General features: G+C 51.0%; 52 protein-coding genes, 2 tRNA genes and 2 pseudogenes. 12 read left to right on the top strand and 44 right to left on the bottom strand.

All coding sequences use genetic code 11. The annotated features are described in order from the left end of the window. A partial coding sequence (locus tag B5F29_RS15135; protein ID WP_242955694.1) for a M56 family metallopeptidase occupies positions 1-1,459 on the bottom strand: 1,459 nt, incomplete at its 3' end. 19 nt (positions 1,460-1,478) lie between these two features. Continuing rightward, positions 1,479-1,850: a BlaI/MecI/CopY family transcriptional regulator gene (locus B5F29_RS15130; protein ID WP_087155436.1), complete on the bottom strand. Its 372-nt coding sequence runs from the start codon at positions 1,848-1,850 to the stop codon at positions 1,479-1,481. Between the two features lie 214 nt (positions 1,851-2,064). Here B5F29_RS15130 and B5F29_RS15125 point away from each other — a divergent pair, with 214 nt between their 5' ends. The 3 genes from B5F29_RS15125 to B5F29_RS15115 all read left to right on the top strand — a co-directional run bounded on the left by B5F29_RS15125 (position 2,065) and on the right by B5F29_RS15115 (position 3,519). Further along, positions 2,065-2,343 carry a type II toxin-antitoxin system Phd/YefM family antitoxin gene (locus B5F29_RS15125; RefSeq protein WP_087155435.1) on the top strand — a complete coding sequence of 93 codons (279 nt, stop codon included), beginning with the start codon at positions 2,065-2,067 and terminating at the stop codon, positions 2,341-2,343. Beyond that, positions 2,340-2,651, top strand: coding sequence for a type II toxin-antitoxin system RelE/ParE family toxin (locus B5F29_RS15120; protein WP_087155434.1), 312 nt, complete (start codon positions 2,340-2,342; stop codon positions 2,649-2,651). Before B5F29_RS15125 ends, B5F29_RS15120 begins: the two co-directional genes overlap by 4 nt. Positions 2,652-2,856: 205 nt before the next feature. Next, entirely contained in the window at positions 2,857-3,519 is a 663-nt protein-coding gene (locus B5F29_RS15115; RefSeq protein ID WP_087155433.1) for a suppressor of fused domain protein, read from the top strand. Between the two features lie 108 nt (positions 3,520-3,627). On the opposite strand, the gene yajC is transcribed toward B5F29_RS15115, so the two are convergent. From yajC to B5F29_RS15040, 15 genes are all read right to left on the bottom strand, one after another. Then, positions 3,628-3,906 (bottom strand): preprotein translocase subunit YajC, encoded by a 279-nt coding sequence (gene yajC, locus B5F29_RS15110; RefSeq protein ID WP_087155432.1) that lies wholly within the window; start codon positions 3,904-3,906, stop codon positions 3,628-3,630. Positions 3,907-3,927: 21 nt separating this feature from the next. Next, positions 3,928-5,112, bottom strand: coding sequence for a M20 metallopeptidase family protein (locus B5F29_RS15105; protein ID WP_087155431.1), 1,185 nt, complete (start codon positions 5,110-5,112; stop codon positions 3,928-3,930). 38 nt (positions 5,113-5,150) lie between these two features. Further along, complete coding sequence (locus tag B5F29_RS15100; protein WP_087155430.1) at positions 5,151-5,816, bottom strand: hypothetical protein; 666 nt, start codon at positions 5,814-5,816, stop codon at positions 5,151-5,153. 15 nt (positions 5,817-5,831) lie between these two features. Further along, on the bottom strand, positions 5,832-6,551 hold the full coding sequence (locus tag B5F29_RS15095; RefSeq protein ID WP_087155429.1) for a DUF5058 family protein: 720 nt from the start codon (positions 6,549-6,551) through the stop codon (positions 5,832-5,834). A gap of 43 nt (positions 6,552-6,594) precedes the next feature. Then, positions 6,595-7,230: a YesL family protein gene (locus B5F29_RS15090; protein ID WP_087155428.1), complete on the bottom strand. Its 636-nt coding sequence runs from the start codon at positions 7,228-7,230 to the stop codon at positions 6,595-6,597. Positions 7,231-7,241: 11 nt separating this feature from the next. After that, a complete protein-coding gene (locus B5F29_RS15085) occupies positions 7,242-8,606 on the bottom strand; it encodes a PFL family protein (protein ID WP_087155427.1) in 1,365 nt (454 codons plus the stop codon). Positions 8,607-8,665: 59 nt separating this feature from the next. Further along, positions 8,666-8,935 (bottom strand): ACT domain-containing protein, encoded by a 270-nt coding sequence (locus B5F29_RS15080; protein ID WP_087155426.1) that lies wholly within the window; start codon positions 8,933-8,935, stop codon positions 8,666-8,668. A 27-nt stretch (positions 8,936-8,962) separates the two neighbouring features. Then, complete coding sequence (locus tag B5F29_RS15075) at positions 8,963-9,760, bottom strand: MBL fold metallo-hydrolase (protein ID WP_087155425.1); 798 nt, start codon at positions 9,758-9,760, stop codon at positions 8,963-8,965. Next, positions 9,761-10,348: a dephospho-CoA kinase gene (gene coaE / locus B5F29_RS15070; protein WP_087155424.1), complete on the bottom strand. Its 588-nt coding sequence runs from the start codon at positions 10,346-10,348 to the stop codon at positions 9,761-9,763. It abuts the gene before it with no gap. Then, a complete protein-coding gene (polA, locus tag B5F29_RS15065; RefSeq protein WP_087155423.1) occupies positions 10,349-12,871 on the bottom strand; it encodes a DNA polymerase I in 2,523 nt (840 codons plus the stop codon). It abuts the gene before it with no gap. After that, the gene (locus tag B5F29_RS15060) at positions 12,871-13,194 is read right to left on the bottom strand and encodes an anti-sigma factor family protein (RefSeq protein ID WP_162608452.1); all 324 of its coding nucleotides are present in this window, start codon (positions 13,192-13,194) and stop codon (positions 12,871-12,873) included. The genes polA and B5F29_RS15060 overlap by 1 nt, the downstream gene beginning before the upstream one ends. A gap of 4 nt (positions 13,195-13,198) precedes the next feature. Next, on the bottom strand, positions 13,199-14,053 hold the full coding sequence (locus tag B5F29_RS15055; RefSeq protein ID WP_087155421.1) for a CPBP family intramembrane glutamic endopeptidase: 855 nt from the start codon (positions 14,051-14,053) through the stop codon (positions 13,199-13,201). Between the two features lie 68 nt (positions 14,054-14,121). Then, positions 14,122-14,204 (bottom strand) — tRNA-Leu (locus tag B5F29_RS15050). 98 nt (positions 14,205-14,302) lie between these two features. Next, complete coding sequence (locus B5F29_RS15045) at positions 14,303-15,574, bottom strand: diaminopimelate decarboxylase (RefSeq protein WP_087155420.1); 1,272 nt, start codon at positions 15,572-15,574, stop codon at positions 14,303-14,305. Between the two features lie 210 nt (positions 15,575-15,784). Continuing rightward, positions 15,785-15,859, bottom strand: a tRNA-Pro gene (locus B5F29_RS15040). A gap of 135 nt (positions 15,860-15,994) precedes the next feature. Between B5F29_RS15040 and B5F29_RS15035 the strand changes: the two genes are divergently transcribed. Both B5F29_RS15035 and B5F29_RS15030 read left to right on the top strand, forming a co-directional pair. Continuing rightward, positions 15,995-16,792 carry a YdcF family protein gene (locus B5F29_RS15035; protein ID WP_162608451.1) on the top strand — a complete coding sequence of 266 codons (798 nt, stop codon included), beginning with the start codon at positions 15,995-15,997 and terminating at the stop codon, positions 16,790-16,792. A gap of 53 nt (positions 16,793-16,845) precedes the next feature. Next, positions 16,846-18,171 (top strand): M18 family aminopeptidase, encoded by a 1,326-nt coding sequence (locus B5F29_RS15030; RefSeq protein WP_087155418.1) that lies wholly within the window; start codon positions 16,846-16,848, stop codon positions 18,169-18,171. Positions 18,172-18,197: 26 nt separating this feature from the next. Here B5F29_RS15030 and B5F29_RS15025 read toward each other — a convergent pair whose 3' ends face one another. Beyond that, positions 18,198-19,076 carry an MBL fold metallo-hydrolase gene (locus tag B5F29_RS15025; protein WP_087155417.1) on the bottom strand — a complete coding sequence of 293 codons (879 nt, stop codon included), beginning with the start codon at positions 19,074-19,076 and terminating at the stop codon, positions 18,198-18,200. Beyond that, positions 19,064-20,224, bottom strand: a complete 1,161-nt coding sequence (locus B5F29_RS15020; protein WP_087155416.1) for an RDD family protein — start codon at positions 20,222-20,224, stop codon at positions 19,064-19,066. The genes B5F29_RS15025 and B5F29_RS15020 overlap by 13 nt, the downstream gene beginning before the upstream one ends. Before the next feature lie 131 nt (positions 20,225-20,355). On the opposite strand from B5F29_RS15020, the gene bcp reads away from it, so the two are divergent. The 3 genes from bcp to B5F29_RS15005 are packed head-to-tail and all read left to right on the top strand — an operon-like array spanning position 20,356 to position 22,281. After that, positions 20,356-20,826, top strand: coding sequence for a thioredoxin-dependent thiol peroxidase (bcp, locus tag B5F29_RS15015; RefSeq protein ID WP_087155415.1), 471 nt, complete (start codon positions 20,356-20,358; stop codon positions 20,824-20,826). Then, complete coding sequence (yaaA, locus tag B5F29_RS15010; protein WP_087155414.1) at positions 20,823-21,578, top strand: peroxide stress protein YaaA; 756 nt, start codon at positions 20,823-20,825, stop codon at positions 21,576-21,578. The genes bcp and yaaA overlap by 4 nt, the downstream gene beginning before the upstream one ends. Before the next feature lies 1 nt (position 21,579). Further along, the gene (locus B5F29_RS15005; protein WP_162608450.1) at positions 21,580-22,281 is read left to right on the top strand and encodes an NAD(P)H-hydrate epimerase; all 702 of its coding nucleotides are present in this window, start codon (positions 21,580-21,582) and stop codon (positions 22,279-22,281) included. Between the two features lie 115 nt (positions 22,282-22,396). On the opposite strand, the gene B5F29_RS15000 is transcribed toward B5F29_RS15005, so the two are convergent. The 9 genes and pseudogenes from B5F29_RS15000 to trkA all read right to left on the bottom strand — a co-directional run bounded on the left by B5F29_RS15000 (position 22,397) and on the right by trkA (position 33,207). Next, positions 22,397-22,666, bottom strand: a complete 270-nt coding sequence (locus tag B5F29_RS15000) for a winged helix-turn-helix domain-containing protein (RefSeq protein ID WP_087155412.1) — start codon at positions 22,664-22,666, stop codon at positions 22,397-22,399. Further along, positions 22,663-23,271 carry a protein adenylyltransferase Fic gene (gene fic, locus B5F29_RS14995; protein WP_087155411.1) on the bottom strand — a complete coding sequence of 203 codons (609 nt, stop codon included), beginning with the start codon at positions 23,269-23,271 and terminating at the stop codon, positions 22,663-22,665. The genes B5F29_RS15000 and fic overlap by 4 nt, the downstream gene beginning before the upstream one ends. Positions 23,272-23,484: 213 nt before the next feature. Next, a pseudogene (locus B5F29_RS14990) lies at positions 23,485-24,024 on the bottom strand (manganese catalase family protein); the annotation flags it as partial. 5 nt (positions 24,025-24,029) lie between these two features. Continuing rightward, positions 24,030-26,096 carry a DUF6449 domain-containing protein gene (locus B5F29_RS14985; RefSeq protein ID WP_162608449.1) on the bottom strand — a complete coding sequence of 689 codons (2,067 nt, stop codon included), beginning with the start codon at positions 26,094-26,096 and terminating at the stop codon, positions 24,030-24,032. Then, on the bottom strand, positions 26,050-26,952 hold the full coding sequence (locus B5F29_RS14980; RefSeq protein ID WP_087155408.1) for an ABC transporter ATP-binding protein: 903 nt from the start codon (positions 26,950-26,952) through the stop codon (positions 26,050-26,052). The genes B5F29_RS14985 and B5F29_RS14980 overlap by 47 nt, the downstream gene beginning before the upstream one ends. After that, on the bottom strand, positions 26,949-27,320 hold the full coding sequence (locus B5F29_RS14975; RefSeq protein WP_087155407.1) for a GntR family transcriptional regulator: 372 nt from the start codon (positions 27,318-27,320) through the stop codon (positions 26,949-26,951). Before B5F29_RS14975 ends, B5F29_RS14980 begins: the two co-directional genes overlap by 4 nt. A gap of 202 nt (positions 27,321-27,522) precedes the next feature. Next, a complete protein-coding gene (gene adhE, locus B5F29_RS14970) occupies positions 27,523-30,141 on the bottom strand; it encodes a bifunctional acetaldehyde-CoA/alcohol dehydrogenase (protein ID WP_087155406.1) in 2,619 nt (872 codons plus the stop codon). A gap of 215 nt (positions 30,142-30,356) precedes the next feature. Beyond that, positions 30,357-31,802 carry a TrkH family potassium uptake protein gene (locus tag B5F29_RS14965; protein WP_087155405.1) on the bottom strand — a complete coding sequence of 482 codons (1,446 nt, stop codon included), beginning with the start codon at positions 31,800-31,802 and terminating at the stop codon, positions 30,357-30,359. Between the two features lie 16 nt (positions 31,803-31,818). After that, positions 31,819-33,207 (bottom strand): Trk system potassium transporter TrkA, encoded by a 1,389-nt coding sequence (trkA, locus tag B5F29_RS14960; protein ID WP_087155404.1) that lies wholly within the window; start codon positions 33,205-33,207, stop codon positions 31,819-31,821. Positions 33,208-33,411: 204 nt separating this feature from the next. Between trkA and B5F29_RS14955 the strand changes: the two genes are divergently transcribed. Then, positions 33,412-34,602 (top strand): recombinase family protein, encoded by a 1,191-nt coding sequence (locus B5F29_RS14955; protein ID WP_087155403.1) that lies wholly within the window; start codon positions 33,412-33,414, stop codon positions 34,600-34,602. On the opposite strand, the pseudogene B5F29_RS14950 reads toward B5F29_RS14955, so the two are convergent. The 4 genes and pseudogenes from B5F29_RS14950 to B5F29_RS14935 form a co-directional block, all read right to left on the bottom strand. Beyond that, positions 34,577-34,675, bottom strand: a pseudogene (locus tag B5F29_RS14950) (manganese catalase family protein); the annotation flags it as partial. The gene B5F29_RS14955 and the pseudogene B5F29_RS14950 overlap by 26 nt on opposite strands. Next, positions 34,676-34,945: a spore coat protein CotJB gene (locus B5F29_RS14945; RefSeq protein ID WP_087155401.1), complete on the bottom strand. Its 270-nt coding sequence runs from the start codon at positions 34,943-34,945 to the stop codon at positions 34,676-34,678. Then, on the bottom strand, positions 34,945-35,133 hold the full coding sequence (locus B5F29_RS14940) for a spore coat associated protein CotJA (RefSeq protein ID WP_330397633.1): 189 nt from the start codon (positions 35,131-35,133) through the stop codon (positions 34,945-34,947). The genes B5F29_RS14945 and B5F29_RS14940 overlap by 1 nt, the downstream gene beginning before the upstream one ends. 112 nt (positions 35,134-35,245) lie before the next feature. Next, entirely contained in the window at positions 35,246-36,115 is an 870-nt protein-coding gene (locus B5F29_RS14935) for a rhomboid family intramembrane serine protease (protein ID WP_087155438.1), read from the bottom strand. A 270-nt stretch (positions 36,116-36,385) separates the two neighbouring features. On the opposite strand from B5F29_RS14935, the gene B5F29_RS14930 reads away from it, so the two are divergent. Then, positions 36,386-40,648, top strand: a complete 4,263-nt coding sequence (locus tag B5F29_RS14930; protein ID WP_087155437.1) for a 2-hydroxyacyl-CoA dehydratase — start codon at positions 36,386-36,388, stop codon at positions 40,646-40,648. An 82-nt stretch (positions 40,649-40,730) separates the two neighbouring features. On the opposite strand, the gene B5F29_RS14925 is transcribed toward B5F29_RS14930, so the two are convergent. The 7 genes from B5F29_RS14925 to B5F29_RS14895 all read right to left on the bottom strand — a co-directional run bounded on the left by B5F29_RS14925 (position 40,731) and on the right by B5F29_RS14895 (position 47,540). Further along, a complete protein-coding gene (locus tag B5F29_RS14925; protein ID WP_087155400.1) occupies positions 40,731-43,301 on the bottom strand; it encodes a hybrid sensor histidine kinase/response regulator in 2,571 nt (856 codons plus the stop codon). A 24-nt stretch (positions 43,302-43,325) separates the two neighbouring features. Further along, positions 43,326-44,000, bottom strand: coding sequence for a uracil-DNA glycosylase (gene ung, locus B5F29_RS14920; protein WP_087155399.1), 675 nt, complete (start codon positions 43,998-44,000; stop codon positions 43,326-43,328). Positions 44,001-44,011: 11 nt separating this feature from the next. Further along, entirely contained in the window at positions 44,012-44,773 is a 762-nt protein-coding gene (gene hisF / locus B5F29_RS14915; protein ID WP_087155398.1) for an imidazole glycerol phosphate synthase subunit HisF, read from the bottom strand. A gap of 17 nt (positions 44,774-44,790) precedes the next feature. Next, positions 44,791-45,396: an imidazole glycerol phosphate synthase subunit HisH gene (gene hisH, locus B5F29_RS14910; RefSeq protein WP_087155397.1), complete on the bottom strand. Its 606-nt coding sequence runs from the start codon at positions 45,394-45,396 to the stop codon at positions 44,791-44,793. After that, entirely contained in the window at positions 45,393-45,881 is a 489-nt protein-coding gene (locus B5F29_RS14905; protein ID WP_143449174.1) for a hypothetical protein, read from the bottom strand. The genes hisH and B5F29_RS14905 overlap by 4 nt, the downstream gene beginning before the upstream one ends. A 156-nt stretch (positions 45,882-46,037) precedes the next feature. After that, positions 46,038-46,673, bottom strand: coding sequence for a corrinoid protein (locus B5F29_RS14900; protein ID WP_087155395.1), 636 nt, complete (start codon positions 46,671-46,673; stop codon positions 46,038-46,040). A 63-nt stretch (positions 46,674-46,736) separates the two neighbouring features. Next, positions 46,737-47,540 (bottom strand): methyltetrahydrofolate cobalamin methyltransferase, encoded by an 804-nt coding sequence (locus B5F29_RS14895; protein WP_087155394.1) that lies wholly within the window; start codon positions 47,538-47,540, stop codon positions 46,737-46,739. Between the two features lie 232 nt (positions 47,541-47,772). On the opposite strand from B5F29_RS14895, the gene B5F29_RS14890 reads away from it, so the two are divergent. Then, positions 47,773-49,314, top strand: a complete 1,542-nt coding sequence (locus B5F29_RS14890) for a PucR family transcriptional regulator (protein WP_087155393.1) — start codon at positions 47,773-47,775, stop codon at positions 49,312-49,314. On the opposite strand, the gene B5F29_RS14885 is transcribed toward B5F29_RS14890, so the two are convergent. From B5F29_RS14885 to B5F29_RS14870, 5 genes are read right to left on the bottom strand one after another with little or no spacing between them, the layout of a single operon-like run. Next, entirely contained in the window at positions 49,311-49,850 is a 540-nt protein-coding gene (locus B5F29_RS14885; protein ID WP_087155392.1) for a DUF2284 domain-containing protein, read from the bottom strand. The two genes, B5F29_RS14890 and B5F29_RS14885, sit on opposite strands and share 4 nt — an antisense overlap. Before the next feature lie 17 nt (positions 49,851-49,867). Then, a complete protein-coding gene (locus B5F29_RS14880; protein ID WP_087155391.1) occupies positions 49,868-51,346 on the bottom strand; it encodes an ASKHA domain-containing protein in 1,479 nt (492 codons plus the stop codon). 36 nt (positions 51,347-51,382) lie between these two features. Beyond that, positions 51,383-52,351 (bottom strand): FAD-dependent oxidoreductase, encoded by a 969-nt coding sequence (locus B5F29_RS16925; protein WP_242955693.1) that lies wholly within the window; start codon positions 52,349-52,351, stop codon positions 51,383-51,385. Next, on the bottom strand, positions 52,323-53,054 hold the full coding sequence (locus tag B5F29_RS16920) for an oxidoreductase (protein WP_242955692.1): 732 nt from the start codon (positions 53,052-53,054) through the stop codon (positions 52,323-52,325). The genes B5F29_RS16925 and B5F29_RS16920 overlap by 29 nt, the downstream gene beginning before the upstream one ends. 2 nt (positions 53,055-53,056) lie before the next feature. Further along, complete coding sequence (locus tag B5F29_RS14870) at positions 53,057-53,848, bottom strand: arylamine N-acetyltransferase family protein (RefSeq protein WP_162608448.1); 792 nt, start codon at positions 53,846-53,848, stop codon at positions 53,057-53,059. A 213-nt stretch (positions 53,849-54,061) separates the two neighbouring features. On the opposite strand from B5F29_RS14870, the gene B5F29_RS14865 reads away from it, so the two are divergent. Beyond that, a complete protein-coding gene (locus B5F29_RS14865; protein ID WP_087155389.1) occupies positions 54,062-55,612 on the top strand; it encodes a PucR family transcriptional regulator in 1,551 nt (516 codons plus the stop codon). Positions 55,613-55,865 lie beyond the last annotated feature (253 nt).

The raw sequence follows: 55,865 nt of genomic DNA, 5'->3' as shown, positions 1-55,865 counted from the left end.
CCGGTTTCTCAGCCTCCAGGATCAGCACAGAATCCGAACCGCAGAAAGCAAATACCTCTGCCTTCACAGCCCCGTCTCCCCCGCTGTAAAAATAAGCTCTCCATACGGTGTCTTCCACGTCTTTTCCTGCCATCAGCGTGTCGTCATTGTAGACTTTATACGCATCATCCGAGGCATCCACCCCAAACGATTCATTCATCACGCTATCTCTCCAGCTGTTCCGGGAAACAGTCCCGAACAGACGCGACCAGAAGCCTCCTGTCTCTCCCTCTTCCTGCGCGGCCGCGTCGTGCGTTTCCACAGCCGACACATTCAGAGAATCGTCTCCTGTCCGCCCTGCCGTATCCGTACAGGCAGCCAGCGCAGTCACGCACCCGAACACCAGAGCCGACAGACACACCGCCGCGAAACCGCGCTTCCGGTATCCGGCGATCCCCGAGAGCCTCCGTTTTAAATCCTTTTTGCCTTCCAGAAGCGTCGTGGAAAGCACGCTTCCGCGGAATCTCATATGCCGCTCCGCCGTATCCAGAAGAATATTTCCATAACTGCGCCGCTCCTCTTCTGTCAAGGTTCTCACTACGCTCTCATCGCAGGAAAGCTCACAGTCTTTGTCGAATGTTTTCCCAAACCAGTATACAAACGGGTTATACCAGTGAATACAGAGCACGATCTGGAACAGCCATTTATACCAGATATCCTTCCTTTTCAGATGCGTCAGCTCATGCCGCAGAATCAGCGCCGATTCTTCCGGAGTCATTTTCTCTTTCGGCAGTACAACAAACGGCCGGAAGACCCCGATCAGTACCGGGCTGGCTACCAGCGGGCTCCCACAGATCCAGGCCCATTTCCGGATGTGCATTTCCCGGCGGATCTCTTCTGCCTGCCGCAGGATTCCTTCATCCTCCACACAGGTACAGTCAGCCTTCACATAGCGGACAAAATTCCGATAATCGTTGATTTTCAGAAGCAGCATCAGCAGCGCGCCAAATCCCCAGATCAGAAACATCCAGTGGAACAGGGGGAAGCCTGCCGCCCCTGCGGAAGCGCCCGCAGCAGATGTCTGTGCGGAAGTTCCGGCAGATGTTCCTGCGGAAATACTGTCCGGAGATCCTGAACCGTTCAGATCCGTACTTCCGTCCGGCACCCCGGACGCCATATTGACTGTATCCTCAGTATCTGCCGCCTTTTCCACCGCCGTATCCGCAGCAGCTTTCTCCTGTCCGGTCTGTACGCTCTCTTCCAGAAACTGTACCGGATTCCAGATCACAGGAGCAGGAACTGCACCCGGATCCGGATGTACCGGAAGCAGCAGCCGCAGAAAGACCACCGCCCAGATATAATAGTGCCATTTCCAGGAAAACAGTCTTCTGGTCAGAGGCCGCAGAGCCAACAGCACAAGCCCCAGAAGCGTCCCCATCCAGGACAGCTTAAGTATTTCCAAAACGATCTCTCTTCCCATACCATCACCTCCCTCCTTGTCAGAACCGGCTGTTGAAGAAGTCTCTGAGTTCTTTGATGTCCTCTTTCGTCAGGTCATCATCCGCCATCAGCGCCGCCGCCATGTTTCCGCTTCTGCCATGAAAGAACTTGTTGACAAAATTTTTCGTCTCTTCTTTCACATACGCTTCACGGCTGACTGCCGGACTGTAATAATAGACTTCTCTCTTCTCCTGATGCAGCATCCCCTTTTTCACCAGTCTCTGGATCAACGTCAGCACGGTCGTGCGCTCCCAGCTCTTGTTTTCTTCCAGCATACTCCGTATCTGAGCCGTATTCAAAGGCTCTCCGGCCGTCCACAGCACTTCCAGAATCTCCAGTTCCGCGTCGGAGACATTCTTCTTTTTCTCCATATCGATACCTCCATGTTGTGTCTACTTCTGTAGTCAATTATAGTCTACAATAGTAGTCACTATATGTCAAGTATAATTTCAGTTTATATATGAATTCGTATGAAAGACTGACTGTCACTTGTGCAAAATTAAATTCCACTTAAAACCACGTGGCACATTGTTAAAATACGAAAATAATGATATAATATGACTATCTTGAAACAGGAGGAATATCATGAAAACAACCATCAGACCATCAGCGGATTTAAGAAACCACTACAATGAGATAGCTAAAGAATGCCGGGAAAACCGAACCCATTGTATCCTTACAAAAAACGGGAGAGGGGACACAGTTATCATGGGAATTCAGGATTATAATCAAATGACTGCTGAGCTAGAGCTTTTACGAAATCTCGCAGACGCTGAAGAAGATGTAATGTCTGGAAGAGTGTCTCCAATAAAAGAAACCTTTGATTCTATTCGGGAAAATTTAATATCGCGGAGCGGGAAATGAGTTACAAAGTTTTACGAACTGATAAAGCAGATGAACAATTACATGATATTATTTTTTATATAGCTGAAGATTCCGGCAGCGTTGATATAGCGCTTAATTATCTTGAAAAGATAGAAAATTCAATTAATAATTTGGAAAACTTCCCATATATGGGTGCTAAACCGCGCTATGCGACGTTACGTCGTCAAGGTTACAGAGTATTGGTTGTTGAGCGTCATCTGGCATTCTATAAAATAGATGAAGAAGCAAAAACCGCAATAATCTATGCAGTGATGGATGGACGACGTGAATATAAGGATTTAATATAATTTTGAGGGAAGCAATTTATCCTCCGATGCAGGTTCCATTAAGACGATGAAGTACTTTCGTACATCATAAATGGGAACTATAAGGGGATCGGCTTCGATGTAATCGGTCTTGACCCGATCGCGGACAGCAATTGTGACGGATCTCCGATTCGCGTGGTTGCGTAGTTCGAATAAACGAAGAATTTTTACATATGGAGGACCTGACATGACAAAGGAAGAATTTTTAATCCGTCTCAACGAAGATGAGGAGTATTCCCCCGGCTGGCAGGCTATCGACGACGCTTTTGAAAAGCTTTATCCCGGACAGAATCCCGATCATTTCGGCACCATCATGACGTCAAGGGCCATATTCGGCGGCGATGAATATTTAGACGGTTTTTCGGTGTACAGTTCACCGAAAGGGTATAAGCATCTGGTCAGCTACGGGATGACGGTGCTTTACGGAGACGAGGAGGCTTTCGGCGGCGAATGGAACGGCTGGGGTTATGAAATGACCATGAAGCTGAAGGAAAAAGACACAGAAAGCTGCATGTGGGCGATAGATATGATGTCAAATCTCGCAAGATACACCTACAAGACCGGACGTTTCTTTGAGCCGAATCAGTATGTGAAAGGCAGCGGTACCTCCCTTCATATCGGTACGGATTCCCTTATCACGGCGCTTTTGCTGGTAAACGATACTGAAGCAGAACCGCAGACCTCTGTGTACGGAAAAACAGAATTTATCCAGCTTGTCGGCATCACCGAATCAGAAATCCAGGCAATTATCGACGACCGGAACAATATTCCCAGATTGATCGAACTTATGAAAGCAGACGGAAATGAGGATCTGGTTACGGACATGAGCAGGAACAAGTCTTATCTGTAATTTACCGCGGCAGTCCAGGGCGGCAAAGAAGCGGGGATAAAACCAGACGTCATGCTTGCTTATAAGCCTGAGCCTGTTTCTATCCCCGTTTTCACACCTTATCCCGTCTTATGCAGATGCTTTTTCCCTGATCTGGCTGATCGCATACAGCACCACTTCCATGGTAGTTCCTGTATTCTTGTCCAAAAGAAGGGTAACGTAATCTCCGTTCACTTCCGTGACTGTTCCGACGATTCCTCCCATAGTAATCACCACGTCGCCCGGCGTCAGAGAACCGTGCAGTTCTTTCATCTGCCTCTGTTTCTTCTTGTTCGGGATGTACACAAAGATATACAGCGCCACCACCAGAACCACCGCATAAGCGGCAAACAGCATAATCGGAGTCATGATCCGTTCTTCCTTTCCCTGTTACTCGGCCATTCCCAGATATTTTTCCACGATTCTGACAAACAGAGCGGATCCGATCCAGAATACGTCTTCATCCACATTGAATCTGGGATTGTGATGAGGAATATCCGTGTGTTTTTCGGGATTCGCGGAACTCAGGAACATAAATGCCCCGGGTACGCGGTTCAGGTAATAAGCGAAGTCCTCGCCTCCCATATTCGGAGCGTCCACATGATCGATAACCATGCTGTCTCCGACGATCTCTCTCGCAGCGTCCGCCGCCAGCCTCGCCATCTCAGGATCATTGATCACAGGCGGCGCGCCCCAGTCCATCTCCACTTCCGCTTCTCCGCGGAAAGTAGCCGCCGTACCTTTTGCGATCTCTTCAATCCTTTTTGCCAGATGTTCACGCACGTCTTCTTCCAGTGCGCGGATCGTACCTTCGATCAGAACCTCGGAAGGAATCACATTGTAGGTGAATCCCCCTTCGATATGGCCGATAGTCAGAACTGCCGGTTTCACCGCGGCGATCTCCCTTGCCAGGACCTCCTGAAGGCTGATTACAATATGTGCCGCGATATTGACCGGATCCACTCCTTTTTCCGGTGTGGAGCCGTGGCAGCCAAAACCTTTTACTTTGATTACAAACCGGTCGAAGGAAGCCATGCAGCATCCCGGAGTACAGATCACCGTGCCGGCCGGAATATCTTTGGAGATAATGGTACCTATATGTGTTCCAAATATGGCGTCCACGCTATCCAGATGCCCTTCCTCACAGATCCTCTGCGCTCCCTTGGATCCTTCTTCGTCTGTCTGGAACAATAGCTTCACAGTCCCCGGAATCTGGTCTTTGTGAGCGTTCAGTACCTTCGCCGCGCCAAGAAGCATGGTCATATGGGTGTCATGCCCGCAGGCGTGCATGCATCCTTCATGAGTGGATTTATAAGGCACTTCATTCTCCTCCGTAATCGGAAGCGCGTCCATATCCGCGCGCAGAGCGATGGTTCTGCCGGGCTTTCCACCCTGGATCAGGGCTACCAGACCGCTGTCCGTTTTATTCTCCACAAAGGGGATTCCCATCTCCGTTAATTTTCCTGCCACATATGCCTTTGTCTGCGGCAGATCGCCGCCGAGCTCCGGTATCCGATGAAGCTCCCGGCGCATGGCCACCAGTTCATCCTGCAGGTCTCTGCACTGTTCCCACATTTTCTTATCCTCCACATTTTAATAATAGTTTTTATATATTACGCGAGCATCCCTTTTTTATAAAAAATCCTCGCGATAAAGAGCGTTCCGAATACGGTGATCACGATCACCCATGCGGCAGCCAGCGGAGTAAACAGCTTTAACGCCACAGGGATCGCCAGAGCAAATACGGCCACCTTTGGGTATTTAATGGCAAAATTGCCGAAGGTCGCTCCGAATATGGCCGAACTTGCATACTGCGTAAGTCCGGTCACGATGAAGTCCGGCAGGACTGACAAAACCGCGCTTCCGACAATCACCGCGGAAGTGGTACCGATCAGATTCGTGATAATCGATCCGCAGATCGCCATAGTGGAGACCACTTCTGCCTGAATGGTGCCCGGCGTGGAATCCGTTACATCCAGAGCGAGCGCCGCGCAGGGTACGCGCATGTTTCCGATATTTCCGGAGAGAAAACTCAGATAAGTTCCAGAAAGACCCAGCGCCGCGTAATAGGATATAGGCTCCACAAAATAAAACGCCCCGAAAGAAGCCGCCACCATTCCCCATGCTGTCAGAACAGTACCAAGGGGCGGCCAGCAGTCATAAGTCGTACACAGCCAGATTACAGGAATAAATGCGGTCAGCGCGGCCAGAATATTGGTCGGGGTTCCGATAATGATGCTGTCCCGCTTCCACTGTTTTAAAATATCTTTTTCATTCATGGTTCTCTTCCTCCCTTAATGGAACAGCTGGTCGTAGCCCAGTGAACATATCATGCCGATGATCATGGCAATACCCAGTGAGTATTCCATCAGCCGGGGAATTTTTCTGCATACTGTCTTTACGAGAATCACCATGGAAACAGCTCCCGCGAGAACTGCTATGGTATTTCCCATTCCTTTCAGAATCTCTCCAGAATTCAGGTATCCGAATATTCCAAGAGAGCAGGCGCCGCTCAGCACTACAAGCCATTTCATGTCTCCGCCGGAAACCTTGTTGCGCAAAGTCTCCAGAGACGGAGTCGCGACACCGGTAAACAGAAGCCATCCGGCTCCGTTCAATGCCATGGCAAACCAGGACACTGCCAGACAGACCAGCGTATACTGCTCTGACCCGAGAGCCACGCCGCACGCCTCCGCGCCTATATTCGCGGCAGAAAGCTCTGTCGCAGCCGCGCCGATGATAGACAGACGCAGCCATGCCATAGGTCCTCCAATAGAAGCCATCAGCCCCACCATGACAATGAATACGCCCAGGGCCGGCCCTATAGCGGAGATGAATCCCACCCGGAATGCCTCTTTGGGAATATGGGGATCAATCCCTGCCTCTTTCGTGATTTTGCCGCACTGGCGCATGTACAGTACCGCCTGTACCGCGGAAAGGACCACCGTAATTCCGCAAAGGAGCCACAGGATCGGTGAATTCGATACCTGTTGAACCTGTTCAACAACACTCATTCTACATTCCTCCTTCGTATCTGACTGTTTTCAGTCACTTATATCAAACGCCTTCTTCCGGCGTATATTTTTGGAAACATCTTTGAAACAGCCGGCTGTTCACCCATGCCAAAAGCCCCGGGCCCAGAAGAATCCAGAGAATCAGGATGCGCAGAAATACAGCCGGAAGCAGCAGCAGGTTCCATATGGGCAGCCCGCTGATCAGAACAATCAAAAGAAAATACGGGAAATTTGCCGCCGCCATCAGCCAGGCGTTCTTCATCGTCCGGCAGATCCCTCCGCAGAAACGCGCCTGTACAGGAAACACAAATACTGCTTCCATCAGCCAGACGATCAGAAAAATCCCCGTCAGCACGCCGAATACGATCTGAAGGTTTCCCGGAAGGATACTTACCGCCAGCGCATAGAATACCAGCAGCAAGAGAACCGCCGTCAGAATCAGATGGATCAGTGTAGCCTGACGGAAGTTCTCACGGAATGCATTCCAGAAACCTCTCGCTGTTTTCTTCTCTTCATGCCTCGCCATGCGCAGCGTTACTGTATATAATGCCGTCGCGGAAGCTCCGGCTGTCACTATCGGAATTGAAAACAAAAGGTAGAGCACGCTCAATATCAGGAAATCGGCAATTTTCTCCATAATGATTCCCAGGGCGCCATCCGCCGCAAAATACTTGCTCATGCACGTTCCCCTTAATTCTTAAAGCTGTGGATCGGTGCGGGAATCCTTCCTCCCCGGTTGACAAACGCTTCACAGGAGTACTGGTTTACCGGCATAATGGGAGCATATCCCAAAAGGCCGCCAAACTCCACGATTTCGCCTACGCCTTTTCCTACCACCGGGATCAGACGCACGGCAGTCGTCTTCTGATTCACCATGCCGATAGCCATCTCATCCGCAATGATACCGGAGATCGTCGACGCGGGAGTATTTCCGGGAATCGCGATCATATCCAGGCCCACAGAGCAGACACAAGTCATGGCTTCCAGCTTCTCCAGTGTCAGCGCGCCGGCTTTCACCGCGTCGATCATTCCCTGATCTTCGCTGACCGGGATGAACGCTCCGCTTAAACCGCCCACATAGGAGGACGCCATAACACCGCCCTTCTTCACCTGATCATTCAGCAGAGCCAGCGCAGCCGTCGTGCCGGGCGCACCGGCGTACTCCACGCCGATTTCCTGCAGAATATCCGCCACGCTGTCCCCGATGGCCGGCGTAGGCGCCAGGGAAAGATCCACGATACCAAACGGAATCCCCATCCTTCTGGATGCCTCTTTCGCCACCAGCTGTCCCACTCTGGTCACTTTGAAGGCAGTCTTTTTGATCGTCTCGCACAACACTTCAAAACTCTCTCCGCGCACTTTGGAAAGCGCCGTCTTCACCACTCCGGGACCGCTGACGCCCACATTGATCACCGCGTCCGCCTCCGTCACTCCGTGAAAAGCGCCCGCCATAAAAGGATTGTCATCCGGCGCGTTGCAGAAGATTACCAGTTTCGCACATCCCAGAGAATCTTTTTCTTTCGTCAGTTCCGCAGTTTTTTTGATGACTTCTCCCATCATCTTCACCGCGTCCATGTCGATCCCCGTCTTCGTGGAACCCACATTGACCGAACTGCATACTCTCTCCGTCCGGGCCAGCGCCTGAGGGATCGCCTGCATCAGCAGCCGGTCGCTGGCTGTCATTCCCTTGGAAACCAGCGCGGAAAAACCGCCCAGAAAATTTACTCCTACAGTCTCGGCAGCCTGGTCCAGCACCCTGGCAATCTCCACATAATCTTCCGGCGTACGGCATGCCGCGCTGCCCACAAGCGAGACGGGCGTCACCGAGATTCTTTTATTCACGATGGGAATTCCATACTGTTCTTCAATAGCTTTCCCCACCGCCACCAGATCCTTTGCTGTTCCGGTGATCTTGTCATAAATGTTGACTTTCAGTTTTTCCAGGTCCGAATCAATGCAATCCAGCAGACTGATTCCCAGCGTGATCGTACGCACGTCCAGGTTTTCCTGCTCGATCATTTTATTTGTCTCCAGCACCTCGTTAATATTGATCATGAATATACGCTCCTGTCCTGTATTTTTCCAGACTGCTGCCATACGCGAAAACGCGGCGCTCAGATTCTGTGCATCATATTGAAAATATCCTCATGCTGGCAGTGGATTACCACTCCGATCTCTTCTCCCAGTTTTGCCAGTTCACCGGACATCTGCGTCACGTCCGTCACCTTGACCGCGTCCACGATCATCATCATGTTGAAGTACCCGTTTACAATTGTCTGCGAAATGTCCAGGATGTTCACCTGATGTTCCGCCAGGTAGGTGCAGACTTTGGCAATAATCCCCACCGCGTCATGTCCGACTACTGTAATAATAAATCTTTTCACTCTCTTGTCCTCCTCGACTTCTTTACATTAAAATTCACATACGCCGGAGACACAGTCTCTCTTCGCCACCTGAATGTCAAAATCCCCCGGCATATACTTCACCGGATCCAGCTGGATCTCCAGCTTTACCGTCTCATATGCCAGTTCGGCATAATTGTTCTCCTTGCTCAAATGTCCCAGATATATTTTTTTCATGTTGTCATGAAGCACCCGGCACAGAAGCTGCCCCGCGCTCTCATTGGACAGATGCCCCCGTTCTCCCAGAATCCTGCGTTTCAGCGGATAAGGATACGGCCCTACCTGAAGCATCTGGATATCGTGATTGGCTTCCACCAACAGTACATCCAGATTCTGGAGATGTTCTACTATGTAATCATTATAAATTCCCATATCCGTGGCAACCGCCGCACTCTTCTCCCCGCAGCGGAAACGATAGGCCACCGGCTCCGCCGCGTCATGAGAAATAGCAAAAGGTTCGATTTCCACATCCCCGATAGTAAAAGGCTCGTCCGCACGAACCACATGATACAGACTTTCATCGATAGATCCCAGTCCCGACATGGCCTTCATCTGACCGATGGTACCCGCTGTCCCGTAGATCGGCATCCCGTACCTTCTTGCAAGAATCCCGACTCCTTTCACATGATCCGAATGCTCGTGCGTGATCAGAAGTCCCTGAATATCTTTTCCTTCCAGTTCGATCTCCCTAAGACCCGCCTCGATCTTTTTGGCGCTGATCCCGGCGTCTACCAGAAGATGGGTGCTGTCACTTCCTGTGTAAATACAATTTCCGCTGCTCCCGCTGGCAATACTGCACAATCTCATCTACTGTCTCATCCTTTTGTCGATCCGGTCCTTAAGCTCCCGGGCCGTACCGTTATTCTCTATAACCACCTGGCATCTGGCCAGGTATTCTTCCCTGCCAAGCTGGGCCCGCAGGATCTGATCGATCCGCCCGTCCGTATAGCCCCGGCTTTCCTTCAGCCGCTTCCGGCGGATCTCCTCACTGGTATCAATATACCATGTTTCGTCACAAAACGCACCATAATTTTCTTCCAGAAAAAGGGCGGCCTCCACAGCCGCATAAACGTATCCTTCTTCTTCATACGTCCGGAGTCTTCTTAAAATCTCCGTTTTCACTTCCGGATGTATGATACTGTTGAGAATCTGAAGCCGAGCCTGATCAGCAAATACGATCCCTCCCAACTTCTTCCGGTCAATCCTGCCGTCCGCATCCAGAATGCCGTCTCCAAACTCGCTGCAAATCCGGTCATACGCCGGAAATCCCGGCTCCATGACCTCATGTCCCACCAGATCAGCCTGGATCACCGGCACCCCGTACCGCTCATGGAGATACTCCAGTACCATACTTTTTCCGGATCCTACGCCTCCGGTTATTCCGATTATTTTCATTTATTTCGCCTCATACCAGTTATTGCCCCGATGAAGATCGATCTCCAGAGGCACCTTTAATTCTGCCGCCTGCTGCATTTCCCTGCGCAGAAGCTCTTCCACCCGGTCCGCTTCATCCTCTCGCGCTTCGATCAGAAGCTCGTCGTGTACCTGCAGGATCAGCCGGGAATGGAAGCCCTCTCTTTGCAGCCGGTCATGCACACGCACCATGGCGATTTTGATAATATCCGCAGCCGTACCCTGAATCGGCGAATTCATCGCCACACGTTCCCCAAAGGAGCGCTGCATAAAATTGGACGATTTCAGCTCCGGTACCGGACGGCGTCTGCCGAACATGGTCGTGGCATAGCCTTTCTCTTTTGCTTCCGCCACCAGTCCGTCCAGAAATCCTTTAATACCCGGATAGGTTTCAAAGTAACGGTCAATATACTCCCTGGCCTCTTTGGGCGATATATCCAGATCCTGGCTCAGTCCGAAAGAACTGATCCCGTATACGATCCCAAAGTTCACCGCCTTTGCATTCCGTCTCTGCTGCGGGGTTACCTCCTCCAGCGGCACATGAAACACCTGGGAAGCAGTAATCCGATGGATATCCTCCGCCTGCCGGTATGCCTCGATCAGCTTCTCGTCTCCGGACATATGCGCCAGCACCCTCAGCTCGATCTGGGAGTAATCCGCGTCCACGAATATATATCCGTCTTCAGGAATAAACACCTTGCGGATCAGGCGCCCCAGCTCCATCCGAACCGGGATATTCTGAAGGTTAGGCTCCGTGCTGCTGATCCGTCCCGTAGCGGTGATGGTCTGATTAAAACTGCTGTGAATCCTCCCGTCCTCCGCGATACAGGAAGCAAGACCATCCGCATAGGTAGATTTGAGCTTTGTAAGCTGCCGGTATTCCAGGATATCTTTCACGATAGGATAATCCGGAGCCAGCTTCTCCAACACCTCTGCCGAAGTAGAATAACCGGTCTTGGTCTTCTTCCCTCCGGGCAGCCCCAGCTTTTCAAAAAGGATCACTCCCATCTGCTTGGGAGAATGAATATTAAACGCTTCCCCCGCGGCCTGATGGATCTGGCTTTCCAGTTCCCCGATCCGCCCTGTCAGAGCCTCCCCGTAGGCATGAAGTTCTTCTGCGTTGACACGCATACCCGCTTTCTCCATATCATGCAGAGTAAACACCAGCGGCATCTCTATCTCGTCGAACAGTTTTTTCATGTCTGCCTCCGAAAGCTTTTCCATCAGAGAAAGCATCTTCCGGAAAGTCGTTCCGGCCGCATGGGGTTTCCCCAGATCCTCGTGAGCATAGTTTCCAATCAGAGGATTGACCAGATATGCCGCGATCTCCACATCGAACAGATGCTCTCTTTTTTCCACATGGATATCGTTCATGAGCTTTTTCACATCGGAAGTCCCGCAAAGAGGCACTTTATCGATCATCTCCGAAAGCTTGTCCAACAGATATTCTTCTGTCATAAAACCTTCCGCGGACAGGTAACAGGCTTCTTTTTCCGAGAATGCCAGCGATACGCCCATACCGTTTTCATTCCGGCAGATCTCGAACGCAAGTCTGTCTTTTTCTGAAGCCATCCGGAAGATCTCTTCCGCTCTGCCAAGATCCGATACCTTTTCCGTTTCCGGAATATCCAGGTCTGTCGTTTCAAAACGCTGCAGCAATTTTTTGAAGTTAAGTTTTTTGCACCACTCGTATGCTTCCGGCGTATACAGATCTCCAAGCCGCGCCTGCTCCCAGTCCATCTCCACCGGGGCATCCACACAGATCGTGGCGAGTTTTCTGCTCATTACCGCCATATCATAATGCGTCTTCAGCGCTTCCTTCGCGCGGTTCGGTCTGACTTCCTCCACATGGGCATACGCATTCTCCACACTGCCGTAGGTCACGATCAGATTCGTGGCCGTCTTCTCTCCGATGCCCGGCACTCCGGGAATATTATCCGATGAATCTCCCATCAGAGCCTTCAGTTCTATGATCTGCAAAGGAGACACTTTGTAGGCATCAAGTACATCCTGTGTATGATAATTCTCAATCTCCGTGGTTCCCCGCTTCGTCTTCGGGATACGGATCAGTATCCGGTCTGTGGCGATCTGAAGCAAATCCCGGTCTCCCGAAACAATGACCGCGTCCATGCCTTTGGCCTCGCTCTTTCTGGCTACCGTCCCCAGAAGATCGTCCGCCTCATATCCTTCCTGCATCAGCAGAGGGATCCCCATGGCCCGCAACAGCTCCTTCAGCACCGGAACCTGCTCCCGCAGCTCTTCCGGCATAGGCTTTCTGGTTCCCTTGTACGCTTCATACATCTGGTGACGGAACGTGGGCGCTTTCAAGTCGAACGCCACCGCCAGATAATCCGGATGCTCCTCGTCCAGAATCCGGAACATAATATTCAGGAACCCATAAATTCCGTTGGTATGCAGTCCCTCCTCATTCGTAAGATCCGGGATCCCGTAAAACGCCCGGTTGATAATACTGTGTCCATCTATCAGCACAATCTTTTCGCTCATCAGAAAAACAACCTCACAATCATATAGAAAAGGCTCGCCGTAGCCGCCGTCTTCAAAAGGAAGGAATACAGAGCAAAAAACCGCTCGTCCTTCGCATCTTCCTCGGAATTCTCCAGCGTATCCTCCACCAGCGTCCTGTAATCGATCTTTTCCTCCGCTCCGTCCAGCTGACGGATGCCGGCGAAGACAGTGGCATATACCTCCAGTTCTTCATAACAGTCCGGGCAGTGACGGACATGCCGGACGAATTCTTCTTCTGCCTTTTCCTGCAGTTCTCCGTTAATATACGGCACAAGCTGCCGCTGCACCTCTTTGCAGTTCATATCGTCACTCCTGTCCATTTCCCCATTCCGGGCCCCGGAAAGTCAGCCAGAGTCCTGCCGCCGTGCACAAAATCATGACAATCAAAAGTATGCCGGTCCACCACACGCCGCCCGGCAAAGCATCCAGCGCCCCCGCCAGATAGGTTCCGCAGAAATTAAAAAGCATATGCAGGATAATCGGGGCCGCCAGAGTACCGGACTTCCGATATGCATATCCCAGCAGGATTCCCAGAAGGAATGCGTATCCGCCCTGCACCCAGTTCATATGCACCAAACCGAAAGCCGCCGCCTGCAGGATATTTGCCGCCCAGAAAGGCATGCCGGTCTGCCCCAGATATCCCAGCGTAAGCCCCCGATAGACGATCTCCTCTCCTAACGGCGCCAGTACCAGCGTGGCAATGGTGGACATCAGCGTCAGCCCGGCTATCCCGCTTTCTTCCACCAGTTCCAGATAATCCGCCATCACTCCGGGCAGCGCCCACTCAAATACCGCCATATAACAGTTGATTACCAGGTAAAATCCAACGCTCAGAATCACCATGCCTGCCAGTCTGTCCGGACGAAATACCCGGAGTATCCTGATCTTCCTTTTTTTATAGACAAACGCGAAAAAGAACCACGGAGCCGTGACAAGCAGAGTCAAAAACTGCGCGATGACCTGAATATCCATCACGGAGCCGAGCAGAAGCTCTGAAGCGCTCTGTCCCAGCGCGCCTGCGTCCATACCCGGGCTGCCAATGGCGATGAAAGCCGTCACCAGAACCATCACAAAGATAATAAATGCATACTGTACAGTCAGAAACACTCCCGTCGGAAGCAGCGCCATGACGCCCTTTGCAATTCTCTTTCGTATACTCATCTTTTCACCCCTTTTCTTTTTTGGTGCAAAAAAGCCTTCCTGCTATCCAGGAAGGCTTTTTGCACAAGTGCAGGAGATGGGACTTGAACCCACACATAGTCACCTACGTCAGATTTTGAGTCTGATGCGTCTGCCATTCCGCCACTCCTGCGTATCAACTATGATAGTGTATCATAGGTTTTCTTAAAATGCAAGAAAATTTTAACTGCCGGACAGGATGCGATGTCCGGCAGTATTCCCCTGTCATTTTCATCGATGAATCAGCTTTTTCCCGATCTCAAAACAATCCAGCGTGGCAAAATAATCGTTCATTGTCTCCGCTCTGCGGATCATCTGCACAGATCCGTCTTCTTTCAGCAGCAGTTCCGCCGACCGAAGTTTTCCGTTGTAGTTATACCCCATAGAATGTCCGTGCGCTCCCGCGTCATGGATGAAAAGATAATCTCCCATATCGATCTTCGGAAGTTTCCGGTCCACGGCAAACTTATCACAGTTCTCGCAGAGAGAACCGGTCACATCGTATACATGGTCGCAGAGAGCATCTTCTTTACCCAGAACTGTAATATGATGATAAGCGCCATAGATGGCGGGACGCATCAGATTCGCCGCACAGGCGTCCACACCAATGTATTCTTTATAGGTGTGCTTCTCATTGATCGCCCGGGTCACCAGCCCGCCGTAAGGTCCGAGCATGAACCGGCCCAGCTCTGTATAGAGCGCCACATCCCCCATGCCTGCCGGAACCAGCACTTCTTCATATACTTTGCGGACTCCCTCTCCGATCACCCGGATATCATTGGCTTCCTGATCCGGTCTGTAAGGAATCCCGATTCCTCCGGACAGATTGATGAAGGCCACGTGTACGCCGGTCTCTTTTGCCAACCGCACTGCCAGTTCAAACAGCACTTTCGCCAGCATGGGATAATATTCGTTGGTCACAGTGTTGCTTGCCAGAAATGCATGGATGCCGAAATGCTCCACACCCTTTTCTTTCATAATACGGAATGCTTCGAAGATCTGCGCCTCGGTCATCCCGTATTTGGAATCTCCGGGGTTGTCCATGATTCCGTTGCTCAGGACGAAGACCCCTCCCGGATTATAACGGCAGCTCATGGTCTTCGGCAGATAACCCACCGCCCTTTCCACTGCTTCAATATGCGTGATATCATCCAGGTTGATGATTCCTCCCAGCTTTTCACAGCAGGCAAACTCCTCCGGCGGAGTATCATTGGAAGAGAACATAATATCCCGGCCCGTGATGCCTGCCGCCTCCGACAGCACCAGTTCCGCCATGGAAGAACAGTCACTGCCGCAGCCGTACTCATGCAGGATCTGCATCAGAAACGGATTCGGAGTGGCCTTCACTGCAAAATATTCCTTAAATCCCGGATTCCATGAAAACGCCTCATACAGGGCCCTGGCATTCTCCCGGATCCCTTTTTCATCATAGATATGGAACGGCGTCGGATAAGTCTTTGCGATCTCTTCAATCTGTTCTTTGGTTACAAAAGGTCTCTTCATCGTACGTCTACAGCTCCTTACCTTGTATTTCTTATATCGCTTTTCTCTGCAATTCCCTTATAGTACGTTTATTTATAATATCATGTTCAAAATCAGATTTCAACCAAACAATTCCGTTAATAAAATGTGGTAAAAACAAAAAAACTAGAGCGGTAACTCTAGTTAATGCCAGATATGCTGTTTGCAAAAACTTGATTTTCAAAGAAAGAATCGGGGTAACAGGATTCGAACCTGCGACCTCACGGCCCCCAGCCGTGCGCTCTAGCCAAACTGAGCCATACCCCGATAACGTGCATTATTATACCTGATATTTTCCGAAAATGCAACACATTTTTTCAGAATTTTCCTTCCCCCGTTGTCCCGCGGCCGTCCATATGTTATAGTCAGGGCATATCTAAACTTTTGATGAGGGAATCCCATATGAAAAAAAGGATTTGTATCCCGCTGTCTCTCCTCAGCCTGGGATATTATCTGTGGCTGGGCGTCCATAATCATTTCCGCCTGTCGGTGCTCCCCTTCTGGCTGCTCCTGTCCCTTTTGCTGCTCTTCATAGCCTTCTGGGACAGGCTGCCGCTGATCAGGAACACGCCCCGCATACTGGTTGCCGCCGTAAAAGGCTGTCTGGCCGCCGGCCTGGCTTTCTTCCTCGTGGTAGAGGGAATGGTGCTGTGGGGTATGGCGCAGACTGCCCCGGAGAATCTGGACTATATAGTCGTGCTCGGCGCCGGCCTGAACGGCAGACGCCCCTCCCATACTCTGGAGCTGCGCCTGGAACGCGCTCTGGTCTGTCTGGAAGACAATCCGGACGCCAAAGTGCTGGTCACAGGCGGGCTGAATGCTTCCGCATCCGTCACCGAGGCCTTCGCCATGGAAAACTGGCTGCTGGAAAAAGGAGTAACCTCCGACCGCATCCTCACCGAAGACGCTTCTACGACTACCGCGGAGAATATGCAGTTCAGTCTGCCTATTCTCCTGAAAGACACAGACGCCGGGGAATTGTCCGTGGGCATCGTCACCAGCGATTTTCATGTATTCCGTTCTCTCTGTCTGGCCTCCCGGGCCGCCAAAGAAGACGCCGGTCCGGACACGGAGATCCATTTATATGGAATTGCCGCTGATTTTCCCGCGGCATCCCTGCCCCATTATATGGTGAGGGAATTTTTCACCATCTGCGTGGATACCCTGAGGGGAAATATGGCGCTGTATACGGGGCCATAAATGTGATACAATGGACAGCAAACAATATTTTAACAGAAAAGAGGTACTTCATTATGAATAAATCTGCCTGTGAGCTTCTCTCTTTCATCCGTCAGAGCCCCAGCCCTTTCCATGCCGTCTGCCGCATGGAGCAGGAACTGGCTGCCGGCGGATATGAAAAACTTTATGAAGAAGACAAATGGGAATTAAGAGAAGGCGGAAAATACATGATCTCCCGGAACGGATCCGCTCTGATCGCATTTGCACTCCCTGAGCATTTTCCGTCCCACGGCGAGAGGGGATTCCTGGTCACGGCGAGCCACAGCGACTCTCCCACTTTCAAGATCAAAGAACATCCGGAGATAGACGCGGAGAAAAAATACATAAAACTGAATGTAGAAAAATACGGAGGCATGCTTATATCTCCGTGGTTTGACCGCCCCCTGTCCGCGGCGGGACGTCTGCTGGTGAAAAACGGTTCCAGGATTGAGACACGCCTGGTGGATATTGACCGTGATCTCCTGATGATCCCCAGCCTGGCGATCCATATGGACCGCAGCGCCAATGAGGGGCACAAATACAATCCCCAGGAAGAGCTGCTGCCCTTGTTCGGCGGACCGGATTCCGCCGGAAAATTTGAAAAACTGGCAGCCGACGCCGCAGGCGTCAGGGAAGAGGATATCTGCGGCATGGATCTCTTCCTCTACAACCGGATGGAAGGCACGGTCTGGGGCGCTTCCGAAGAATTTCTGTCCGCTCCCAGACTGGACGACCTGCAGTGCGCTTTCGCATCCATGAAAGGGCTGCTTCTGAGTGAAAATACCAGACAGATCCGCATCCACTGCGTCTTTGACAACGAAGAAGTAGGAAGCCTCACCCGTCAGGGAGCCTCTTCCACCTTCTTAAAAGATACCCTTACGCGCATTTTCGACAGCATGGGCGCTGACCGGGAAGCGCTGCCGCGCGCCCTTGCCTCCAGCTTCATGATCTCCGCCGATAATGCCCACGCGGTTCATCCCAACTATCCCGGCAAAGCCGATCCGGTGAACCGCCCCTGCATCAACGGAGGTATCGTGCTCAAGCACAGCGCCAACCAGAAATATACCACCGACGGCGTCACCGCCGCTGTCTTCCGGAGCATATGCCGGAAGGCCGGCGTTCCCTGCCAGGATTTCGTGAACCGCTCCGACATCCCCGGAGGTTCCACGCTGGGCAATCTGTCCATCGCGCAGGCAGCCATGCGGACTGTGGATATCGGCCTTCCCCAGCTGGCCATGCATTCTTCCTACGAGACGGCCGGCGTCAAAGATACCGAATATCTCATCCAGGCGCTCCGGACCTTTTACTCCAGCGATATCCGGGTGGACAAAGACCAGATCATTTTAAACGGGGAAGACTGATTTTCAGCCTCCCCCCCGCACAGGTCTCACGCCTGCTGCCAGAGCAGCAGATTGCCGTCGAATCCGGCATTCAGCTTTCCCGTATCCTTCAGCCACGACAGATATGACCGGACCGTACTGCCCACCAGCACATACTGTTCAAAGTTCATGGTCAGGCCATACTCTGTAAATAATTTCTGCAGGATCGTCTCAAAGCACAGCGGTTCCGCACAGATCTCCAGGATGCGTCCGGCGATCTCCCGGACCTTGTCTATATTGTACTGAGCCAGATCTGAAATATCCTCTTCCGGAGCAGCATGAGAAGGGATAAAAAGCTTCGCTTTCATCGTCTTCACTTTTTCCAGTGTCTCCAGGTAAGAGGCCACATCATAGATAAATCCGATCTGATATTTATCCAGCGTCTCCCTGGCGGACAGACAGTCCGCCAGATAGACCACATCGTCGGGCGTCCGGAATCCCGCCATATCGAAGAAATGTCCCGGCAGCGGAATCAGCTCGAATCCTTCCGGCAGTACTTCCCCGGTCAGAGGCTCTGCCTTACTTTCCTGAGCCAGCAGAAACTTATGCCGGAGATCTTTGCACGGATATCCGCCATACAGAAAAGCCGGCTCCAGGATCGGATGACTGGTAAAATCACATTCGATCCCGGGCGCATAGATCCTGCATCCCGTCTGTCCCTGCAGATACTTGTTGCCGCCGATATGGTCCGCATTGGAATGCGTATTGTAGATCGCACGCAGCTTCCATCCGTTCGCGTCCAGGATCTGGCGCACCTTTCTTCCCGCATCCTTGTCGCTTCCGCTGTCAATGAGGCATACCTCAGTATCATTCAATTTTATCAGTCCGATCTTCGCCGGACACTGAATATAATAATTGTGTTCTGAAACCTGTATCAGTTCGTACATGATTCTTTCTCCTTTTCCAATGAAAATTTCAGCGTAAACCCGGCGTCCGTCCCATGATCCGGAACGAGGAAATTGGTCCCGGACCAGTCCGACAGATATTCGTAGGCATAAGAATACCCTTCATAATCCATCTCGCAGTCCACTTCGGCGCCCGATGAAGCGATAGAAAAATTTTCAAAGAATTTCGCGCTGTCCATGACCTTTTCCCTGATTTTATACGGCGGCATGGAGAATACAGAGTAATCTTCCTGCGCGCAGATCCAGGAAAGAGAGCACAGAGACAGCAGATCTCCATAAGAAGGAATCCACTGACTTCCATCCGGACAGGAAATGGTAAAATGAAGCCCCGTCATCACGCCCCCTTCTTCTGTAAACCGGATAAGCGGAAGCTCCGGATATTCTTCTCCGGACGGCAGAATAATCGTACTCTCGCCCTTTTCCCAGGTTCCATCCTCTTTCAGCCGCATGGCAGCGGAATGTCCGCCTGCCTCCACGATTACCAGCAGAACGCCTTCCTGCGGATAATTCAGCGGAGCCTTAATACCATAATAATCCTGAAGCCGGTTAAAGTTCTCACAATATTCCGCCACTGTGATGTCTCCTCGATGAACCGGAACCGCACCGAACTGGTTGATCCAGAAATTCACTCCTGCAAAGACGGCAAAAGACGCCAGATAAACCGCGGCCCGCGCCGGCAGGAACCTCCTGTCCAGGCAAAGAACAGAATCCATTTCCCAGTAAAGCATCTCTCCATTCTTGCATTCTTTATATGATCTGTACTGCCGGAACAACTGATAACCGGGGATAAAATATCCCATCCCTTTTCCGAAAACACCCCACGTCCGCGCAAGAGCCATCCCGTAGGGAAGCCGGTCGCCGTCCGTCCCGCTGACATGTATTCCAAACAGGAATTTCCCCGGAGTCGTTCCGGTCAGAGTAAGAAGGGCAGGTTCCATGAGAAACATCAGACACGCAGATGCGATCAGTTCCGCCAGAGTCCATGAAAGACCGGTCCTGCTCTCTAAATGAAGGTTGACAGCAAGTGTGAGAAATGTATTCCAGATCACACTGTAGACGGAAAGATCAAAAGAACGGGCAAAAAAACGTCTCCAGGGAGCGGTCACTTTCTCTGTTTCTTTTATCTGCATAATCCGGCCTCCTCCTGCCTTATTCTGTTTATATTATAAAGGGTATTCCCGGTCGAGTCCAGAGAGATATCATTGCGAAAACAGTTCTTCTATGTTAGATTATTTCTAAGATACTGTAAGGAGATGAAGACATGTTGGAAACAAACACAAAAGCACCTGATTTTACCCTTCCCGATAAAGACGGCAATCCCGTCAGCCTGTCGGATTTTCGCGGCAGGAAAGTCGTTCTCTATTTTTATCCCAGGGACAACACTCCGGGCTGTACCAGACAGGCATGCGCCTTTGCGGCGGCTTATGACCGGTTCCGCTCCATGGACGTGACCGTCATCGGCGTCAGCAAGGACAGTGTGTCCTCCCATCTGAAATTCGCCCAGAAATATGACCTGCCGTTCATCCTGCTGTCCGACCCTGAGCTTCAGGCCATCCAGGCGTATGACGTATGGAAGGAGAAAAAACTGTACGGCAAGGTAAGTATGGGCGTCGTCCGGACTACCTATATCATCGATGAACAGGGAAACATTGAGAAAGTCATGCCCAAAGTCAAGCCGGATACGAATGCCGCCGAGATTCTGGAATACCTGACCGGAGAAGAGAAAGCATGATCGTCATTATTTCTCCCGCCAAGAAAATGAATGTGGACACGGACAATCTGGCCTGGAAAGATCTGCCCATGTTTCTGGAAAGTACGGAAGAACTCTGCAGCAGAATGCAGAACATGTCCTATGACAAATTAAAGAAGCTCTGGAAATGCAATGATCAGATCGCGTCGCTGAATATGGACCGGCTGCAGCACATGGATCTGCGTAACCGCCTGACTCCTGCGATCCTGTCCTATGAAGGGATCCAGTATCAGTATATGGCTCCCCGTGTCTTCACCGACCGGGAGTTTGCTTACGTGCAGGAGCATCTGCGTATCCTGTCCGGATTCTACGGCGTCCTGAAGCCTTTCGACGGCGTGACCCCGTACCGGCTGGAGATGCAGGCAAAGCTCAAAACAGATCACTGCAAAGACCTTTACGCCTACTGGAACAGCCGGCTTGCCGAAGCGCTCTTTGCGGAAACGGACTGCATCGTCAATCTGGCTTCCAAAGAATACAGCATCTGCGTGTCCAGATATCTGCCGGACTCTGTCCGTTTCATCACCTGCATATTTGGAGAAGAAAAGGACGGCAAGGTGGTGGAAAAAGGGACTATATGCAAGATGGCCCGCGGAGAGATGGTACGCTATATGGCAGAAAACCAGATCACAGATCCGGAAGCCATCAAATCTTTTGACCGGCTGAACTATCATTTTGACGCGGACCGGTCTGATGACCGCACCTTTACCTTTCTTCTGAATACTAATGGAGGATGATATGATCGATTGTATATCTGTTGAAAATATGCGCCAAAGCGATGCTTACACCATCGCTCACCTGGTTCCGGGCCTGGAACTGATGCGCCGGGCTGCCCTGGGCGTCTTTCAGGCCGCAAGATGGCAGAATCACACGGCCATCCTGGCCGGTTCCGGCAATAACGGAGGCGACGGTTTCGCGCTGGCATGTATTCTCAAAGAACATGGGTATGACTGTACTGTATTTACCGTCGGCTCCCATCTCTCAGAGGACAGCTCCTACTATGCCGGCAAATGCAAAGAAGCGGAAATTCCGATCTGCCCCTTTGTCCCCGGCTGCCTGAAAGGCTATGACAGGGTAGTGGACTGTCTGCTCGGTACCGGTTTTCACGGCGCTCTCCGTGAACATTACCGCAGCGCCATCGAAGAGATCAATGCTTCCGGTTCTTATATCATCAGCGTGGACATCAACAGCGGCATGAACGGCGACACCGGTGAAGCAGAACTGGCAGTCCGCTCCGATCTCACGGTAACCATCGGCTTCGTCAAAACCGGCCTGGTATCGGAAAATGCAGGAAAATACATGAAACACCTGATCTGCGCGGACATCGGAATCATCCTTGTCAAAGAAGAAAAAAAGATCTGCGGCAGCGGCGAACCCCTGGCTCCCGGCTGCCTTCCCTGTCCTGCATGGCTGGATATGAATATTCTGAAGGTTTACTAAAAACGCTGCTCCTCTCCCGTACCCGGCAGATGGAGCAGCGTTTTGTCTTTTATGATTTTGTGGTGCCCGTATCGAACACCGGGGTCTTTCAGTTCTTCCATACTCGTCCCCCGTGTCAGCTGATGGACAATGGTACAGACCATTTATTAAAGAGCAAATCTTTAATAGCAAAATTAAACTTAAAATTGAACTCTTTATATGTCTTGCCTGTTTTCTTTGAGATTTTAACTATTTCAGAAAATTCCGCTATTTGATCATCCAAATCGGCAATTCGCTCTTTGATTTCCGAACGTTCCAGCTGGCCACCTGCTTCCTGCAGCACTTTTAGTATCGGCTTTATCAAATATGCCACTTTTCCGTCAGAAGACATTTCTGTTAAATTCACAACAATTCCTCCGTCTTAAACGTCGTATAACCTTCGTAATAATAGCTGTGGTCGATGCCTTTCATATAAACCTCGCGGCTGTTAATATCATCCGTCAGGGCATTCTTTAACAGATATTTTATTTCGATGTCCTTAATCGGGCTGCGTTCCATGGCGAGCAGGTAATCTTCTTTATCAACCTTGCTCCAGTCAACGACCTTATAAAGCTCAGCTTTAAACATCAGATCCAGCCAGATACGCATGCTTCGCCCGTTTCCCTCCCGAAATGGATGGGCAATATTCATTTCTACATATTTCTCAACAATTTCATCAAATGTGGACTGCGGCATCTTATCAATATTTCCAAGTGCTGTTTCAAGATACATTAAAGGCGCAAAACGGAAATTACCCTTCGCGAGATTTACCGTTCTGATTTTTCCGGCAAAGTCGTAAATCTCCTCAAAAAGGTATTTGTGTATGGCCTGGAGCGAGGAAAATTTCCCGGGTTCCAGCTTATCAAGCACACCGTCTCCAAAGAGTTCCGCAGCCTTTTTCTTGCTGATACGCTCTTCCTCACGGGCAAGATCCGCTGAACTTGTGAGTCCTAATTTATTCTCAAGCGCCATACCACACCTCCGAAATCATTTTATTCCCGCAGGCAGCGAGCCTGGAAGACACGCCTGCACGTTTATATGGCGGCTTCCTCCCAACATCTAAAGATTATCATATCATCCGCAGGAATTCAATGTTTCACAGGGATTTGTATGGACTCCATTTTCCAGTAAAGATAAAAACGCTGCTCCTCTCCCGTACCCGGCAGATGGAGCAGCGTTTTTCTTTTATGATTTTGTGGTACCCGTATCGAACGCCGGGTTCATGATATAGAAATTTCTGGAATCCAGTTTATCCTGCACCAGTCTCAGGGCTTCACCGAATCTCTGGAAATGCACGATCTCCCGCGCCCGCAGGAACCGCAGCGGATCCAGGACCTCCGGATCTTTCACCAGACGGATCAGGTTGTCGTATGTCGTCCGAGCTTTCTGTTCCGCAGCGAGGTCTTCCGTGAGGTCGGTGATCGGATCTCCCGTAGACTGGAACGTAGACGAGGAGAACGGCTCCCCCGACGCAGCCTGGGGCCAGATACCGGCGGTATGATCCACATAGTAGGCGTCAATACCGGATTCTTTCAGTTCTTCCATGCTCATCCCCCGTGTCAGCTGATGGACGATGGTACAGACCATTTCCAGGTGCGCCAGTTCTTCAGTACCTATGTCGGTCAGCACCGCCATGCACTCCTTATACGGCATGGCGAACCGCTGGGACAAATAACGCATGCTGGCGCCCAGCTCCCCATCGGGACCTCCCGACTGCGAAAAGATAGGATTTACGGCGCCTGATCCAGCCCCAGATCCTCCCGGAGAAAATCCGGGAGTTCCGAAAGGGCAAGATCATAGTTTTGATAATCGTACTCATTCTGCGCCCCCGCAAGTGTCACCCTTGCCCTGACCCCGTAGACATAGAGCGAGTCCGTATCATAATACCAGTCTGCCCGCCTGCTTCTCAGGCAGGGAAAGATCTGGCGGATCTCTTCCGGATCTGTATAGGTGTATGTCGTTACCTGTCCGCTGTACTCGTCGTCATAATCGTCCACGTCCACTGTTATCACTGTCGACGGATCACACACCGTCTGTATTCCCAAGTCATCGAGAGCTGCCAGCGTACGTTCATAGTCCGCATACACAGGATAAGACCCCAGCGTGCTGTCATAGTCGCCATACCAGGAATCTCTCTCGATCCGGAAACTTAAGGTCCCGATCTCCTGCGTAAAACTGTCGGCCAGAGACGCGTCCCTGAGGTCTGCGGTGAACGCTTCATAGACTCTTTCCATATCCTGGGCGGACAGTGTCTGTTCGTATTCCTGCCCCAGGAAATCCCGGTAATGGATTCCTTTGTAGTATTCCAGATGTTCTTCGTCCGTCAATATGGAGAAACTGCCCTCCTTGTATTCTTCCGAATCATACACCTGGGCCAAAAGGCGTACCTGTTCTTCATTGCATTGCGGATACTGCCGATAGATTTTTCGCCCGCTTTTAGTGGAAAAACAAACCGTTATCCAACTCCCATCCATCTGCTGCTCATTGTCGTCCGCCTCCAGAGTCTGAATGCTCTCTGCCGCCAGATCATATGCCGCGTCCAGATCCGTCAGACGCATATGGTTCATCCGGTAAGAGTTTATGGATTCATAATACGGAAGCCCGTCCTCTCCCCAGCTGTAGGCGTCCTGCTCTGTGTCCAGCATGCTTACGTTTACCGCCATATGTGCCAGAGAATCTTTCCGGGGCAGATAAGCATCATATCCCGTCAGGTCCTGCACGAATACCAGCAGTACAAATCCGGAAACTGCCAGACACAGGGCAGAACTCTTCCAGTGGGCAAACCCCTGCCGAAAGGAAAGCGCCGTCACCATCTCCATAAAGACACTGGAGATCAGCCAGAGCACCACGGTTCCAAAGAGGTACCATCCCATGCTCATCCTCATGGAATAGAAGAACCAGCCTCCCATCAGGCCCGCCGGGACGCACACCAGAAACTTGAACGGCAGCCGCATCCAGGGAAACGCCAGCGCCCGGTCCGAAGCCTCCGACGGACGTACCCGGTACAAAAGCAGCGCGAGCGCGCTGAACCCGGCGGCGACCAGAAGACCGGTCAGTACATGCACAGGCCATCCTTCTCCATATACAGTCAGACCGGTATAAAAGCACAGCGGCGACAGAATCGTTCCCGTATCTTCCAGCCATGAACTATGCACGTAGGTGCGCAGGAAGGAGTCCATCAGGCATACCCTCAGAAACCGTACAAAAATACCATATAAGTAGAAGAAACCGATCATCAGGATATTGACCGGCAGATTCCCCGTCAGGAACGTGGCCGCAAGCGCGATGGAATACAGCATCAGATATGCCGTCATATGACCGGCAAACATGCACGCGGCGCCCCGCAGCACCTCTCCGGTCACGCCGCCACCGGCAGCGGCCAGCAGAAGCGTAAGCAGCAGATTGATCCCGAAAGAAAGCAGATAGATCAGGATACCGTTCACATATTTGGCGGCGAACAGGGTTTCTCTCCGAACCGGCAGACTGTGATAATAGTCCGTACCTGATCTTTTATGCAGATAGGCAAATCCTCCCGGCGCGCAGATACATGCCGCCGCCACCGTAACAAAAGGCAGCATCAGCGATCCACTCGAGCGTAACAACTCCTCCGCCGTTCTCATGGCGCGGATCGGGTCTGTTCCTATCTGGCTTCCCAGCATCAGCAGGTATGCGGCAGGCAGGCACAGAAAAAATACGATAAGTCCCAGCAGAAGACTCCACGCCCGCTGCTTAAAGTCTGTCTTCAGAATCCTAACAAATAATTTTCCGGACGTCATATCCCGCCACCTCCGTTTCACTGATAAAGATCTCCTCCAAAGACAGGGGCAGGAGTTCATAAAACACCGGCTCCGCGGCGCGGATCTTCGCCTCCGCCGTCTCACGGTCTCCCCTCAGCGTCACCGTGTGAAGCATCCCTCTGCGGTCATCGGCAAGGATTTCCAGCGGCGCAAAAAGTTCCTGTGTCGGGACCTCTTCTTTCAGCACAAACTGCACTTTGTGTATATTCAGTTTCATGTTTTCCAGTTCGCCGGACAGCAGAATGCCGCCCGCATGGAGAAGTCCCACATCCTCACAGATATCTTCCAGTTCCCGAAGATTATGGGAAGCGATGACCGGGGTAAAATTCCGCTCTTCCATCTCGCCCGCGAAAAGGCTTTTTGTCGCCTGGCGCATGACCGGATCCAGACCGTCGAACGCCTCGTCGCACAGAAGGTAGGAAGCCCCGGAGCAGATCCCGCAGATGATGGACACCTGTTTCTTCATCCCTTTGGAAAAGGTGCCGGTCTTTCTCTTTTCATCCAGCCCGAAGCTCTCAAACAGCTTCCGGCAGCGTTCCATCTGAAAATCCGGATAGAACAGCTGGTAGTGGGACGCCGTCTCCAGCGGCGTGGCACCCGGGAGAAAATACTGTTCATCCGATATATAGAACATGCGGCTCTTCGTCCGCGGCCTCTCGTACACCGGCTCCCCGTCCACAAGGACCGTCCCTTCATCCGGGCGCAGCACCCCCGACAAAAGCCGAAGAAACGTGCTCTTTCCGGCTCCATTCGTCCCCACCAGGCCGAAGACTGCCCCGTCCCGGATCTTTGTGGTGATGTGGTTGACTGCCAGAATCTCTCCGAAAGATTTGGCCAGCCCGGTCGTCTCAATCATGCCTTCTCCCCTCCTTCACACTGATCGATCACTTCTTTCAGAAGCCGCGGATCCATCCCCAGACACATGGCCTTTTCTGCAAGCCTCCGCTGTTCTTCCAGGATATTCTCCCTCTGCTCTTCCAGATATTCTGTCTTCTGCGAGACAAAGCTCCCCTTTCCCGGGACCGAATAGGTGTAACCCTTCCGTTCCAGTTCCTGATACGCTCTCTGGATCGTGTTGGGATTGATAGACAGATCCATGGCCAGACTGCGCACGGAAGGCAGCTGGCTCTCCGGCGGCAGTACGCCCCGGATGATCAGCTCCGCGATCTTTTCCGTCACCTGCTCATAGATCGGCCTCCGGTCCGAATAATCTATGAGGATCATATCTATTCCTCCGTTCTACTGTATTAATCGTCCTAGTACAGTTAGTATACTATACGCGGCAGCTTCTGTCAATTTAAGAATCCCCGGCATCTGACACCAGTTTCCGGACAGACTCCTGCCTCCATGATCCCGCCGGGCACACAAAAATGCGGCGCCGCAGACGGTACCCGCCTGCGCGCCGCAGTCTTTTACAGAAAGGACGTTATCCCTCGTAATATGCTTTCAGATAGATCTCTTTGATCTCGGACATCAGCGGATATCTTGGGTTGGCGCCGGTACACTGGTCATTGAAAGCGTTCTCCACCATCTCATCCAGCGTTGCCAGGAAATCTTCTTCCTTGACGCCGTAATCTTTGATCGTTCTCTTGATGCCGACCTTCTCTTTCAGTTCCGCTATCGCCTTGATAAAGTTTTCAAATACTTCATCATCGTCTTTGCCCGGAATACCGACGAATCTCGCCACTTCGCAGTATCTCTCCTTCGCGTGCGGATACGGATACTGGGAGAACGTACCCATCTTTACCGGAGCCGGACCCGCGTTGTAGCGCATCACCAGTTCGATCAGCAGCGCGTTTGCCACTCCGTGGGGCAGATGATGGTAAGCGCCCAGTTTGTGCGCCATGGAATGGCAGACGCCCAGGAACGCGTTGGCAAACGCCATACCTGCCATCGTGGACGCATTGGCCATCTTCTCTCTGGCGATCGGATCGCCCGCGCCCTTCTCGTATGCGCGCGGCAGATAGGTAAAGATATTTTTCGTCGCCATCAGTGCCAGTCCGTCGGTGAAGTCCGTCGCCATGATCGACACATACGCCTCCAGCGCATGGGTCAGCGCGTCGATACCGGAGGCGCTGGTCAGGCCCTTCGGCTGCGTCATCATGAAATCTGTATCAATAATCGCCATATTCGGAAGCAGCTCATAATCCGCGATAGGCCACTTGGTTCCAGTCTCCGCATCGGTGATGATCGCGAACGGCGTCACCTCGGAACCGGTACCGGAGGAAGTGGGCACCGCCACAAACATGGCCTTCTCGCCCATCTTCGGGAATACATAGACTCTCTTGCGGATATCCATGAAATCCATGGCCAGATCTTCGAACCTGCATTCCGGATGCTCATACATGAGCCACATGATCTTGCCAGCGTCCATGGCGGAACCGCCGCCCAGGGCGATGATCACATCCGGCTCGAAGGCTCGGAGCTGCTCCACGCCCTTCTGTGCCGTCTGCAGGGTCGGATCCGGAGCGACCTCATGGAAACACGCATATGTAATGCCCATCTCGTCCAGCTTGTCCGTGATCGGCTTCGTCATACCGCTGCCGAACAGGAAACCGTCCGTCACGATAAACGCTTTCTTTTTGTTGTAGTATGTTTTCAGCTCGTCCAGCGCCACCGGAAGGCAGCCCTTTTTGAAATAAACCTTCGGCGGGGTCTTGAACCAGAGCATATTTTCTCTCCTTTCGGCAACGGTCTTGATATTGATCAGATGCTTCACATTTACGTTCTCGGAGATCGAATTGCCGCCATAGGAACCGCAGCCCAGAGTCAGCGACGGGGGCAGCTTGAAATTGTACAGATCTCCGATTCCGCCGTGGGACGAAGGTGTATTTACCAGAATACGGCAGGTCTTCATGCGCGCCGCATGCATTGCCATCTTCCCGGTCTGGGACGGATGGATATAGAGCGACGAAGTATGTCCGTATCCTCCGTCCGCGATCAGCTGCTCGGACATATCCAGCGCCGTCTCAAAATCAGGCGCTTTATAAAGTGCCAGTACCGGAGAAAGTTTCTCATGAGCGAACGGCTCGGAGATATCCACCGACGTCACCTCGCCGATCAGAATCTTTGTCTCCGGCGGCACCTGGAAGCCTGCCAGCTCCGCGATCGTGGCCGCTTTCTGTCCTACGATCTTCGCGTTTACCGTGCCTGCTTCCGTCAGAAGTATTTTGCGCATCTTATCCAGCTCCTCCGGACTGAGCACATGACAGCCGCGCTTCACAAACTCTGCCTTGACCTCATCGTAAATGTCCGCCAGGGCGGTCACAGACTGCTCAGACGCACAGATCATGCCATTGTCAAATGTCTTGGAATGAATCACGGAATACACAGCCGTCTGGATATCGCAGCTGCTGTCCATGATAACCGGCGTATTGCCCGGACCCACGCCGATGGCGGGTTTTCCCGAAGAATATGCCGCCTTGACCATGCCGGGACCTCCTGTGGCGAGGATCACATCCGCCGACTTCATCAGCATATTGGAAAGCTCCAGCGTAGGCTCCTCGATCCATCCGATAACGCCTTCCGGCGCTCCGGCTTTCACCGCGGCGTCCAGTACAACCTTTGCCGCTTCGATCGTACATTTCTTTGCGCGAGGATGGGGGCTGATCAGGATCGCGTTCCTGGTCTTCAGGCAGATCAGGCATTTGAAGATCGCCGTGGAAGTAGGATTCGTGGTCGGGATCACCGCTCCAACCAGTCCCATGGGTTCCGCGATCTTTTTGATGCCGTAGGAAGTGTCTTCCTCGATCACGCCGCAGGTCTTCACATTTTTATAGGAGTTGTACATATACTCTGCCGCGTAATGATTCTTGATCACCTTGTCTTCGACTACGCCCATACCGGTCTCCTCGCACGCCATCTTTGCCAGCGGAATACGCTGTTTGTTGGCTGCCATCGCCGCCTCGAAAAAGATCCTGTCTACCTGCTCCTGAGTGAAGGTGGCAAACACCTTCTGTGCTTCTTTCATGGCCTCGATCTTCTGCTGAAGCAGTTCCACCGCGCTCATGGGCTCCTCTGCCCTGCTCTCTTCCTTTCTTGCCATAAATTACCTCCTTTATAATGGTTTAAAGACATATGCGATGCATATGATTTCTATACGAGAATACGGAGGCGAATGTCCTTCTCCTCCGTATTCTTTGCTTCATTCTACCATGTCTTTATGTTGTTGAAAAGAGATTTTCCGATAATTAAATTATTAACAAGAAAGTTTTCAGAAAATCAATATCTGAGCATGCCCACACAGAAATTTCTCCCGGATCAGTTCCATCTCTTCCTTCCGCGGATCTTCAGAAGCAGAATCAGCATGGGAAAGATTTCCAGTCTTCCTGCCAGCATATCAAACGTGAGCACCAGCTTGGACAGATTGGAATAGATGGAAAAATTCCGGACGGGTCCCACCTGATTCAGTCCCGGTCCCACATTATTGAATGCGGAAGCCACTGCCGAGAAATTCGTTATGCCGTCGAAATTGTCCAGCGATACCAACAGGACAGAAGTCACGAAAATGATCAGATAAGCTACCATAAACACATTAACGGATCTCATCGTCTCATGTTCCACTATTTTGCCCTCGAAACGGACTTTTCGCACATTCCGGGGATGAAGGATATAAGCCAGTTCTTTCAGCACAGACTTTGCCATAATCACAATCCTTGATACCTTGATGCCGCCTCCCGTGCTGCCCGCGCACGCGCCGATAAACATCAGAAGCAGCAGGATCTCCCTGGAAAATTCCGGCCAAAGGTCAAAGTCCACGCTGGCGAAACCGGTAGTCGTGATGATGGACGCCACCTGAAAGGCCGCGTGAAGCACCGTCTCGCCTATATTTCCAAATATATGGCAGATATTAAACGAGATCATGATCACCGCCGCCGCTATAATGCCCAGGTAAGCGCGGACTTCCTCGCAATGCACCGCTTCTTTCCATTTTTTACAATAAATCAGGAAATACTCGTTGAAATTCACACCAAAAAGAATCATGAAAACCGTCAGAATAATCTGAACTGCCGTATTATAATCCGCGCATCCGCTGTTGAGCACGGAAAAACCTCCGGTGCCGGCGGTGGCAAACGTAAGATTAATCGAGTCGAATACCGGGCATCCGAACAGAATCATAAGAATCATCTGGAGCACAGTCAGAAAAAGATAGATTACATACAAAATCTTCGCCGTACTCCTTACCCTCGGAACCAGTTTGCCCACGGACGGCCCCGGGCTTTCAGCCTTCATCAGATACATACCGGACGCTCCCATAGGAAGAATCGCCAGCATAAAAACCAGCACCCCCATACCGCCGATCCAGTGGGAGAAACTTCTCCACATCAGAATAGAACGGGGCAGCGCTTCCACATCCGTGGCCACCGTCGCGCCTGTGGTCGTGAAGCCGGACACGATCTCAAAGAGCGCATCAAAGGGATTCGGATAAGCGCCGCTCACACACAGGGGAATCGCTCCGACAATACTCATGACGATCCAGCACAAAGCTACTGTCGTATAACCTTCCGAAGAGAAGATCGTGGCGTCCTCCGGCCGTTTTCCTCTCACCAGCCGGCCTGCCGCCAGACAAAACAGCGCCGTTGCCCCAAATACCTGCAGACATCCCCATTCCTGATAGACAACCGCCGTCAATATGGGGATCAAAAATAAAGCCGCCTCTATCTGCACCAGGGCGCCGACAATATAACGCATCATTTTCAAATTCATAACTGTTTTCCCGTCCTTATCTGCTGTACAAAGAAGCAGTCTCCTGCTTTTTCAATACGTCCTTGATATCTTTCAGCTCTCCGCATCTGGTCGTGATCACGACTACGGAATCCCCTGCCATCAAAGTGTCCTGTCCTCTGGGGAGGATCGTCTTTCCCTTCCGGTTGATGGCACAGATCAGCAGATGCGACTTCAGTTCCAGTTCCTGCAAAGGTATGCCTGTGACATCTCCGCTTTCCTTAATAATGAATTCCAGCGCTTCTGCCCTGCCGTCCGCCAGACGGTACAGTGTCTCCACATTGCTTCCGATGGAATTCTGCATGGCGCGCACATACTGGAGAATACTCTCTGCTGTAATATGCTTAGGGTGGATCAGGCTGCCGATATCCAGCGTGTCTATGATCGTGTCATAAGTATCATGATTCACTTTTGTGATCTTCTTTGCATGACTCATACTCTTGGCGTACAGAGAAAGCATAATATTCTCCTCGTCCATATCTGTCAGCGCTACAAACCCTTCCGCGTCGCGCAGTCCCTCTTCCTCCAGAAGCCCCTGATCCGTACCGTCGCCCTGGATGATCATGGCCTGCGGAAGCAGTTCGCAGAGTTCTTCACAATGCCTCATATCCTTTTCAATAATCTTCACTTTGATCTTCATGGCGAGAAGCCTGCGCGCCAGATAATATGCCGTCTTGCTGCCTCCGATGATCATGGTGTTTTTCACCTGATTGGTCTGTACACCCATCAATTTGAAAAAACGGCTTGCGTTCAAAGGAGAAGCCACAATAGAAATCGTGTCATTCGCCTGGAGTTCCATTTCTCCATCCGGGATTATAACCTTTCCTCCCCTCTCTACGATGCAGACCAGCGCCTCGCATTGGGTCAGCTCCGAAATATCTTTCAGTTTTCTGCCGGCAAGCGGGCTGGATTTCTCCACCCGGAAGCGCAGCAGCTCGATCCTTCCTCTGGCAAACGTATTGATCTCGATGGCCGAAGGAAAACGCAGCAGCCGGGCAATCTCCGAAGCTGCCGCGAACTCCGGATTAATCACCATCGACAATCCCAGTTCTCCCTTTATATGACCGATTTCCTGATGATATACAGGATTCCGCACTCTGGCTATCGTCTTGCATCCTCCTGCTTTTTTCGCGATCAGGCAGCAGAGCAGATTGACTTCATCCGCATTGGTCACTGCGATCAGCAGATCCGCTTCATCAATTCCTGCTTCTTTCTGAATATTATAACTGGCTCCGTTGCCGACGACCCCGCGTACATCCGCTTCATCCGCCATGTGCCGGACTACGTCTGTCTTCTGGTCGATCACCGTAATGTCATGCCCTTCCCTGCTAAGCTGTTCCGCCAATGTGGAACCTACTTTCCCGCATCCGGCTATGATAATGTTCATGCTTTCTCTATCCTCCCGAATTCTTGACAAAATCTTAATTGTTTTTTTTCTGTCTTTACGAAATCTTAATCCAATATAGCACCACCTGTCGAAAACCGCAACAAAATGAACAGGATCTTAACATCCTCTTTGCAAATAGCCGTCCCTTGCCCCATATATTAGACATAAAACCGGAACAGCCGCTCCGGCGGCAGTTAAAGGATTATGCAGACAGGCGCAGCTTATATCCGTGTATCTACAGAGGAACAGACAGAATATTCACCCGACAGCCAGCTTGGCAGGATTCGGGATTACGCAGACGCTCATCAGATTCTTCTCCCGGAAAAATACATCTATCTGGACGAAGGAATCAGCGGCCGGCATGCGCGGACGCGTCCCGCCTTCATGCGCATGATTTCTGACGCAAAAGAAAAACCCCGTCCTTTCGATGTGATCTTGTTATGGAAATTCTCCCGTTTCGCCAGGAACCGCCAGGACAGCATCCTGTACAAGTCCATGCTGCGCAAAGAATGCGGCATTGAAGTGATCTCCATCACCGAACAGCTCTCCAAAGATCCCACCTCTATACTCATTGAAGCTCTGCTGGAAGCTATGGACGAATACTACAGCCTCAATCTGGCGGAAGAAGTCCGGAGAGGTATGAATGAAAAGTTCTCCCGTGGAGGCGTCGTCTCTGTCCCTCCTTTCGGCTATCGCATGGGAGACGGCCACTTTGTCCCGGATCCTGAAAAAGCCTCTCTGATCCCCCAAATTTTCCAGGATTATCTGGCCGGCAAATCCTCCCGGCAGATTGCCGCTGCACTCAACGCCGCAGGCATACGCACTAACCGGGGCAAGCCATTTCAAAGCCGCACTGTCGACTATATTCTCTCCAATCCGACCTATACCGGCAAACTGCGCAGACGGATGCATCCCGGACAGCAGGAGATGACCCTGACAGCAGGAGAACATATTCCTCTGATATGTGAAGAGGTTTTTCTGTCTGTCCAGCAGACACTTGCTTCCAGACGGCGCTGTCTTCCGCCTCACGCGCGCCAATCCCCTGCCGATTTCATGCTCCGCGGCCTGGTACGGTGCGGAAATTGCGGTGCCACACTCACCCAGTCCGTCAGAGGCAAATATCTGCAATGCTGCCGCTATGCCAGGGGGCAGTGCTCTGTCAGCCACTCGGTGTCCCTTGCCTGGCTTAACGACAAAGTCCTGGAACAGCTGGAAACAGCCCCCGCATGTCCTGCCCGGTTAAAGCGCTCTCTTCCTATTCTGCGCTCCGACAAAATCTCTGAAAATGAAAAAAACGAGCTTCTCCGCTCATTTTTGTCTCAGATCGTTTTCCGGCGTCCGGACAATACCATCACTCTATCTTTTTGCAGTCGGGACCTCCGAACTGGGAGATGATCAGCCGTGCCATCTTAGGATTTGCCTTGGTAATATTAATCGGATACTCCAGTCTTTTTTCATAATTCCACATCTAGCACGCGCCTCCTTCCCAGGGCCAGGGCTGGTTAATCCATTCCCACTGCTCCTGCCCTGCGGGAGCGGTGTCCAAGGTCAACGGTCCGTAGATCGCCGCATAGTCGTCCAGCGCCTGTCTCCGAAGCTGGCTGTATTCGCGGAAATAAGCGAGCGCTGTTGGATCTGCGGGATGGGTGTCCAGGTACAGATTGGCTTCCACCACCGCGAAGCTGACCATATTGATCCAGGACAGCATTTGTTTCCTGGTAGGCTGTCTCTGTGCCATTACCTGCACCCTCCCCTCACACCCAGAAACGGTTTATCCAGTTCCGGGAAGATCGTACCGCAGGCGAGCGCTTTATCCAGATCGTATACTCTGTGCCAGTGCTGCCAGGGCACATATGCCATTGCCGGCGGAAAATTATTTTCCCTGTTCATTCCTCTGGTACAGGAACATCTCTGATATTCTTCCAACTTTCAAAATCCTTTCTGTTTTTTCCTCATTTTATCCTATGTCATGCAAAAAAAAGCGTGAAAAAATGGTGCGGCCAAAAAGCCGCACCGCCGTTATCATTATTTTCAAAATTTACTTTCGATGTTCATGCGTAAACAGGTGATCCTGACAATATTCATAATTTCCAACACATTTGGAGCAGAAGCGGAATTCCAGATCATCCCCGTCCGCCTCCGTCCTGCCGCACACTGCGCAGCGATGATGGGCGCTCTTCTGGGAAGCCGTGCGGACTTTCTTCGCATAAGTCCTCTTTCTCTGTACCTGTTTCGGAGAAAACTTGTTCCGGTTCGCAGACAGGTAAAAAATCACAAAATTCAAAAGCGATACCAGCGCCGCCACGCTGGTGCCCACAGACGGAAAAATTCCGACCTGCATCAGGGCCATTCCGGAAGGGCTGAACGGGCTGACAATGAATCCGGATATGATCGCCACTGCAAAATAGAGTCCGTAAAAAATGCCGATCCATTTACACTTGATCGGAAGAATAAAGAACAGCAGGAATTCCACATCCGGATACAAAAATGCAAATGCCAGCAGCAGAGAAGAATTCAGGTAATAAGTCCCCAGTGAAAGATTCCATCCAAAAACCAGGTAAACAACCAGGCATGCGATCACATGCAGAAGTACTCCCGAAAAGAAATACAGATTAAACCGGAATGCTCCCCACTGATATTCCAGCATCCTTCCCATAAAATAATACATATATAATGAGAACAGGATAAAAATAAAACTTCCTGTAGGCGGCATCAGCAAGAAAGTGAATATCCTCCAGATCTGCCCATGCAGAATAGCCGCCGCATCCAGACACAGCCACTGCTCATAGAAACCATACGCCACGATATTCAGTACGAATCCCACCGCATATAGTATAATGATATAATACATCAAATTGTGGATCGCGTATTTTCCGAACCTGCGTTCCAGCTTATCAATCCAGTTCATATGATAGAAACATTCCTTTCCCGCCGGCCTGCGGCCTGCCATAGTATAACTGTGCATCCAGCCGATCTTCCGGCCGGATGCACGTTCAAGTCACATTATAGATTTTCCCAGGCTGTTTGTCAATGAACTGGGATTGATTTATACATCCGCAAATCTTTACAAAATTTTTATGGACTCATCCGCATACTTTTCATATAATATACCGTGGTTCAAAATGAAATCAAATTACAGAAGAAAAGATGTGAGGTGAAAGCAGAAAAGCTGCCAATTATGAACAAATGTTACCGTTTGGGAATCGATATCGGTTCCACTACCGTTAAGATTGCAGTTCTGAATCCGGAAAACCGCATTCTGTTTTCCGATTACGAAAGACATTTTGCAAATATCCAGGAAACGCTCGCCATGCTCCTGGAGCGCGCCGTGGAGGCCCTGGGTCCCATGGACGTATATCCGGTCATCACCGGATCCGGCGGGCTGACCCTGGCGCAATATCTGGATATTCCGTTTGCACAGGAAGTCGTTGCCGTTTCCGAGGCACTGCAGACCTTCGCCCCGAAAACCGACGTGGCCATCGAGCTGGGCGGGGAAGACGCCAAGATCATTTATTTTGAAGGAGGAAACGTGGAGCAGCGTATGAACGGCATCTGCGCCGGCGGCACCGGTTCCTTCATCGACCAGATGGCGTCCCTTCTGCAGACCGACGCTTCCGGCCTGAACGAATATGCCAAAAGCTACAAATCCATGTATTCCATCGCGGCACGGTGCGGCGTCTTCGCAAAGACCGACATCCAGCCTCTGATCAATGAAGGAGCGACCAAGGAAGATCTGGCTGCATCTATTTTTCAGGCTGTTGTCAACCAGACCATCAGCGGTCTGGCCTGCGGAAAGCCCATCCGGGGACATGTGGCGTTCCTGGGAGGACCGCTTCATTTCCTCTCCGAACTTCGGTCCGCATTTATCCGGACTTTGAATCTGGACGAGGAACACACGATCATCCCGAAATTTTCCCACCTGTTCGCAGCGTCCGGCTCCGCGCTCCTGTCCAAGCAGGAAAAAGCAATTCCGGCACAGGATATCATCGCAAAGCTGCACAGCAAAATACAGATTGCCTTCGAGGTAGAACGTCTGGATCCGCTGTTCCGCAACCAGGAAGAATTTGATGCCTTTGAGGCCCGCCATTCCAGAGCGAAGGTACAGAAACGCAGCCTGGAAGATTATGAAGGGAACTGTTTCCTGGGCATCGACGCCGGGTCCACCACCACCAAGATCGCGCTGGTGGGCGAGGATGGATCCCTGCTCTACTCTTTCTACAACAACAACAACGGAAGCACTTTACATATCACATTGGAAGCATTGAAGGACCTGTTTTCCAAGCTTCCGGAAAAAGCGCATATTGTCCGTTCCTGTTCCACCGGCTACGGGGAAGCGCTTGTAAAAGCCGCCCTGATGCTGGACGAAGGCGAAGTGGAGACAATCTCCCACTACTATGCGGCGCAGTTCTTCGATCCGGATGTGGACTGCATCCTGGACATCGGCGGTCAGGATATGAAGTGCATCCACATTAAAAATCATACCGTAGACAACGTACAGCTCAACGAGGCATGTTCCTCCGGCTGCGGTTCCTTTATCGAGACCTTTGCAAAATCTCTGAATCTTTCCATTCAGGATTTCGCGCAGGCGGCTCTGTTCGCCGAGAATCCCATTGACCTGGGAACCCGCTGTACTGTATTTATGAATTCCCGTGTGAAACAGGCGCAGAAAGAGGGCGCGGGCGTGGACGACATCTCCGCCGGCCTTGCCTATTCCGTCATCAAGAACGCGCTGTTTAAGGTTATCAAAATATCGGATGCATCATCCCTCGGGAAACACATCGTCGTCCAGGGCGGCACGTTCTACAATAACGCGGTTCTGCGCAGCCTGGAAAAGATCGCCGGATGTGAAGTCATCCGTCCGGACATTTCCGGAATCATGGGTGCATTCGGCGCGGCGCTGATCGCCCGTGAGCGTTATGAAGGCCAGCAGACGACCATGCTGTCCAGAGAAGAGATGGAGAAACTGGAATACTCCACTTCCATGACCAAGTGCCGCGGCTGCACCAACAACTGCCGTCTGACCATCAATAAATTCTCCGGCGGACGGCGCTACATCTCCGGCAACCGCTGCGAACGGGGACTTGGAAAAGAAAAGAACGAGCATCACGCGCCGAACTTGTTTGAATATAAAAACCAGCGTCTGTTCTCCTACGAACCGCTGACAGACGAGGAAGCCTCCCGCGGACTGGTGGGAATTCCGAGAGTCCTGAACATGTACGAAAACTATCCGTTCTGGTTCACGTTTTTCACCAGGCTGGGATACCGGGTAGTACTGTCGCCCATCTCCACGCACGAGATTTACGAGCAGGGCATCGAATCGATCCCCAGCGAGTCCGAATGTTATCCGGCGAAACTGGCGCACGGCCATGTAAAATGGCTCCTGCAGCACAACATTCCGTTCATTTTTTATCCGTGCATTCCGTATGAGCGCAACGAGTTCAAGGATGCCAACAACCATTACAACTGCCCGATCGTCACTTCATACGCGGAAAACATCAAGAACAATATGGAAGAACTGCGGTCCGACCGCTTCGACTTCCGCAACCCGTTCCTGAGTTTTGAAAGTCTGGAAATCCTGACGAAGCGGTTAATCGAAGAATTTGAAGGGGAGAAAGGCATGACGGCGGAGGAAATCACCGAAGCCGCGGAGGCAGCATGGGAAGAACTGCGCCAGACACGCCTGGATATCTGCAAAAAAGGGGAAGAAACACTGAAATGGATGGAGGAGAACCATGCCCACGGCATCGTGCTGGCAGGACGCCCCTACCATATTGACAATGAAATCAACCACGGTATCTCAGAGATGATCAACAGCTACGGGCTGGCAGTCCTGACCGAGGACAGCGTCTCCCATCTTCACGAAGAGGAACGCCCCCTGCGTGTCATGGACCAGTGGATGTATCACTCCCGCCTGTATGCGGCGGCAAATTTTGTGAAGACCAGGGACGATCTGGATCTGGTGCAGCTCAATTCCTTTGGCTGTGGACTGGATGCAGTCACCACCGATCAGGTAAATGAGATCCTGACAGGTTCCGGCAAGATTTACACCTGCCTGAAAATCGACGAGGTAAGCAACCTGGGCGCGGCGCGTATCCGTATCCGCTCCCTGCTGGCGGCGATCCGGGTACGGGAAAAGAACCAGGAAAAGCGGACCGTCGTATCTTCCGCTTACCAGCGGGTCATCTTCACGGAAGATATGCGCAAAGATTACACGATTCTCTGCCCGGATATGTCGCCGATCCACTTCAATCTGCTGGAAACGGCGTTCCGCTCCTGCGGCTATCACATCGACGTGCTTCCCCGCGCAGGAAGAACCGCAGTGGATCTGGGACTGAAATATGTGAACAACGACGCCTGCTACCCGTCCCTGATCGTCATCGGTCAGATTATGGAAGCAGTGCTGTCCGGTAAATACGACCTGAACAAGACCGCCATCCTGATCTCTCAGACCGGAGGCGGATGCCGGGCCTCCAACTACATCGGCTTTATCCGCCGGGCGCTGGAGAACGCGGGACATCCCAATATCCCGGTCATCTCCATCAACCTGAGCGGTCTGGAGAAAAACCCCGGCTTCAAGTTCACGCCGGAGATGCTGTTTAAAGGCATCTACGCTCTTGTATTCGGAGATCTTTTTATGCGGGTACTCTATCACACCCGGCCTTATGAATCTGTTCCTGGCGAGGCCGACCGGGTGCATGAACAGTTAAACGAGCGCTGCAAGTCGTTCCTTATGAAAAAGCATCCGAGCTGGAAAGGATTCAAGCGGCTCTGCAGCGAGATTGTAGAAACATTTGACAATATACCGGTGACCAATGAAGTCAAACCGCGCGTGGGCATTGTGGGCGAGATCCTGGTAAAATTCTCGCCATCCGCCAATAACGGACTGGTTGACCTTCTGGAAGCCGAGGGGGCTGAAGCAGTTGTTCCGGATCTGATGGACTTCCTGCTTTACTGTTTCAAAAACACGGAGTTTAAAGCGCACTATCTGGGGAAGAAAAAATCAGGAGCCATGATGGGGCGCCTGGGCATCCGGGCTCTGGAATTTTTCCGCGCTCCGGCCAATAAAGCCCTGAAGAAAAGTATCCACTTTACTCCTTCTTCCAATATCGACCACATGGCAGATATGGCGAAAGACATCGTTTCTTTAGGAAATCAGACCGGCGAAGGTTGGTTCCTGACAGCCGAAATGCTGGAGCTGATCGAAGGCGGCACGCCGAATATCGTCTGCACACAGCCGTTTGCCTGCCTGCCGAACCATATCGTCGGAAAAGGTGTGATCAAGGAACTGCGCCGCCGCCACCCATCCTCCAATATTGTGGCTATCGACTATGATCCCGGCGCCAGCGAAGTGAACCAGCTCAACCGGATAAAACTCATGCTGAGCAGCGCGTTCAAGAATCTTCACAAAGAAGAAAAGGAAGAACAGAGAAAAGAAGCATAACAGGCATTGCCTGAAACCCCAAAAACGGAACTGTGTCAAAACAGTTCCGTTTTTTCAAATGAATAAAAAATCTGTTGTAAACTCAGAGCAGCCTCTTGATCGTCCTCACCAGCTCATCGATGTCCAGCGGCTTCGCCACATGCGCATTCATACCGTATTCCAGACAGCGGCTGACATCCTCTGCAAACGCGTCTGCCGTCATGGCAATAACCGGAATCTCTTTTCCGTCCGGACGTTCTTCCAGATTCCTGATGGCTTTCGCCGCCTCATATCCATCCATCACAGGCATACGAAGGTCCATAAGGATGGCCTTATAATATCCCGGTTCATTTTCCATGAACATATCTACGCACTGGCGGCCGTTTTCCGCCCACTCCAGCTCAAATCCTCTTGCGGACAATAATTCATTTGCAATCTCCCAGTTAATATCATTATCCTCCGCCACCAGAAGGCGTACTCCGCCAAAGTTCTCTTCCGCCTCCACAGGTTCCTCTCTTTGACATTCAGAACCCGTATACGGCTCCAATCCGTAATACAATGCGGATTTGAACAAAGGTTTGGATATAAAACCGCTGATGCCCGCCGCTTTCGCCTCTTCCTCAAAATCAGACCAGTCGTAAGCCGAAATCAGCAGAATCGGAATATGATTCCCGATTTTCCCCCGCATTTCCTTTGCTGTCTCCAAGCCGCCGATTCCCGGCATCTTCCAGTCCAGAAGAACAATGTGATAACCCCGGCCTTCTCTGTCCCGCTCTTCCGCCATCCGCACCGCGGTCTCTCCGTTCAGTGCGTATTCGGCGTGAACGCCAAGTTCATCCAGGGAATGCACCACATCCCGGCAAAGCTGTTCATCATCGTCCACCACCAGCATATCCCATGCCGGCAGAGACATTTCTTCTTCCGGTACTTCCGCCTTTTCAAAGTCCAGCGTCACATGGAATTCCGAACCCTTTTCCAGCTTACTCTGAACTTCTATAGTTCCTTCCATCTTATCCACAATATATTTTGTAATTGCCATTCCCAGGCCGCTGCCCTCGATCTTCCGTACCCTTCTGGTATCCTCGCGCGCAAACGACTCAAAGATCTTCTTCTGAAACTCAGGCGTCATTCCCATTCCATTGTCTTTCACCCGAAAATGCGTACGTACCCATTTTTCTCCTCTTGGCGAAAGTTCCTGGGTGACCGCGACACTGATGCTTCCGCCTTCCGGAGTAAATTTTACAGCATTTGACAAAAGATTGATCAGTATCTGATTCAGGCGCACTCCATCGCACAACACCTGTTCCGACGAAATATGCTGCACCGAAATATTAAAAGACTGTCCCTTTGCTTTTACCTGAGGCTGGACAATACTGACCAGACTTTCCATAGTTTCCCTCAGGCTGACCAGCTCTGTATTCAGATTCAGTTTACCGCTTTCAATCTTCGACATATCCAGCACATCGTTGATCAGGCCCAGAAGATGCCTGCTGGATAAAGTAATCTTCTGCAGACAGGTTTTCACCTGTTCCGGCTTGTCGATATTGGCGGAAGCAATCGCCGTCATTCCCACAATGGCATTCATGGGGGTGCGGATATCGTGGCTCATATTGGAAAGAAACTCGCTTTTTGCCAGATTGGCCCGTTCTGCTTCTCTCTGGGCCTTTTCTGTCGCTTCTATCTGGCGCCGTGACATTCCCATATATATAAAAAAGATCACAAGTGTGGCCGCCAGAAGAAGTCCGCATCCGGCGAGTGTCACAGAGATCCGGCTTCCTCCCAGGCCCGCCACCGCGTCGTCCAGTCCTCCATGAGGCATGACCGTCACCAGTGTCCATTCTGAGTTCTCCAAATGAGTGCAATACACATGCCTTCTTTCTCCATCTATGGAAAACACCATGGAATACGGTTCTTCTCTGTTTACCGCATTTTTAAGCTCGTCTATGACCTGCTCCGTCTCTCTCTCCCCAAAATCCGCATTGTTCTGAAGCCATTCATAATAATTATTATTCGGTATATCTGAATTCTGTACAACAAAGCTGCCATCCCTGCGGATGATATGGGAAAATACCAGACTTCCGTCTCCGTTTAAAGCAAGCGCCGCATTCAGTTTCTCGATAGGAAGCCCTACTGTCAGCGCCGTGCACCGGCTCCCGTCCGGAAGGGTATATCCCTTTGAATAAGGGAAGCCGACAGAAATCCCATACAGCAGCAAAACATCTCCATTTGCTGTTTCTCCCGTGGCTGCTGTCTGCCTGCCCCCATTCATCTCCTCAATATAAAAATCTTTATTAATAACAGAAACCGGATCGCCGTATATTAAAAATTCTTCTCCTTCCGTATTGTAAAGGGCCATATAAACAAAATCCCTTTTTCTTCCTGCGGACTCCAGCCGCTCCGCCAGCTCGGCGTCAAACGTATCCGCGCCATCAGGCGGTACGATCTCCGTAATCCCCTCTACCTGAAACAGCCGCATTCCTATCAGCGAACTAAAATGACGCTGAAGCTGACTGTTCATTTCTTCCATATAAAGATTGACCACCTGCGTGATTGTGTTTTCGCTTTCCCTGAGCATAAAAGTCGTAATCCATACAAATACGCCGATGCAGAGAAGTATCAGGCCAATCAGGCTTCCCCACAGAAAACGGCTTGTTTTTTTCTTTAACGCTTCCATAATCTCCCCCAGAATGTCGAAGCTCTATTGATTTTCAATCTGCCAGTCGATGGGCGTCAGACCGTGCTCTTTCAGAAATTCATTCGCCTTGCTGAAATGTTTGCATCCGAAAAATCCTCTGTACGCAGAAAGCGGGCTCGGATGCGGAGCTTCCAGGATCAGATGCCGCGGATTATGAAGCATGGCTTTCTTCGCCTGCGCAGGTCTCCCCCACAGCATGAACACAATCGGCCGGTCCTGCTGATCCAAAATACGGATCGCCGCATCTGTGAATTCCTCCCATCCGATTCCCCTGTGAGAATTCGCCTGATGCGCGCGAACAGTCAGCACCGTATTTAAAAGCAGCACGCCTTCTCTGGCCCATTTTTCCAGATAACCGTTATTCGGTATATAACAGCCGCAGTCATCATGCAGTTCCTGATAGATATTTACCAGAGACGGAGGAATCTCCACATCCGGTTTTACGGAAAAACACAGTCCATGGGCCTGCCCGTCCCCATGATACGGATCCTGTCCCAGAATCACCACCTTCACTTCTGAAAGCGGCGTCAGTTCAAACGCGTTAAAAATGTCGTCAGCGGGCGGAAAAATCAGGCGTGTCTGATATTCATGCATCACGGTCTTATATAATTTCGCGTAATATGGCTTCCCAAACTCCGGTTTCAGCGGCTCCAGCCAGTCATTGCTTATCGCTCCCATCTTCTCTCCTCCTATAAACGTACCGGGATATCATAGCCCCGCAGATACTCTTTTACCTGGCTGATCTCCAGTTCCTTGTAATGGAACAGGGAAGCGGCCAGCGCCGCGTCTGCACCCCCGTCTGTCAGCGCCTCTTTGAAATGTTCCAGAGTACCGGCTCCACCGGAAGCGATAACCGGAACCGGCACATGGTCCGCCACCGCACGGGTCAGTTCAATATCATATCCCGCTTTGGTCCCGTCGCAGTCCATGCTGGTCAGCAGAATCTCTCCCGCTCCCAGCTCGCTGACTCTCTCGGCCCATTCCACCGCGTCGATTCCCATATCCACACGGCCGCCATTTTTATAAATATTCCATCCGCTTCCATCGGCGCGCCTTCTGGCGTCGATGGCCACCACCACGCACTGGCTGCCGAATTTGTCCGCGGCTTCCCGGATCAGTTCAGGCCTCACGATCGCCGCCGAATTGACGGATATCTTGTCTGCTCCTGCACGCAGGATCGTCCGGAAATCATCTACGGTACGGATACCTCCTCCTACCGTGAATGGAATGAACACCGTCTCGGCCACCCGACTCACCATATCGACCACTGTGTTCCTGTCGTCAGAAGAAGCGGTAATGTCCAGAAATACCAGTTCATCCGCTCCCGCCCGGTCATAGGCCGCCGCAATCTCCACAGGATCTCCCGCGTCCCGAAGATTTACAAAATTCACACCTTTTACCACCCGTCCGTTGTTTACATCCAGACAGGGAATAATTCTTTTAGTCAGCATATCTTCCGTCCTCCTGATTATAACCCGGCAAAATTGTTCAGGATATGAAGTCCCACATCGCTGCTTTTTTCCGGATGGAACTGACAGGCAAACACATTTTCCTGTTCCACAGACGCATGGATCTGCACGCCATACTCTGTTCTGGCTTTCACAATGCCTTCATCCTGCGCCTTCAGGTAATACGAATGCACAAAATACACATAAGGATTCTTCCCCAGGCCCCGGAACAGCCTCCCATCCCCGGACAGCTCCAGACAGTTCCATCCCATGTGCGGGATCTTCCTGCCCTCTCCTTCCGGAATACGCAAAATCTTCCCTTTCAGGATTCCCAGTCCGGATACCCCCGGCGCCTCTTCGCTGGACTCAAATAAAAGCTGCAGTCCCAGGCAGATACCAAGAAACGGCGTTTTACGTTTTACTGCTTCGCGGATCACATCTGTCAGCCCGTACGCTTCCAGATGCTCCATGGCATCTCCAAAAGCACCCACTCCCGGCAGAATTACTTTATCTGCTTTCAGGATCTCTTCCCTGCTGCGGGTGACACATACCTCCTGACCAATATGCAGAAGCGCTTTTTCCACACTCCGGATATTTCCCGCATCGTAATCGATAACCGCAATCATTGCGCCGCCTCCTCTCTGCCTTCTGTAAAAAATACCGCCGGCGGCTGTCCGACGGATACTCCCCGGTCCGCGATCTCGGCAGAAAGCTGCCAGAACCGGTCATGAACCCGGATATACCTGGACTTCTGGTTAAAATAGCAGGTCTTCTCAAAAGGAAACCGGATCACCTCCGGTCTCAGAAATCCTACGCCAAGCTCCAGAATACACAGGTTCTGATTCAATGTAAATCCCAGCCAGTTCAGATACCGGTCCCAGCTTACTGCGTCCTCTCCCTTCTGAAGGGGAGCAGTGATCTGTTCTGAAAACAAACCTGCTTTTTCCAGACTGTCACGGTCTTTTAATGTCACGATAAAATAATCTTTTTTCTGAAGAAGCTCCGAAAGGCTCCGGTAGAATCCGTCCAGATCTCCCTCCAAATCCTCGCCGATTCCCACCAACACCAGATTGGCGCCCCGAACTTCCCTGCATAATTCTGTATATGTCATTTTTTTCATCCTTCCGCAGCGGCGCAGAGCGAATTCCCGCCGCATCTTCCTGTTGAAATCCAGTATAACATGCCCTCATCGATTTTTCCACCGAAACAAACAGAAAAGGGGGATCCTGCCAAACGGCAGAATCCCCGCAGAAGGAAGAAACAATGATTATGCAACGATCTCTTTTGCTCTCTGAGCACAGGATGCAGCATCCTCTGTATACGCATCCGCGCCAATCTCGTCCGCAAATGCCTGAGTAATAGGAGCGCCGCCTACCATAACCTTAATATTGGAACGGAACGGTGCCTCGTTCAGAGCAGTTACCGTATCTTTCAGAGCCGGCATCGTCGTTGTCAGAAGAGCGGAGCAGCATACGATCTTGGTATCCGGATTTGCTTCAACAGTTTCAATAAATTTCTCCTTCGGAACATCTACGCCAAGGTCGATGACTTCGAATCCAGAAGACTCCAGCATCATAGCAACCAGGTTCTTTCCGATATCATGCAGGTCTCCTGCAACGGTTCCGATTACCACTTTGCCGGCAGCTCCTGCCACACCGCTTGCCAGATGGGGTTTCAGTACCTCTACACCTTTTTTCATGGCTCTTGCTGCAACCAGCATCTCCGGAACGAAGATCTCGCCGTTTTTGAATTTCGCGCCAACCTCGTCCATAGCCGCGATCATGCCTTTGTTCAGCACTTCGGTGGGATCACATCCTGCATCCAGCGCTTCCTGAACCGCGCCTGCGATTACTTTTGCTTTTCCCTTTACTACCAGATCATAAACTTCCTGAATTCCTGCCATTTTTTTATCCTCCATTTTTTTATTTTATCTTCAGATCAGCCCTGACTGATCCGTTTTACATATTTATTTTTTCGGTCCAAAGATACCTTCACGATACGCGCTGATATATTCCATACAATAATCATCCTGACCAAGCAGCGCTTCCGTCGCATAGATCACACCCATCATATCCCGGTTGGTCGGATCCAGAATGGCGCTGTCCAGACCCGCGTTCATAGCCAGTACCGTAAATCCAAGGTTGATCATCTTTCTCACCGGAAGGTTAAAAGAAATATTGCTGACCGCCGCCGTAATATGCATATCCGGGCATCTCTTACGGACCGTATTAATCACTTCCACATTCAGTGCGATACCGTCTTCGGAAGTGCACAGCATTTCTACCAATGGGTCAATATGCATACGGTTATGGGCAACTCCGTATTTTTCCGCCTTCTCAAGAATCTTGTCAAATACTCTCAGACGGTCCGCCGCACTTTTGGGAATTCCCGTGTCGTCGGACAGAAGACAGATCACTTCCCATTTGGTATCTGCGATCAGCGGAAAGATCTTATCAATCTTGTCGCCTTCTCCGGATACGGAATTGATCAGTCCCGGTCTCTTGCAGTATGGAAATACCTGCGCCAGCACGTCCGCGCTGGGACTGTCTACGGAGATCGGAAGATCCGTCACCTCCTGGATGCAGTCGATCATCCATTTCAGCGTCTCAACTTCTTCTGCTTCCGGCACAGACGCACAGCAGTCAATAAAAGTAGCCCCCGCTTCCGCCTGCATCTTTGCTCTGTTTTTAATGAATTCCGCATCCCTTTTCGCAATAGCGTCAGCCACTACTGGGATGGATCCATTAATCTTCTCACCGATGATTATCATGTATTTTCCTCCTTCTGATGAATATTTATGTAAGATCATCGTTTTTATTGTATAATTTAACCACATCTTGAGTTTATCACAGAGCCTTTTTCTATGCCATATGCACAATCGCTGATTTTTGCCTCCGCTTTCCTACGTTTTGTAGGAAGACCATCTTGCCTGCCGGCCGATTCCCAGGTATAATAGGCTATATAAAATCTACCGATACATTTAAGATAATGAGGTTCCATCCATGAAGTTAAGCGCTCTTTTGATTACTTATCATCTGAAAAAACACTGCACGGTCTCTGTTTCCTCCTGGATTTCCAGTGAACCGCACTTAAAATACCCCCTCCATTATCAGGGAGAAAAAAACCTGGATGAGGGAACTGTCTACGTGGTGGATGATCCTGATTTTCACCTGCCTTCACACCAGTTGTCGAAAATCCTGCTGGTTCTGACCGGAGCCCGGTTCTCCATTTCAGAGCGGGACTACCCTAATCTGTGTATCCTTCCCGAAAAAGTCACAGCCGATGAAGCACTGGCTTTCTTACAGTATATTTTCTCAATTTATGAAGAATGGAACCAGTCTCTTTTTGAATCACGGCTGTCCAATTCTACGATTCAGGATCTGTTGGATCGCACTGCGCGTGTTATATCCAATCCTATGATGGTCATCGGCATGGATTTTACTGTCGTCGCATCCAGAGGCTACCGACTGAACGGCCTTCGAAATTCCGTGCTGGGTTCTACCGAAGAAACCCGTGCTCTGGTCAATGCTTTAAAACAGGATCCTAACTATGAAGAGGCATTCTACAAAATCGGCTATTTTTATTATCCGGGCAATGATATTGCAGACCCCTCTCTCTGCGTCAATATCATGCGCTTTGGGAAAACGGTCTACCGACTTATGATTTCCGAAGGAGAAGTTCCTCTGGACGATACTTTTGGTTTCCTTATGGAATATCTGGCCCGTATGGTGTCCCACGCACTGACTACAAACGTGGTCAACAGCCACGACACCTCTCACTCCCTCCATCAGATATTCCAGACTTTGCTGACAGATCCCAGCGCCGATTACGTGGAAATCAGCCAGCAGTTTTCTGCTGCCGGATGGCTGTCTTCCCATTATTATCAGTGTATCCTGATCAAAACAGGTATCCTTGATTTCAAAAATCTTACTCTGCGCGCCATATGCGGATATGTGGAAAACTCCATTCCCGCTTCCTGCGCCGTAGAGCATCATGGCAATGTGGTCGTCTACATCAATCTGGATCTCTGCTCTCTGTCCATAGACGAGATCTCCCAGAAGCTGGCCAGCTTTATCCGGGACAGTCTTCTGAATGCCGGATACAGCCGAAAAATGCTGGGACACTTTAATTTTCAGCGACAGTATGTACAGGCATCTATTGCGCTCCAGTTCGGCAAACGCAAAAACCCGTCCAGATGGATCCACCATTTTAACCAAATCGCCCTGCCGTATCTGCTGGAACAGACAACAAAAAAGCTTCCCGCGTACATGGTCAGTCACGAAAAGCTTTTAAATCTAAAATATGCGGATGAAGCGAATCACTCCCAGCTCTACCAGACGGTGCGCTGTTATCTGGAAAACCACCAGAGTGTAACAAAGACATCAGAAGCTTTATTTATTCACCGCAGCACGCTGCTCTACCGTCTTGATAAAATAAAAGATATCTTGAAAACCGATTTTTCAGATCCGGATGAACTGCTCTATCTGCTCCTTTCCTTTCATCTGCTTGACATGGAAGACCAACAGCAGACTCCGGAAACCTAAACGAACAGGTAACAGGATGTATATGCCATCTTTTCAGAGCCGTAATAATAGCTCATGCCGTTTTTTTTGCAGAGATCGTTGACCAGGATCCCGTAGGATTCCATGGACGACACTCTTTTCTGCGGAAAACGGCAGGGCTGTGACGGATACGTACATTCTTTACAGAGCGTACAGCATCCTGCTCCCAGCGCCAACATATCCGGAAACTGCTCCTTCAGTTTTTCCGTGGCCTCATAGAATGATTTTTTATGACTCTTTTCTACTTCTATGATCCCCTCAAAATCCATACTGTCCTCTACGTCCCCCACAGTCTGAACCAGGATCCCCCACTGATAACGGGCGATCTGCTTTCTCAGCTCTTCCAGTTCCCCGCATCCGGGAGGACAGGCCCAGTTTGCTCCGTATTTCCCACAGGTATTTGCCGCGCACATATCTCTTACTTCATCCAGCAGTTCCAGTGTGCCTATATCCAAAAGTGCCACACAGGTAAACCCTGCTTCCTTCACGATCTTTTCCGCCAGTTCAAATGCTTCCATCTCTTATCCCTCCGTCTTTATTCCGGAAACTCCAGTTCATCCACATAAACATCCTGGAACTCCGGATCCATGGCCAGCTCCAGGAATTCTGTCTTTGCGGCCAGCTCCTTGCTGCGTTCAAATTCGTCTGTATTCAGCGCCGCGATCCTGGCGCCTTCACCGGCTGCGTTCCCTACAGAAATGATCCTGCTTTCCAGTTCCTTCGGCAGCATTCCTATGGCGCACGCACTGGCAGGATCCAGATAATTTCCGAAAGCTCCGGCAATCAGAAGTTCCTCGATATCTTCTGTTCCGATTCCTTTTCTCTTGCACAGAAGGCGGATCCCCGCTGCGATAGCGGCTTTGGCGAGCTGCAGTTCCCGGATATCCTTCTGTTCTATAAATACGTTTCTGGTAAAATAACAGCTTTCTTTCATGCGGCCGCTTTCATCCACTGCGCCTGTCCGGCGCAGACACGCTACGGCGTCCAGAAGCCCGGAGCCGCAGATTCCCTGAGGCTCTCCATCGCCGATCACATGAAATTCCAGCTTCCCATCCTTCAGGTATACATGATCGATGGCTCCCTCGCTTCCTCTCATGCCGCAGGTAATCTTTGCCCCTTCAAATGCCGGGCCTGCAGCTGTCGAACAGGCCGTCAGGCCGGTTTCACGATTTCCGAGCACCATCTCTCCATTGGTGCCGATATCCACCATCAGCGTCATGCGCTCTCGCTGATCCATATCCGTCGCAAGCAGGCAGCCCGCCGTATCAGCCCCTACAAAACCGCCGATATTGGGCAGCCACAGAAGCTGTGCTTCCGGATGAACCAGGAATCCATAATCAGATGCCCTGAGCGCCAAAGCCTCTTTCACTCTCGGCTCGTAAGGAGCCAGCACCAATGTATCAACCGGAATCTCCAGAAACAGATGATGCATACAGGAATTGCCTACCATAACGATCTTCACGATCTCTTCCTGGCTTCTGCCGCATGATTTCGCAGCTTCCCGGAGGAGTTCATTCACTGCCCTTCGGATGCAGCTGCTCAGGATGTCCGCCCCCTTTTCCATGGCATAACTGCTCCGCATGACCACATCCGCTCCATACTGCCGCTGCGGGTTCAGGACACTTTTCACCGAAAGCTGCTCCCCTGTACACCCATCCAGCAGATATGCCACGACCGACGTGGATCCCAGATCTACTGCCGCCAAAAGCGGAGTTCTGATATCCGCAGGAATTTTTCCAGGATGAAACGCTACTTTTCTGCCGTATCCGGCGGTCAGAATCTGATTCTTTGCATCTCCCTGCAAAGTCTCCACTTCCAGATCGCTGTGGATCACTGTCTGGCAGGCAAGCACTTCATCTCCTCCAATATGTACCCTGCATTTTTTACACTTTCCGCTTCCTCCGCAAGGAGCATCAGGTTTCAGCCCGGCCGCTATCTCGGCCTCCAGCACCGTCATTCCCTCTTCTGCCTCGTATGTCTTTCCCTCTTTTACAAATGTAATCCGATACTTCATCTGTCTTCGCCCCTGTTTCCTCCAATTCCATGTTTCCTAGATGTCCAGCGCCGCGTGATAGCCCTGGTAGACTGCCATACAAATATTAGCCGGGCGGATGCAGTCCCCGATCTGCTTCACTACCGGCGCGCTGTCCAGAAGCGTCTCCACTACATCTCTTCTCGCTTTCTGACCCACGGCGCAGATCACGGAAGTGCCCGGTATCAGGACTTCCTCTCCCCGGGTCTTACACCAGAGTCCTTCCTCTGTAACACGGAGCCCCTGATGATTTGTATGGCAGACGACTCCCCGGTCCTCCAGTTCTTTCAGAAGGATCGGCCTGTGGCGGATATTGGCGTCCGGCGCCAGTTCCCCGCGCATCTCCACCAAATGTACTTTTCTGCCTTCTCTCGCCAGGTGGATCGCGCACTCACATCCCGCCAGACCTCCGCCCAGCACTACCACTTCGCCGCCTTTTACTTTATCCTTTTCCAGGTAATAGTTATTGACTATGACCACATGATCTCCGTCGATGCCGGGAAGCGGCGGCACAATGGGTCTGGAACCCACAGCAATGATCAGCGCATCAGCCTGCTCCTTTTCTGCATATTCCGGCGTCACTTCCGTATTCAGCCGGATCTGCACGCCCTCCTCTCTGGCAAGTTTTTCAAGTGTAAGTCCAAGCTCATACATCTCATGCTTGAAATCAATTGCCTGCTCGCTCTTCAGGATTCCGCCCAGCCGATCGCTCTTTTCGCACAGCACCACCTGATGTCCCCGGCGCGCCGCTGTCCAGGCCGCTTCCAAACCTGCCACTCCGCCGCCTGCCACGAGCACTTTCTTCTTCTTTCTGGCCTCCGGTATCTCGTTGCCTTCCCATTCCCGTCCGATCAACGGATTGACCGAACATCTCCGGGTCTGCGTCGTTCCCCTTTCCGCCATACAGACAAAACATCGCAGGCACCTGACGATCTCATCATCCCGGTTTTCCGCCACTTTAGAAGGCAGGAACGGATCCGTCTTCAAAAAATTCAGATCCGCTCATTCGAAATTCAATCGGGAAACCCGGCCCCACCGCTTCGCGGACCGCGGACAGGACCTCGCGGGCAAACCGTACCCGGTTTTCGAAACATCCTCCATACTCATCCGTGCGATGATTAAAGTATGGCGACAGAAACTGGTTGATCAGCCATCCATGTCCGCCGTGAACCATAATCATTTCATAACCGCAGAGTTTCGCCAGCTTCGCCGTGTCATAGTATGCTTTAACAATATCTCCAATCTGCGCTTTTGTCAATGGAGTCACCGGAAGTCCGTCCGGTCTTGTCCCGGCGCTGGGGCCGTACTGAGTCATACTTTCCTTCTTGTTTTTATCCAAAAGATAAGTCCCCGCATACTGTCCCGAATGGGAGAACTCCACGCTGGGCACAGCCCCGTGTCTCTTGATCGCGTCCGCCGTATAAGTAAAGCTGGCGACAGATCCCACGGTCTCTGTATTCAGATGATATGCATGCGACGCGTCCGTGGCCGGATGCACCATCAGCTCACTGACCGTCACCGCGGCCGCTCCGCCTTTTGCCCGCAGTTCATAAAACGCGGTGGATTTGGGACCGATCATACACTCCGGCGTGATCTCCGCCCCGCTCATAGGCGCGGAAAACATACGGTTGCGGAATGTTACGTTCCCGATCGTAATCGGCTTACACAGATTCGGATACTTTCTTATCATATTCATTCTCCTTTCCTGATACTGCCAGCCAGCGATACACGCAGGCCAAATTCAACTTCCAGCCCTTTTTCCAGCTCTTCCAGATCTTTATATATCGTCCGGCGGATCTCTCCGTTTTCATGTACAGTCAGCTCCAGGTCTGTAAGCGCCTTGCTTCCTTCCGGCGTGCACAGGTTTATGACTCTTTTTTGTGTGAACATGATAACCGGATTCCGGGCGCAGTAGAAGTTCAGCACCTGGAAATCCAGCCTTCTCACCGGGCGGTCGGCAAACTGTAAAAGCGCTTTCCATTCTCCATGGTGCAGACGGTCCAACCTGTAATCTCCATCCGTCATCCGCAGAAAACGGAATCTGCAGCCATCCACTTCCTGTTCTCCCGGTTTTATCGCAATCAGTCCTTTGGGACCGGGCCCTCCGTATCCCACATCGCAATAGAACAGTTCTTCCTCCACTTCTGTTATCAGCCCCACATGAGTCAGCGGCGGCATTTCTGTTTTGTTCCAGAGAATTCTTGCCGCCACCGGATATACCTGATAGTTCAGGCATTCCAACAGAGAAAGGAATAACAGATTGAGTTCAAAACAGACTCCTCCTCTCTTTTGTACAACGACTTTGTCAAACAGAACTTTTTCATTCAGATCAGGAACTTTTCCAAAATCAAAAACATCCAGGTTTTCAAACGGTATCTGCTCCAGGTGTGCCCGTATCAGTTTTTCAAGAGCATCCGTTCCCGGCTGTACTGTATCCTCATAATGCAGCCGTTTCAGGTACAGGGCCGCTTCTTTTTGATTCATATTTTCTTCCGCCTTCCTACTTTTTGTACTTGTCAATACTTCTGCCATTTATACTATAATACGACAACTTTATTTCGTAAATCCGTCATAAAGTCCCATTCTTTTTCCCATACTTTCAACTCTTTGTAGTATCATATTTGGACAATATTCACAACCCATTCTGTTCATGTTATAATAATAAACAATATTATTTTGATTTTAGGAGGCCCAAGCATGCTTACATTTCATTTGACTATGCAGATCCTGTATGATGAATTTCAAAACTATTATCAGCACATGCGTCTTCATGGTCAGGCAGATACGCCATGTCTGGAAGGAGTTCGTCTCTATCGGGAAAAAACTGCTCCGTTGCCTCAGTATGTATATTTGGCCACAGAGGAAGACCTGTCGGCCGGACTCCCGTCCATGCATGGACTGCATCTGATTCTGTTGAGCAAGTCATCCGACAACGAACCTGCGGCAGGAAATGAGATTCTCATCATAGAAGATGCTTCTGATCCGGCAGATGTCCTTACACAGGCTCAGGATATCTTTGAGAAATATTTCCAGTGGGACCGATCGCTGCACCAGGCGCTTAACGATCCCAATCCGCTGGATAATATGCTGAACGCGTGCCTGAATATTTTCCAAAATCCAATCTTCATACATGATTCTAATTTTTTCATCCTTTCCTGTCCCCATACAGTTCCAGGAATGATTTCCTGGGATAAGGATCCCCGAACAGGCATGGACATTGCGCCTTTAAGTCTGATCCACGACTTCCGGGCAGATCTGGAATATCTCCATACATTGAGCACAGTAGGCCCTGCGCTCTATTCCGCAGAGCTGCGCGGATATCCTATTCTATATATTAATCTTTGGAATGAGGGGAGATATGAAGGAAGAATCTGCGTTGATGAGCTGGAGACACCTTTGCTGCCCGGACATTATCAGATTATCCAATATCTGAGCGAGGTAATTTTGAACGCTATCCGGAAAAAAAGTCTGTACCGTCTGGGCATGGGCGGCGACCTGATACAATTTTTCCGTGAATTTCTGGACCAGGGCGTCCTGGATGAGTCACGCGTTATAAATTGTCTGTCCTTTCTGGGCTGGAAACGGCACGATCACTATCTGTGTCTTTGCCTGGAAACCGATCAGCCGGATGTCCGGATGCATTCTTCCGCCGCGACTCTTAGCTACATAGAAACCCAGATCCGGAACAGCTTCGCTTTTCTGTATGATAACAGAATTACCGTGATCGCGAACCTGTCTCCTTCCGGAGCGCGGAGTTCGGACGTCCTGCGAAGTCTGGCCATGCTTCTCCGTGAAGAATTGCTGAAAATGGGCGCGAGTTCGGAACTCGTCGATTTCTTCCAGCTTCCTCAGGGTTATCTGCAGGCCAAGACAGTCCTGCAGTTGGGACGCCGCAGCCACAGTATGCACTGGTATTATCGTTTTGAAGATTATCTGTTAGAGTATCTTCTCCAGAAAGGAGGAGAAGTGTTTTCACCGGAACTGCTCTGCTCTGCCAAATTACTGGCATTAAAACAGTATGATCAGGAAAATCACACAGATTTGTTTCATACACTGAAAGTTTTCCTGGAAAGGGAGAGAAATGTATTGCAGACTTCCAAGCTTCTGTATATTCACAGAAGCACTCTTTTTTACCGTCTGGAACGGATTCAGAAAATAGCGGATGTCAATCTGGATGATGCCAAAGAACGGCTGGTTCTGCGCATCTCTTACTACATTATGGAACAAAATGAAGACAACGCTCAGTGACGCAGTGTTAATTAGCCGTTTCCATAATCGGCAGGGAGGGCCTATCTGTATGCCGGGATTTCAGACAGATCCAAAAAAGGCTTAACGAATGTATATTCGTTAAGCCTTTTTTCTATACCCTGAAAATCGCATACAGTCTATACCTTTTTTATCTTCCACTTCCATCCTGCCCAGAACCTCTTGGTTAAGCCCTCGACCTATTAGTGACAGTCAGCTCCACACATTGCTGTGCTTCCACCTCTGCCCTATCTAC

The organism is Lachnoclostridium sp. An196 (genome assembly GCF_002160135.1).
Classification (GTDB): domain Bacteria; phylum Bacillota; class Clostridia; order Lachnospirales; family Lachnospiraceae; genus Hominiventricola; species Hominiventricola avistercoris.
Note: the sequence above shows the minus strand (reverse complement) of the source record. Positions and strands in the feature narration are given on the sequence as shown.

Excerpts from the sequence above, each read along its gene's own strand:
- B5F29_RS15130 (WP_087155436.1), bottom strand. The coding sequence starts at position 1,850 with ATGGAGAAAAAGAAGAATGTCTCCGACGCGGAACTGGAGATTCTGGAA.
- B5F29_RS15125 (WP_087155435.1), top strand. The coding sequence starts at position 2,065 with ATGAAAACAACCATCAGACCATCAGCGGATTTAAGAAACCACTACAAT.
- B5F29_RS15120 (WP_087155434.1), top strand. The coding sequence starts at position 2,340 with ATGAGTTACAAAGTTTTACGAACTGATAAAGCAGATGAACAATTACAT.
- B5F29_RS15115 (WP_087155433.1), top strand. The coding sequence starts at position 2,857 with ATGACAAAGGAAGAATTTTTAATCCGTCTCAACGAAGATGAGGAGTAT.
- yajC (WP_087155432.1), bottom strand. The coding sequence starts at position 3,906 with ATGACTCCGATTATGCTGTTTGCCGCTTATGCGGTGGTTCTGGTGGTG.
- B5F29_RS15105 (WP_087155431.1), bottom strand. The coding sequence starts at position 5,112 with ATGTGGGAACAGTGCAGAGACCTGCAGGATGAACTGGTGGCCATGCGC.
- B5F29_RS15100 (WP_087155430.1), bottom strand. The coding sequence starts at position 5,816 with ATGAATGAAAAAGATATTTTAAAACAGTGGAAGCGGGACAGCATCATT.
- B5F29_RS15095 (WP_087155429.1), bottom strand. The coding sequence starts at position 6,551 with ATGAGTGTTGTTGAACAGGTTCAACAGGTATCGAATTCACCGATCCTG.
- B5F29_RS15090 (WP_087155428.1), bottom strand. The coding sequence starts at position 7,230 with ATGAGCAAGTATTTTGCGGCGGATGGCGCCCTGGGAATCATTATGGAG.
- B5F29_RS15085 (WP_087155427.1), bottom strand. The coding sequence starts at position 8,606 with ATGATCAATATTAACGAGGTGCTGGAGACAAATAAAATGATCGAGCAG.
- B5F29_RS15075 (WP_087155425.1), bottom strand. The coding sequence starts at position 9,760 with ATGAGATTGTGCAGTATTGCCAGCGGGAGCAGCGGAAATTGTATTTAC.
- coaE (WP_087155424.1), bottom strand. The coding sequence starts at position 10,348 with ATGAAAATAATCGGAATAACCGGAGGCGTAGGATCCGGAAAAAGTATG.
- polA (WP_087155423.1), bottom strand. The coding sequence starts at position 12,871 with ATGAGCGAAAAGATTGTGCTGATAGATGGACACAGTATTATCAACCGG.
- B5F29_RS15060 (WP_162608452.1), bottom strand. The coding sequence starts at position 13,194 with ATGAACTGCAAAGAGGTGCAGCGGCAGCTTGTGCCGTATATTAACGGA.
- B5F29_RS15055 (WP_087155421.1), bottom strand. The coding sequence starts at position 14,053 with ATGAGTATACGAAAGAGAATTGCAAAGGGCGTCATGGCGCTGCTTCCG.
- B5F29_RS15045 (WP_087155420.1), bottom strand. The coding sequence starts at position 15,574 with ATGAAGAGACCTTTTGTAACCAAAGAACAGATTGAAGAGATCGCAAAG.
- B5F29_RS15035 (WP_162608451.1), top strand. The coding sequence starts at position 15,995 with ATGAAAAAAAGGATTTGTATCCCGCTGTCTCTCCTCAGCCTGGGATAT.
- B5F29_RS15030 (WP_087155418.1), top strand. The coding sequence starts at position 16,846 with ATGAATAAATCTGCCTGTGAGCTTCTCTCTTTCATCCGTCAGAGCCCC.
- B5F29_RS15025 (WP_087155417.1), bottom strand. The coding sequence starts at position 19,076 with ATGTACGAACTGATACAGGTTTCAGAACACAATTATTATATTCAGTGT.
- B5F29_RS15020 (WP_087155416.1), bottom strand. The coding sequence starts at position 20,224 with ATGCAGATAAAAGAAACAGAGAAAGTGACCGCTCCCTGGAGACGTTTT.
- bcp (WP_087155415.1), top strand. The coding sequence starts at position 20,356 with ATGTTGGAAACAAACACAAAAGCACCTGATTTTACCCTTCCCGATAAA.
- yaaA (WP_087155414.1), top strand. The coding sequence starts at position 20,823 with ATGATCGTCATTATTTCTCCCGCCAAGAAAATGAATGTGGACACGGAC.
- B5F29_RS15005 (WP_162608450.1), top strand. The coding sequence starts at position 21,580 with ATGATCGATTGTATATCTGTTGAAAATATGCGCCAAAGCGATGCTTAC.
- fic (WP_087155411.1), bottom strand. The coding sequence starts at position 23,271 with ATGGCGCTTGAGAATAAATTAGGACTCACAAGTTCAGCGGATCTTGCC.
- B5F29_RS14980 (WP_087155408.1), bottom strand. The coding sequence starts at position 26,952 with ATGATTGAGACGACCGGGCTGGCCAAATCTTTCGGAGAGATTCTGGCA.
- B5F29_RS14975 (WP_087155407.1), bottom strand. The coding sequence starts at position 27,320 with ATGATCCTCATAGATTATTCGGACCGGAGGCCGATCTATGAGCAGGTG.
- adhE (WP_087155406.1), bottom strand. The coding sequence starts at position 30,141 with ATGGCAAGAAAGGAAGAGAGCAGGGCAGAGGAGCCCATGAGCGCGGTG.
- B5F29_RS14965 (WP_087155405.1), bottom strand. The coding sequence starts at position 31,802 with ATGAATTTGAAAATGATGCGTTATATTGTCGGCGCCCTGGTGCAGATA.
- trkA (WP_087155404.1), bottom strand. The coding sequence starts at position 33,207 with ATGAACATTATCATAGCCGGATGCGGGAAAGTAGGTTCCACATTGGCG.
- B5F29_RS14955 (WP_087155403.1), top strand. The coding sequence starts at position 33,412 with ATGCAGACAGGCGCAGCTTATATCCGTGTATCTACAGAGGAACAGACA.
- B5F29_RS14945 (WP_087155401.1), bottom strand. The coding sequence starts at position 34,945 with ATGGCACAGAGACAGCCTACCAGGAAACAAATGCTGTCCTGGATCAAT.
- B5F29_RS14935 (WP_087155438.1), bottom strand. The coding sequence starts at position 36,115 with ATGAACTGGATTGATAAGCTGGAACGCAGGTTCGGAAAATACGCGATC.
- B5F29_RS14930 (WP_087155437.1), top strand. The coding sequence starts at position 36,386 with ATGAACAAATGTTACCGTTTGGGAATCGATATCGGTTCCACTACCGTT.
- B5F29_RS14925 (WP_087155400.1), bottom strand. The coding sequence starts at position 43,301 with ATGGAAGCGTTAAAGAAAAAAACAAGCCGTTTTCTGTGGGGAAGCCTG.
- ung (WP_087155399.1), bottom strand. The coding sequence starts at position 44,000 with ATGGGAGCGATAAGCAATGACTGGCTGGAGCCGCTGAAACCGGAGTTT.
- hisF (WP_087155398.1), bottom strand. The coding sequence starts at position 44,773 with ATGCTGACTAAAAGAATTATTCCCTGTCTGGATGTAAACAACGGACGG.
- hisH (WP_087155397.1), bottom strand. The coding sequence starts at position 45,396 with ATGATTGCGGTTATCGATTACGATGCGGGAAATATCCGGAGTGTGGAA.
- B5F29_RS14905 (WP_143449174.1), bottom strand. The coding sequence starts at position 45,881 with ATGACATATACAGAATTATGCAGGGAAGTTCGGGGCGCCAATCTGGTG.
- B5F29_RS14900 (WP_087155395.1), bottom strand. The coding sequence starts at position 46,673 with ATGGCAGGAATTCAGGAAGTTTATGATCTGGTAGTAAAGGGAAAAGCA.
- B5F29_RS14895 (WP_087155394.1), bottom strand. The coding sequence starts at position 47,540 with ATGATAATCATCGGTGAGAAGATTAATGGATCCATCCCAGTAGTGGCT.
- B5F29_RS14890 (WP_087155393.1), top strand. The coding sequence starts at position 47,773 with ATGAAGTTAAGCGCTCTTTTGATTACTTATCATCTGAAAAAACACTGC.
- B5F29_RS14885 (WP_087155392.1), bottom strand. The coding sequence starts at position 49,850 with ATGGAAGCATTTGAACTGGCGGAAAAGATCGTGAAGGAAGCAGGGTTT.
- B5F29_RS14880 (WP_087155391.1), bottom strand. The coding sequence starts at position 51,346 with ATGAAGTATCGGATTACATTTGTAAAAGAGGGAAAGACATACGAGGCA.
- B5F29_RS16920 (WP_242955692.1), bottom strand. The coding sequence starts at position 53,054 with ATGATAAGAAAGTATCCGAATCTGTGTAAGCCGATTACGATCGGGAAC.
- B5F29_RS14870 (WP_162608448.1), bottom strand. The coding sequence starts at position 53,848 with ATGAATCAAAAAGAAGCGGCCCTGTACCTGAAACGGCTGCATTATGAG.
- B5F29_RS14865 (WP_087155389.1), top strand. The coding sequence starts at position 54,062 with ATGCTTACATTTCATTTGACTATGCAGATCCTGTATGATGAATTTCAA.